This window comes from Actinocatenispora sera, from assembly GCF_018324685.1.
GTDB classification, from domain to species: Bacteria; Actinomycetota; Actinomycetes; order Mycobacteriales; family Micromonosporaceae; genus Actinocatenispora; species Actinocatenispora sera.
Genome location: NZ_AP023354.1, coordinates 3283268 through 3339584 on the forward strand (window position 1 = coordinate 3283268; position 56317 = coordinate 3339584).

52 protein-coding genes (2 of these 52 cut by a window edge) are annotated in these 56317 nt (G+C 73.6%); 28 read left to right on the plus strand and 24 right to left on the minus strand.

Going from position 1 to position 56317, the window contains the following annotated elements; genetic code table 11:
- The 4 genes in view from Asera_RS15815 to Asera_RS15830 are tightly spaced (at most 28 nt apart) and all read left to right on the plus strand, a layout consistent with a single transcriptional unit that may run on beyond the window.
- Window positions 1–352: the final stretch of a carbohydrate ABC transporter permease gene (locus Asera_RS15815; protein WP_030448736.1), read on the plus strand. The gene continues 626 nt to the left of window position 1, outside the view; the window shows 352 of its 978 coding nt (coding positions 627–978); its start codon lies beyond the left edge, outside the window; its stop codon occupies window positions 350–352.
- Entirely contained in the window at window positions 345–1184 is an 840-nt protein-coding gene (locus Asera_RS15820) for a carbohydrate ABC transporter permease (RefSeq protein ID WP_030448737.1), read from the plus strand. Before Asera_RS15815 ends, Asera_RS15820 begins: the two co-directional genes overlap by 8 nt.
- Before the next feature lie 28 nt (window positions 1185–1212).
- Complete coding sequence (locus Asera_RS15825) at window positions 1213–3162, plus strand: glycoside hydrolase 5 family protein (RefSeq protein WP_030448738.1); 1950 nt, start codon at window positions 1213–1215, stop codon at window positions 3160–3162.
- Window positions 3146–4540, plus strand: a complete 1395-nt coding sequence (locus tag Asera_RS15830; RefSeq protein ID WP_030448739.1) for a GH1 family beta-glucosidase — start codon at window positions 3146–3148, stop codon at window positions 4538–4540. The genes Asera_RS15825 and Asera_RS15830 overlap by 17 nt, the downstream gene beginning before the upstream one ends.
- Before the next feature lie 19 nt (window positions 4541–4559).
- On the opposite strand, the gene Asera_RS15835 is transcribed toward Asera_RS15830, so the two are convergent.
- Complete coding sequence (locus tag Asera_RS15835) at window positions 4560–5984, minus strand: ROK family transcriptional regulator (RefSeq protein WP_051802795.1); 1425 nt, start codon at window positions 5982–5984, stop codon at window positions 4560–4562.
- 189 nt (window positions 5985–6173) lie between these two features.
- Here Asera_RS15835 and Asera_RS15840 point away from each other — a divergent pair, with 189 nt between their 5' ends.
- The gene (locus Asera_RS15840; RefSeq protein WP_030448741.1) at window positions 6174–7802 is read left to right on the plus strand and encodes a beta-N-acetylhexosaminidase; all 1629 of its coding nucleotides are present in this window, start codon (window positions 6174–6176) and stop codon (window positions 7800–7802) included.
- A 165-nt stretch (window positions 7803–7967) separates the two neighbouring features.
- Here Asera_RS15840 and Asera_RS15845 read toward each other — a convergent pair whose 3' ends face one another.
- A complete protein-coding gene (locus Asera_RS15845; RefSeq protein ID WP_051802796.1) occupies window positions 7968–8780 on the minus strand; it encodes a DsbA family protein in 813 nt (270 codons plus the stop codon).
- A gap of 452 nt (window positions 8781–9232) precedes the next feature.
- On the opposite strand from Asera_RS15845, the gene Asera_RS15850 reads away from it, so the two are divergent.
- The 5 genes from Asera_RS15850 to Asera_RS15870 all read left to right on the plus strand — a co-directional run bounded on the left by Asera_RS15850 (window position 9233) and on the right by Asera_RS15870 (window position 12125).
- On the plus strand, window positions 9233–9634 hold the full coding sequence (locus tag Asera_RS15850) for a single stranded DNA-binding domain-containing protein (protein ID WP_030448743.1): 402 nt from the start codon (window positions 9233–9235) through the stop codon (window positions 9632–9634).
- A gap of 76 nt (window positions 9635–9710) precedes the next feature.
- Window positions 9711–10844, plus strand: coding sequence for a glutamate 5-kinase (proB, locus tag Asera_RS15855; RefSeq protein WP_051802797.1), 1134 nt, complete (start codon window positions 9711–9713; stop codon window positions 10842–10844).
- 20 nt (window positions 10845–10864) lie between these two features.
- Window positions 10865–11485: a maleylpyruvate isomerase family mycothiol-dependent enzyme gene (locus tag Asera_RS15860; RefSeq protein WP_030448745.1), complete on the plus strand. Its 621-nt coding sequence runs from the start codon at window positions 10865–10867 to the stop codon at window positions 11483–11485.
- Between the two features lie 84 nt (window positions 11486–11569).
- Window positions 11570–11791 (plus strand): ribbon-helix-helix domain-containing protein, encoded by a 222-nt coding sequence (locus Asera_RS15865; protein WP_030448746.1) that lies wholly within the window; start codon window positions 11570–11572, stop codon window positions 11789–11791.
- Complete coding sequence (locus Asera_RS15870) at window positions 11778–12125, plus strand: type II toxin-antitoxin system PemK/MazF family toxin (protein WP_030448747.1); 348 nt, start codon at window positions 11778–11780, stop codon at window positions 12123–12125. Before Asera_RS15865 ends, Asera_RS15870 begins: the two co-directional genes overlap by 14 nt.
- Before the next feature lies 1 nt (window position 12126).
- Here Asera_RS15870 and Asera_RS15875 read toward each other — a convergent pair whose 3' ends face one another.
- A complete protein-coding gene (locus tag Asera_RS15875; protein WP_051802798.1) occupies window positions 12127–12933 on the minus strand; it encodes an AraC family transcriptional regulator in 807 nt (268 codons plus the stop codon).
- Between the two features lie 55 nt (window positions 12934–12988).
- Between Asera_RS15875 and Asera_RS15880 the strand changes: the two genes are divergently transcribed.
- Both Asera_RS15880 and Asera_RS15885 read left to right on the plus strand, forming a co-directional pair.
- Complete coding sequence (locus Asera_RS15880) at window positions 12989–14185, plus strand: MFS transporter (protein WP_211255748.1); 1197 nt, start codon at window positions 12989–12991, stop codon at window positions 14183–14185.
- A gap of 220 nt (window positions 14186–14405) precedes the next feature.
- A complete protein-coding gene (locus Asera_RS15885) occupies window positions 14406–15671 on the plus strand; it encodes a glutamate-5-semialdehyde dehydrogenase (protein ID WP_030448750.1) in 1266 nt (421 codons plus the stop codon).
- Between the two features lie 241 nt (window positions 15672–15912).
- On the opposite strand, the gene Asera_RS15890 is transcribed toward Asera_RS15885, so the two are convergent.
- Both Asera_RS15890 and Asera_RS15895 read right to left on the minus strand, forming a co-directional pair.
- Window positions 15913–16467 (minus strand): hypothetical protein, encoded by a 555-nt coding sequence (locus Asera_RS15890; RefSeq protein ID WP_212804609.1) that lies wholly within the window; start codon window positions 16465–16467, stop codon window positions 15913–15915.
- Between the two features lie 79 nt (window positions 16468–16546).
- Window positions 16547–17260: an SDR family NAD(P)-dependent oxidoreductase gene (locus tag Asera_RS15895; protein ID WP_030448752.1), complete on the minus strand. Its 714-nt coding sequence runs from the start codon at window positions 17258–17260 to the stop codon at window positions 16547–16549.
- Between the two features lie 110 nt (window positions 17261–17370).
- On the opposite strand from Asera_RS15895, the gene Asera_RS15900 reads away from it, so the two are divergent.
- Together Asera_RS15900 and Asera_RS15905 are read left to right on the plus strand one after the other, a co-directional pair.
- Window positions 17371–17895, plus strand: coding sequence for a MarR family winged helix-turn-helix transcriptional regulator (locus Asera_RS15900; RefSeq protein ID WP_035298084.1), 525 nt, complete (start codon window positions 17371–17373; stop codon window positions 17893–17895).
- Window positions 17896–18071: 176 nt separating this feature from the next.
- Entirely contained in the window at window positions 18072–18956 is an 885-nt protein-coding gene (locus Asera_RS15905) for a serine hydrolase (protein WP_030448754.1), read from the plus strand.
- A 162-nt stretch (window positions 18957–19118) separates the two neighbouring features.
- Here Asera_RS15905 and Asera_RS15910 read toward each other — a convergent pair whose 3' ends face one another.
- Window positions 19119–20072, minus strand: coding sequence for a LysR family transcriptional regulator (locus tag Asera_RS15910; protein WP_030448755.1), 954 nt, complete (start codon window positions 20070–20072; stop codon window positions 19119–19121).
- A 185-nt stretch (window positions 20073–20257) separates the two neighbouring features.
- On the opposite strand from Asera_RS15910, the gene Asera_RS15915 reads away from it, so the two are divergent.
- Together Asera_RS15915 and Asera_RS15920 are read left to right on the plus strand one after the other, a co-directional pair.
- Window positions 20258–21241 carry an MBL fold metallo-hydrolase gene (locus Asera_RS15915; RefSeq protein ID WP_030448756.1) on the plus strand — a complete coding sequence of 328 codons (984 nt, stop codon included), beginning with the start codon at window positions 20258–20260 and terminating at the stop codon, window positions 21239–21241.
- 121 nt (window positions 21242–21362) lie between these two features.
- Window positions 21363–21851: a hypothetical protein gene (locus Asera_RS15920; RefSeq protein ID WP_030448757.1), complete on the plus strand. Its 489-nt coding sequence runs from the start codon at window positions 21363–21365 to the stop codon at window positions 21849–21851.
- 157 nt (window positions 21852–22008) lie between these two features.
- Here Asera_RS15920 and Asera_RS15925 read toward each other — a convergent pair whose 3' ends face one another.
- The 4 genes from Asera_RS15925 to Asera_RS15940 form a co-directional block, all read right to left on the minus strand.
- Window positions 22009–23637, minus strand: coding sequence for a glycoside hydrolase family 13 protein (locus Asera_RS15925; protein WP_035298086.1), 1629 nt, complete (start codon window positions 23635–23637; stop codon window positions 22009–22011).
- A gap of 79 nt (window positions 23638–23716) precedes the next feature.
- Entirely contained in the window at window positions 23717–24127 is a 411-nt protein-coding gene (locus tag Asera_RS15930; protein WP_035298168.1) for a globin domain-containing protein, read from the minus strand.
- 117 nt (window positions 24128–24244) lie between these two features.
- Window positions 24245–25696: an MFS transporter gene (locus Asera_RS15935; protein ID WP_051802799.1), complete on the minus strand. Its 1452-nt coding sequence runs from the start codon at window positions 25694–25696 to the stop codon at window positions 24245–24247.
- A 372-nt stretch (window positions 25697–26068) separates the two neighbouring features.
- Window positions 26069–27076, minus strand: coding sequence for a mechanosensitive ion channel family protein (locus tag Asera_RS15940; protein WP_051802813.1), 1008 nt, complete (start codon window positions 27074–27076; stop codon window positions 26069–26071).
- A 240-nt stretch (window positions 27077–27316) separates the two neighbouring features.
- Between Asera_RS15940 and Asera_RS15945 the strand changes: the two genes are divergently transcribed.
- Window positions 27317–27877: an HNH endonuclease gene (locus tag Asera_RS15945; protein ID WP_035298088.1), complete on the plus strand. Its 561-nt coding sequence runs from the start codon at window positions 27317–27319 to the stop codon at window positions 27875–27877.
- A 186-nt stretch (window positions 27878–28063) separates the two neighbouring features.
- The gene (locus Asera_RS15950; protein ID WP_030448763.1) at window positions 28064–28918 is read left to right on the plus strand and encodes an EamA family transporter; all 855 of its coding nucleotides are present in this window, start codon (window positions 28064–28066) and stop codon (window positions 28916–28918) included.
- Between the two features lie 114 nt (window positions 28919–29032).
- Here Asera_RS15950 and Asera_RS15955 read toward each other — a convergent pair whose 3' ends face one another.
- From Asera_RS15955 to kynU, 3 genes are all read right to left on the minus strand, one after another.
- Window positions 29033–30232 (minus strand): S53 family peptidase, encoded by a 1200-nt coding sequence (locus Asera_RS15955; RefSeq protein ID WP_030448764.1) that lies wholly within the window; start codon window positions 30230–30232, stop codon window positions 29033–29035.
- 20 nt (window positions 30233–30252) lie between these two features.
- Window positions 30253–32517 carry a hypothetical protein gene (locus Asera_RS15960; RefSeq protein ID WP_157035097.1) on the minus strand — a complete coding sequence of 755 codons (2265 nt, stop codon included), beginning with the start codon at window positions 32515–32517 and terminating at the stop codon, window positions 30253–30255.
- 153 nt (window positions 32518–32670) lie between these two features.
- The gene (kynU, locus tag Asera_RS15965; protein ID WP_030448766.1) at window positions 32671–33933 is read right to left on the minus strand and encodes a kynureninase; all 1263 of its coding nucleotides are present in this window, start codon (window positions 33931–33933) and stop codon (window positions 32671–32673) included.
- 75 nt (window positions 33934–34008) lie between these two features.
- Between kynU and Asera_RS15970 the strand changes: the two genes are divergently transcribed.
- The 3 genes from Asera_RS15970 to Asera_RS15980 all read left to right on the plus strand — a co-directional run bounded on the left by Asera_RS15970 (window position 34009) and on the right by Asera_RS15980 (window position 36290).
- Window positions 34009–35445 (plus strand): amidase, encoded by a 1437-nt coding sequence (locus Asera_RS15970; protein ID WP_030448767.1) that lies wholly within the window; start codon window positions 34009–34011, stop codon window positions 35443–35445.
- Window positions 35446–35512: 67 nt separating this feature from the next.
- The gene (ctaJ, locus tag Asera_RS15975; protein ID WP_157035098.1) at window positions 35513–35812 is read left to right on the plus strand and encodes an aa3-type cytochrome oxidase subunit CtaJ; all 300 of its coding nucleotides are present in this window, start codon (window positions 35513–35515) and stop codon (window positions 35810–35812) included.
- Between the two features lie 7 nt (window positions 35813–35819).
- Window positions 35820–36290, plus strand: a complete 471-nt coding sequence (locus Asera_RS15980) for a DUF5130 family protein (RefSeq protein WP_084132503.1) — start codon at window positions 35820–35822, stop codon at window positions 36288–36290.
- Window positions 36291–36453: 163 nt separating this feature from the next.
- Here Asera_RS15980 and Asera_RS15985 read toward each other — a convergent pair whose 3' ends face one another.
- Together Asera_RS15985 and Asera_RS15990 are read right to left on the minus strand one after the other, a co-directional pair.
- Window positions 36454–36642: a hypothetical protein gene (locus Asera_RS15985; RefSeq protein ID WP_157035099.1), complete on the minus strand. Its 189-nt coding sequence runs from the start codon at window positions 36640–36642 to the stop codon at window positions 36454–36456.
- A 215-nt stretch (window positions 36643–36857) separates the two neighbouring features.
- Window positions 36858–37292, minus strand: a complete 435-nt coding sequence (locus tag Asera_RS15990) for a winged helix-turn-helix transcriptional regulator (protein ID WP_030448770.1) — start codon at window positions 37290–37292, stop codon at window positions 36858–36860.
- Window positions 37293–37396: 104 nt separating this feature from the next.
- Here Asera_RS15990 and Asera_RS15995 point away from each other — a divergent pair, with 104 nt between their 5' ends.
- Window positions 37397–38299, plus strand: a complete 903-nt coding sequence (locus Asera_RS15995; RefSeq protein WP_030448771.1) for an NADP-dependent oxidoreductase — start codon at window positions 37397–37399, stop codon at window positions 38297–38299.
- A 252-nt stretch (window positions 38300–38551) separates the two neighbouring features.
- On the opposite strand, the gene pepN is transcribed toward Asera_RS15995, so the two are convergent.
- The gene (gene pepN, locus Asera_RS16000) at window positions 38552–41095 is read right to left on the minus strand and encodes an aminopeptidase N (RefSeq protein WP_030448772.1); all 2544 of its coding nucleotides are present in this window, start codon (window positions 41093–41095) and stop codon (window positions 38552–38554) included.
- Between the two features lie 334 nt (window positions 41096–41429).
- Between pepN and Asera_RS16005 the strand changes: the two genes are divergently transcribed.
- On the plus strand, window positions 41430–42029 hold the full coding sequence (locus tag Asera_RS16005) for a mycothiol-dependent nitroreductase Rv2466c family protein (protein ID WP_030448773.1): 600 nt from the start codon (window positions 41430–41432) through the stop codon (window positions 42027–42029).
- 69 nt (window positions 42030–42098) lie between these two features.
- Here Asera_RS16005 and Asera_RS16010 read toward each other — a convergent pair whose 3' ends face one another.
- Window positions 42099–42872: an HAD family acid phosphatase gene (locus Asera_RS16010; protein WP_030448774.1), complete on the minus strand. Its 774-nt coding sequence runs from the start codon at window positions 42870–42872 to the stop codon at window positions 42099–42101.
- Window positions 42873–43180: 308 nt separating this feature from the next.
- Between Asera_RS16010 and Asera_RS16015 the strand changes: the two genes are divergently transcribed.
- Window positions 43181–44416, plus strand: a complete 1236-nt coding sequence (locus Asera_RS16015; RefSeq protein ID WP_030448775.1) for a DUF1015 family protein — start codon at window positions 43181–43183, stop codon at window positions 44414–44416.
- Between the two features lie 17 nt (window positions 44417–44433).
- Here Asera_RS16015 and Asera_RS16020 read toward each other — a convergent pair whose 3' ends face one another.
- Window positions 44434–45405 (minus strand): ArsR/SmtB family transcription factor, encoded by a 972-nt coding sequence (locus Asera_RS16020; protein WP_030448776.1) that lies wholly within the window; start codon window positions 45403–45405, stop codon window positions 44434–44436.
- A 70-nt stretch (window positions 45406–45475) separates the two neighbouring features.
- Here Asera_RS16020 and Asera_RS16025 point away from each other — a divergent pair, with 70 nt between their 5' ends.
- Window positions 45476–46693 (plus strand): MFS transporter, encoded by a 1218-nt coding sequence (locus tag Asera_RS16025; protein ID WP_035298094.1) that lies wholly within the window; start codon window positions 45476–45478, stop codon window positions 46691–46693.
- Window positions 46694–46885: 192 nt separating this feature from the next.
- On the opposite strand, the gene Asera_RS16030 is transcribed toward Asera_RS16025, so the two are convergent.
- From Asera_RS16030 to Asera_RS16040, 3 genes are read right to left on the minus strand one after another with little or no spacing between them, the layout of a single operon-like run.
- Window positions 46886–49168 carry an ABC transporter permease gene (locus tag Asera_RS16030; protein ID WP_030448778.1) on the minus strand — a complete coding sequence of 761 codons (2283 nt, stop codon included), beginning with the start codon at window positions 49166–49168 and terminating at the stop codon, window positions 46886–46888.
- Window positions 49165–49848, minus strand: coding sequence for an ABC transporter ATP-binding protein (locus tag Asera_RS16035; RefSeq protein ID WP_030448779.1), 684 nt, complete (start codon window positions 49846–49848; stop codon window positions 49165–49167). Before Asera_RS16035 ends, Asera_RS16030 begins: the two co-directional genes overlap by 4 nt.
- Window positions 49845–50369: a PadR family transcriptional regulator gene (locus tag Asera_RS16040; RefSeq protein ID WP_030448780.1), complete on the minus strand. Its 525-nt coding sequence runs from the start codon at window positions 50367–50369 to the stop codon at window positions 49845–49847. Before Asera_RS16040 ends, Asera_RS16035 begins: the two co-directional genes overlap by 4 nt.
- A gap of 96 nt (window positions 50370–50465) precedes the next feature.
- Between Asera_RS16040 and Asera_RS16045 the strand changes: the two genes are divergently transcribed.
- Window positions 50466–50933, plus strand: a complete 468-nt coding sequence (locus Asera_RS16045; RefSeq protein WP_030448781.1) for a ribose-5-phosphate isomerase — start codon at window positions 50466–50468, stop codon at window positions 50931–50933.
- A gap of 57 nt (window positions 50934–50990) precedes the next feature.
- Here the strand turns inward: Asera_RS16045 and Asera_RS16050 are convergent, their stop codons facing one another.
- From Asera_RS16050 to Asera_RS16060, 3 genes are all read right to left on the minus strand, one after another.
- A complete protein-coding gene (locus Asera_RS16050; protein ID WP_425305979.1) occupies window positions 50991–51809 on the minus strand; it encodes an SAM-dependent methyltransferase in 819 nt (272 codons plus the stop codon).
- A gap of 242 nt (window positions 51810–52051) precedes the next feature.
- Complete coding sequence (locus Asera_RS16055) at window positions 52052–52633, minus strand: hypothetical protein (RefSeq protein ID WP_051802800.1); 582 nt, start codon at window positions 52631–52633, stop codon at window positions 52052–52054.
- 113 nt (window positions 52634–52746) lie between these two features.
- Window positions 52747–53691, minus strand: coding sequence for a phosphotransferase (locus Asera_RS16060; RefSeq protein ID WP_030448784.1), 945 nt, complete (start codon window positions 53689–53691; stop codon window positions 52747–52749).
- A 98-nt stretch (window positions 53692–53789) separates the two neighbouring features.
- Here Asera_RS16060 and Asera_RS16065 point away from each other — a divergent pair, with 98 nt between their 5' ends.
- Window positions 53790–54437, plus strand: coding sequence for an NUDIX hydrolase N-terminal domain-containing protein (locus tag Asera_RS16065; protein WP_035298096.1), 648 nt, complete (start codon window positions 53790–53792; stop codon window positions 54435–54437).
- A gap of 269 nt (window positions 54438–54706) precedes the next feature.
- A protein-coding gene (locus Asera_RS16070; RefSeq protein WP_030448786.1) for a TIGR03960 family B12-binding radical SAM protein crosses the window boundary here: on the plus strand, window positions 54707–56317 show its 5' portion. Its footprint extends 354 nt past the window's final position; 1611 of the gene's 1965 nt are visible here — the first part of the coding sequence; its start codon is at window positions 54707–54709; its stop codon lies beyond the right edge, outside the window.

The following is a 56317-nucleotide window of genomic DNA, read 5'->3' on the forward strand; positions in this document are numbered from 1 at the left end:
GGCCGGGATGCAGTCGCTGCCCACCGACGTGTACGAGGCGGCCTCGGTGGACGGCGCCGGCATGTGGCAGCAGTTCCGCAAGCTGACGCTGCCGATGCTGCGCGGCATCAACCAGGTGCTCATCCTGGTGCTGTTCCTGTGGACGTTCAACGACTTCAACGTGCCGTACACACTGTTCTCGGCATCGATCCCGAAGTCGGCGGACCTGATCTCGATCCACGTCTACCAGTCCTCGTTCCAGAACTTCAACTTCGGCCTCGGCTCGGCCATGAGCGTGCTGCTGCTGTTGTTCCTGCTGGTGGTGACCGGGTTGTACCTGCTGTTCACGTCGAGGAGGTCGCGCCGTGCGTGAGTCCACGTCGTTCAAGGTGATCCGGGTGGTCGGGCTGGCGCTGCTGACCCTGTTCACGCTCGCCCCGCTGTACGTGATGATCGTGTCCGGGCTCAAGCCGCTGTCCGACGTGCAGGGCGCGTTCTCCTGGATACCCAGTCACGTCACGCTGCAGCCGTTCGTGGACATCTGGCGCACGATCCCGCTGGCGCGGTACTTCAGCAACAGCGTCATCGTGTCGGTGTCGGCCGCCGCGTTCTCGGTGCTGATCGCGATCTTCGCGTCGTACGCGGTGAGCCGGTGGAACTTCCGCGGCCGGCGGCTGTTCCAGATCACCGTGCTGAGCACGCAGATGTTCCCGGGCATCCTGTTCCTGCTGCCGCTGTACCTGATCTTCGTCAACATCGGTCAGGCCACCGGCTTCGCGCTGCAGGGCTCCCGGATCGGGCTGATCATCACCTACCTGACGTTCTCGCTGCCGTTCTCGATCTGGATGCTCGTCGGGTACTTCGACACCATCCCGCACGGCCTGGACGAGGCCGCGAAGGTCGACGGCGCCGGCCCGATGCGCACCCTGTGGTCGGTGGTGATCCCGGCGGCCAAGCCGGGCATCGTCGCGGTGGGCATCTACTCGTTCATGACCGCCTGGGGCGAGACGCTGTTCGCCTCGGTGATGACGAACGACTCGTCCAAGACGCTCGCCATCGGGCTGCGCGAGTACTCCACCCAGATCTCGGTCTACTGGAACCAGGTGATGGCCGCGTCGCTGGTGGTCAGCGTCCCGGTGGTCGTCGGGTTCCTGCTGCTCCAGCGGTATCTCGTCCAGGGACTGACGGCCGGCGCGGTCAAGTAACTCAGCACAACTGTGGAAGAGGGAAAACATGCGGCGTAACTCCGCGAAGGTCATGGTCGGGGATCGGCCGGTGGCCTGGCTCGGCGCCAACTTCTGGTCGCGTACGGGCGGACCGCTGATGTGGCGCAGCTACGACCCGGCGGTGGTACGGGCCGAGCTGCGGGTCCTGGCGGAGCACGGGTTGCGGCAGACCCGGTCGTTCTTCTACTGGCCGGACTTCCATCCCGAGCCGTCCACTGTGGACGAGGAGAAGGTGGCGCACTACCGGGACTTCCTGGACGCGCATGCCGAGCTCGGGATGAGCTCGATCCCGACGTTCATCGTCGGCCACATGTCCGGGGAGAACTGGGACCCGGCCTGGCGCGGCGGGATCGAACGAGACCTCTACGCCGACGTCTGGCTGGTCAGCCGGCAGGCCTGGTTCGTCGAGCAGATGGTGCGCCGGCTGCACGACCACCCGGCCGTCGCCGGCTGGCTGATCAGCAACGAGATGCCGATCTACGGCCGGCGCCGGGGCCAGCCGACCGCGCCGCAGTCGGACGTGACGAGCTGGGCGACGCTGATGGTGCAGGCGGTCCGGGCCGGCGGCGGGCACCAGCCGGTGTCGCTCGGCGACGGCGCCTGGGGCATCGAGGTCACCGGCGAGGACAACGGGTTCTCCGTCCGCGAGACCGGCGAGCTGGTCGACTTCGTCGGCCCGCACGTGTACAAGATGGAGTCCGACCAGGTGCGGCAGCACCTCAACGCCGCGTTCCTGTGCGAGCTCGCGGCGGTGGCGAACAAGCCGGTGGTGCTGGAGGAGTTCGGACTGTCCACCGACTTCGTCTCCGAACCCAACCAGGGCCACTACTACCGGCAGAGCCTGCACAACTCGCTGCTGGCCGGGGCGACCGGCTGGATCGCCTGGAACAACACCGACTACGACCACCTGAACACCCAGGATCCGTACCGGCATCACCCGTTCGAGATGCACTTCGGCATCACCACCAACACCGGGGAGCCGAAGGAACCGCTGCGCGAACTGGATGCGTTCGCCAAGGTGCTGGCCGAGGTCGACTTCGTCAACACGCACCGGGTCGACACCGACGCCGCGCTGGTCGTCTCGTCGTACCTGGAGCGCGACTACCCGATCTCGACGGCGCCCGACCGCGCGCTGGTGTTCCACACCCTGCGGCAGGGCTACGTCGCGGCGCGCGAGGCGCACCTGCCGGTGGCGCTCAGCCGCGAGGAGGACGGCCTGGCCACCGACGCGAAGCTGTACCTGCTGCCCTCGACCCGGCAGATCCTCGCCCCGACCTGGCTGCAGCTGCACGAGTTCGCCAACGACGGTGCGGTCGTCTACCTGTCGTACTGCTCGGGCGAGCACGCGTTCCACCGCGGGCCCTGGTTCCAGAAGCTGAACGACATGTTCGGCGTCGAGCACCAGCTGGCCTACGGCCTGAACAACCCGATCGACGACGACGTCGTCGAGTTCACCTTCACCGAGGACTTCGGTGGGATCAAGACGGGGGAGACGCTGCGGTTCGCCGCGGCGGGCAACGAGAACAGCCGGGCGTACCTGCCGGTGCGGGCCAACGGCGCCACGGTCGTGGCGACCGACCAGCACGGCAACCCGGCGCTGCTGCGGTACCGGGTGGGTGCCGGCGAGACGATCCTGTGCACGTACCCGTTGGAACACATGGCATCGAAGCAGGGCCGGGTCAATCCGGAGGACACCCATCGGATCTACGACGCGCTGGCCACGGTGGCCGGCGTTTCTCGTGCGGTGACGGTCGACGATCCGAGCGTGTTCACCGACGTGCTGGAGCACACCGACGGGCGGCGGTTCGTCTGGTTCGTCAGCCAGCACGCGGCCGAGCACAAGGTGACCCCGGTACTGCCCGGTGGCGGCACGCTGCGCCCGATCGGTGGCGGCGAGCCGGTGTCGCAGTTCACCCTGCCGGCGTACGGCGTCGGCGTGTATGCGCTGGAGGTCTGACGTGACCGGGCAACTTCCCCGTCTCCCCAAGGGTTTCCTGTTCGGCGCGGCCACCGCGTCGTACCAGATCGAGGGCGCCGTCGATGCCGACGGCCGCGGACCGTCCATCTGGGACACGTTCGCGCACACCCCGGGCGCCGTCGCCGGTGGCGACACCGGCGACGTGGCCTGCGACCACTACCACCGGTACGCCGAGGACGTCGAGCTGCTCAAGCAGCTCGGCGCCGGCGCGTACCGCTTCTCGATCGCCTGGCCGCGGATCCAGCCGGACGGCAAGGGCGGCGTCAACGCGGCCGGGCTGGACTTCTACCAGCGGTTGGTCGACGAGCTGATCGACGCCGGCATCACCCCGATGGCGACGCTGTACCACTGGGACCTGCCGCAGCCGCTGGAGGACGCCGGCGGTTGGCGGGAGCGCGACACCGCGGAGCGGTTCGCCGACTACGCGGCGATCGTGCACGAGGCGCTGGCCGACCGGGTGCCGTACTGGATCACCCTGAACGAGCCGTTCTGCAGCTCGTTCATCGGGTACGCCGAGGGCCGGCACGCGCCGGGCGCCCGGGAGGGCCACGGCGCGCTCGCCGCCGCACACCACCTGCTCGTCGCCCACGGCCTCGCGGTACGGGCGATGCGCGCGCAGCGCAAGAACGACGAGCGGTTCGGCATCACGCTCAACATGAACCACGTGACGCCGGCGACCGACGCGCCGGCCGACGTAGCCGCCGCCGCCCGGGCCGAGCTGCTGGCCAACCGGGTCTTCTCCGACCCGGTCCTCGCCGGTCGATACCCGGAGGGCGAGGTCGAGCTGTGGGGCGAGATCAGCGACTTCTCCTTCCGCCGCGACGGTGACCTGGCACTCGCGCACGAGCCGATCGACTTCCTCGGCGTGAACAACTACTTCCCGCAGTACGCCAAGGACGCGCCGTCGCAGGAGCCGGACCTGTCCCGCCGGGTGGCCACCGACATCGGGGTGGTCGACGTGCCGCCGGGGAGCCTGCCGCAGACCGCGATGCCGTGGCCGGCCGAGCCGGACGGGCTGCGCCGGCTGCTCGTCTGGCTGCGCGACACGTACCGGGACCTCCCGCCGATCTACATCACCGAGAACGGCGCGGCCTACCCGGACACCGTCGCCGACGGCGCGGTCGACGACCGGGCGCGGATCGGTTACCTGGACGGGCACCTGCGCGCCGTCGGCCAGGCGATCGAGGCGGGCGTGGACGTGCGCGGCTACTTCTGCTGGTCGCTGCTGGACAACTTCGAGTGGGCGTACGGCTATGCCAAGCGGTTCGGCCTGATCTACGTCGACTACCAGACGCAGCAACGCATCCCGAAGGCCAGCTACCACTGGTACCGCCAGCTGATCGAGCAGCACGCCTGACCCCCGGCCGCCCCGTTGATCACGATGGTGCCGCCGGTACGCGCGGCCCGTGGTCAACGGGGTGGGCGGTGGCGAACAGGTCGTCGCGCAGCAGGTCGAGGGCGGTGAGGACGGCGCCGCGGCGCGCCGGATCACCGGTGACGGTGCCGGCCAGTACCTGGGTGGGCAGCGGGATCGCGGCGGCGACCTCGGCGGCGACCGCCTCGGCCAGCGGGGCGCCGCCGGCGTGGCCGATCGGCCCGCCGAGCACGACGGTGCCCGGGTCGAGCACCGCGCACAGTCCGACCACCGCGACCGCCACCAGCTCGGCCAGCTCGGCCAGGAACTCGGGTGTCTCGACCGCGGCGCGCACCGCGTCGATCGGTTCGGCCGGGGGAGCACCCGGCAGGTACCGGGCCGCGACGGCGGCCAGCGCCGGCCCACCGATCAGGCTCTGCAGCCCGTGCGGCGGCCGCTCCGGCCCACCGGTCCGGTTCTGCGGGCCATGGGACCGCCGATCCGGCCCGTCCCGGTCCGGCAGCTCACCCGGCGCCCGACCCGGGCGGTACGGCAGGTAGCCGATCTCGCCGGCGCCGCCGGACGCGCCGCGATGCATCCGCCCGCCCAGCAGCACCGCGACCCCGACCCCCGAGCCGAGCGACAGCAGGCAGAAGGTGTCGGTACCGCGGGCGGCGCCGATCCGGTGCTCGGCGACGCCGGCCAGGTTGACCTCGTTGTCCACCAGCACCGGTACGCCCAGCCGCTCGTGCAGCGCCGAGCGCAGGTCACCGTGCCAGCCGGGCAGCCCGGCCGCGAACGTCACCGCGCCGCTGCCCGGATCGACCAGCCCCGGCGTACCGACCGCGACCGCCCCGAGCGGAGCTCGCCTGCCGAGCGCGCGGTCCTCTCCCGCCGGCGGCAGCCGCGCACCGGTGAGCGCCCGGCCCTCGCCCGTCAGCGGCGCCCGGCCCTCTTCCGCCGGCGCGGGCCTCGCGCCGGCGGGTGCGCGGCCCTCTCCCGCCCGCGTGCCCACGGTCGTGGCGGGGCGCCCGGTTGCCGCGGCCGATGCGGGGCGCTCGGTGGCCGCGAGCGCGGCGAGTACCTGCGACGTCGGGTCGGCGCCCGGGTCGACCGGCACTTCCGCGGTGCCGACGGTACGGCCGGTCGCGTCGGCCCGGGTGACCACGATGCGGTGGGTGTCGACGGCGACGCCGGCCACGTGCGCACGATCCGGCAGTACCCCGTACAGGGCCGCGTTGGGGCCGCGGCGCTCGGCGCCGGACTCGCCGAGCCGGCCGATGAGCCCGCCGGCGGCGAGCCGGTCGATCAGGTCGGCGACGGTGGGCCGGGACAGCCCGGTCAGCGCGCGCAGCTGGGTGCGGGTGAGCGGGCCGCGATCGAGCAGCAGCTGGTAGGCGCTGCGGTCGTTGATCAGCCGCGCGGTGCGCGGTGTCGCCGGTGGCACGGCCCGACCCCCTTTTCAGCAGGAACCCTCCCTGTTAGTTTCTGATCGTACGACGGCGGCGCCCCCGGCACCGCCCCGCCCGTCCGCCCCGGCACCACGGCACCCGCCCGGTTCCGGGCGCACGGATGCCCGGTCACACCGGGAGACCCGCACGACCGACGAGACACTCCCCGCCGCGGAGGAGACCGCATGACCGACCGGTACGAGACCCTGGTTCCCCGAGCGCGCGAGGCCCGACGGCTTCCCGGCACGCTCACCCTGACCGCCGACACCCGGCTGACCGGCCCGGACGAGGCGACCGAACCGGTACGCCGGCTGCTCGCCCCGCTCGGCCTGCCGCTGCGCCCCACCGGCGACGGCACCGAGATCGCCGTCGGGTTCGACGCCACGATCACCGACCCCGAGGGCTACCGGCTGCACGTCGGTACCGCCGGGGTCACCCTCACCGCCGCCGGCGTCGACGGCCTGCGGCACGGCGTACGGACGCTGCGGCAGCTGCTGCCGGACGCGGCCTGGCGTGCCGCCTCGGCCGGTACCGGGTGGACGCTGGACTGCGGCGAGGTCGCGGACGCGCCCGCGCTGCCGTGGCGCGGCGGGATGCTCGACGTGTCCCGGCACTTCCTGCCCAAGCGGGAGGTGCTGCGCTACCTCGACCTGTTCGCCATGCACGGGTTGAACCGGCTGCACCTGCACCTGTCCGACGACCAGGGGTGGCGGGTGCAGTCCGCGCGGTACCCGAAGCTGACCGAACTCGGCGCGCACCGGCCCGGCAGCCAGGTCGGCCGGACCCGGGACGGCAGCCACGACCACGTCCCGCACGGCGGCTACTACACCCTGGACGACCTGGCCGAGATCAACGCGTACGCGACCGGGCTCGGCGTCACCGTGGTGCCCGAGCTCGACCTGCCCGGGCACGCGTCCGCGCTGCTCGCCGCCTATCCCGAGTACGGCATCGGCACGCACCGGGTGCTCACCGGCTGGGGCATCTCGGCCGGCGTGGTCACCCCGCTGCCGCGCACCCTGGCGTTCCTCGGCGAGGTGCTGGACGAGCTGACCGAGGCGCTACCGGTGCCGTACGTGCACCTCGGCGGCGACGAGTGCGTGCTGCGCGACTGGGCCGCGGACGCCGAAGTGATGGGGTACCTCGCCGAGCAGGGGATCACCGAACCGGTCGGCGGGCACGGGTACTTCCTGCGCCGCCTCGGCGAGCACCTGGCCGCCGGCGGCCGCCGGATGGTGGTGTGGGACGAGGGTTTCGTCACCGGCGGGATGCTGCCCGACTCGATCGTCACCGCCTGGCGCGGCTCGTCGGTGGGCCGGCGCGCCGCAGCCGCCGGGTACGACGTGGTGCGCAGCCCCGTCTACCCGACGTATCTGGACTACGACCAGTCCGACGGGCCGGACGAGCCGCTGGCGATCGGCGGGCCGCTCACCCTCGACGACGTCGCCGCCTTCGATCCGGTACCGGCCGACTGGGCCGCGGCCGAGCGCGAGCACGTGCTCGGTGTGCAGTTCCAGGCCTGGTCGGAGTACATCCCGGACGCCCGGCACCTGGACTACCTGGTGTTCCCGCGGGCCTGCGCGCTGGCCGACGTGGCCTGGACCGGCGCACCGGCGACGCGGCTGACCGAGCGGCTCGCCGCGCACCTGCCGCGGCTGGACGCGGCCGGCGTCGAGTACCGGCCGCTGACCGGTCCGCGGCCGTGGCAGGCCGGCGGTGACGGCCCGCGCCGGCGGGTCCCGGGCGCCGAGATGGCGAAGGTCCGCGAGCACCTGGAGCAGGTCTCCACCAGCGGCGACGCCGAGCAGAGCGCCTGATCCGAAACGCCGAACGCCGGCCCCCGCACTGTGCGGGGACCGGCGTTCGGCGTGCTGGCCGCGGGCTGTGCGGGGCCGGCGTTCGTTCGTGCTGGCCCGCGGTGCGGGGCCGGCGTTCGGCCGTGCTGGCCCGCGGTGCCGGGGACCGGCGGTCGTGCCGGTCGCTCAGGCGGCCAACAGCTGGTTCAGCCAGTCCGGCTTGTTCAGGTCGCTGATCTGGACCTGCTTGCCGTTCTGCACCACGGTCGGCGTGCCCTGGTAGCCGGCGGCCTGGAAGTCCTTCAACTGCTGCGCCGGATACTTCTTGTAGGTGCCGTCCTTGGCGATCTTGCTGATCTTGTCCTTGTCCGCACCGAGCCGGTCGGCCAGGTCGATCATCTGCTCGTCGGAGTAGCCGGGGCCGCCCTCGGCCGGCTGCTTGTGGTACAGGCTCCAGTGGAACTGCGCGAACTTGCCTTCGGCCACCGTGCCGAGCGCGATGTTCGCCGCCCGGTCGGAGTAGCCGGCCGGCGTCGAGCTGCCGTTGAGCAGATCGACGATGTGGTACCGGACCTGCAACGTGCCACCGTTCAGGCCCTTCTGCAGCTCCGTGTGGCTACCGCGCTCCAGCTCGCCGCAGTACGGGCACATGAAGTCCTCGTAGATGTCGATCTTGACCTTGGCGCTGTCCTTGCCGGCCACCACCACGCCGTTGTCGAGCTTCACCGGATAGTTCGCGGTGATCGACTGGGCCGCGATCGTCTTCGGCTTGTTCGACTCGTACACCGCCCAGGACACCGCACCGACCACGACGATGAGCAGCACCGCGCAGATGGAGGCGGTGATGATGATCCGATTTCGGCGCTGCCGCTCGGCGCGTGCCGCGGCGACCGCCTTCGCGGCCCTGGCCCGCTGCTTCGCCGTACCGCCGCCGCCCTTGCCCCGGTTCGCTCCGGCGGCCGGGGGGCTCGCGCTCTTCGGTTTGTTCTTGCTCGCCATGTCGGGTTAATCCTCCGGGTGGTCCGTTGGCCGCTGCCATCGGTGGGTGCCGCTGACATCCATGGTGACCGGCGCCCGTGCGGACGCCCACGTCCGGTGTCCGGCACCCTCTGGGACGAGGTACGGTCCCCGTTCGGTTCCGGACGTGCGGGGAGACACAGGTCACGCCGCAGGTACGCTACCGCGCCACCCTGCGCCCGGCGGTACCGCACACCTGCCAGACGCCCGTACCGGGCCTGTCGGGCAATCCGGACGCGCGACCGCTCTTCGCCGCGGATGTGGCCGTCCGGGTGGCGCGAAACCGCCCCGCGTTTCCTCGCCGGACCGCACAATCTAGAAGGTCCCACCGGATGAACCTCGACGTCGGCCAAGCCCAGCCATGGACCCGCCGGGCATCCGGCGCCGCCCGGTGGAGCCTCCATCGGTGCCCGCGATCGACGAAGGGTGTCGCGGTGAGCGTTTCCAATCTCTATCTCGGTCGACTGCCGGAGGACCCGGCACGGGAGTACAGCCTGGCCGGGGAGTCGGTGGCGAGCTTCGCGCTGCGCTGCCCGGTCTCCGCGGCCCCGGCGGGTGTCGGCCGGCCCGGCGAGGCCGAGGTGGTCGTCGCCGTGCAGGCCACCGGCGCACTCGCCGAGCAGGTACTGGGGCAGTTGCGGGCCGGCGATCGGGTGCTGGTGGCCGGCGCGCTCGCCGCGAGCCCGCCTGACCCGGACCGGCTCGGGGCGAGCGACGTGCGGGTGCACGCCCAGCACGTCGGCCTCGACCTCGACACCGGCGGGTGGCACCGCGACCCGGTGCCCGTCGCGGTCGGCGAGACCGCCTCGACCGGGCATCCCGAGTACCACTGGTGACCGCCGCCCGCCGGAGGCTGGGACGGCGGTAACCCGCTGTACCGGCGGCGATCCCCGACGGTACGGTGCGCAGGCGATGGACGGTGCAGAACGACACGCCCGGGCCGCGGCCGTCGCCGCCGCCCGGTGCGTCGTGGTCAAGGTCGGTTCCTCGTCGCTGACCACCCGGGCCGGCGGCCTCGACCCGGCCCGGCTGGACGCGCTGGTCGACGCGCTCGCCGCGCGCCGCGCCGCCGGCAGCGACGTCATCCTCGTCTCGTCCGGCGCGATCGCCGCCGGGCTCGCCCCGCTGGGTCTGGCCCGCCGACCGCGTGACCTCGCCACGCAGCAGGCGGCGGCCAGCGTCGGCCAGGTGGCGCTGACCCACCGGTATGCGAACTCGTTCGGCCGGTACGGCCAGCGGGTCGGCCAGGTGCTGCTCACCGTCGACGAGGTGATCCGCCGCAGTCGGTACCGCAACGCGTTGCGCACCCTGCACCGGCTGCTGGATCTCGGCGTGCTGCCGATCGTGAACGAGAACGACACCGTCGCCACCGAGGAGATCCGGTTCGGGGACAACGACCGGCTCGCCGCTCTGGTCGCCGCGCTGGTCCGGGCCGACCTGCTGGTGCTGCTGTCCGATGTGGACGCGCTGTACGACGGGGACCCGCGCCGGCCCGACGCCCACCGGGTGGAGCTGGTACGCGGGCCGGACGACCTGGCGGGCATCGAGATCGGCGGTGCCGGGCGGGCCGGCCTCGGTACCGGGGGGATGGCCACCAAGGTCGACGCGGCCCGGATCGCCTCCGGCTCCGGTGTACCGGTGGTGCTGACCGGGGCGCCGCTCGCCGCCGCGGCGCTGACCGGCGAGCCGGTCGGTACGTTCTTCGCCGCCGCGGCCCGCCGCCCCCGGCAGCGGCTGTTCTGGCTGGCGCACGCGACCACCCCGCGCGGCCGGCTGCACCTGGACGCCGGTGCCGTCGCCGCGGTGGTCGAGCGGCGCCTGTCGCTGCTGCCGGCCGGGGTGCACGCGGTCGAGGGCACCTTCACCGCCGGCGACCCGGTCGACCTGGTCGACGAGTCCGGCCGGCCGGTGGCCCGCGGCCTGGTCAACTACGACGCCGCCGAACTGCCCCGGCTGCTCGGCCGCTCCACCCGGGAACTCGCCGCCGAACTCGGCACCTCGTACGAGCGGGAACTGATCCACCGCGACGACCTCGTCCTGCTCTGACCCGGATTACCCTGTCTGGCATGGATGTGCTGGCCGCCGCCCGCGCCGAACGGGCCGAGCTCGCCGACCTGCTCGACACGCTCACCGACGAGCAGTGGGAGGCGCCGAGCCTGTGCGCCGGCTGGCGCGTCCGGGACGTCGCGGCGCACGTGATCAGCTACGAGGAGCACGGCACCGCCGACCTGGCCCGGCGGCTCTGGGCGGCCCGGCTGCGCATCGGCCGGGTCAACGACGTCGCGCTGCGCGAGTACCGCGGGCTCGACCGCGCCGAGCTGGCCCGGTTCGTCCGCGACCACCTCGAACCGCGGGGCGCCACCGCCCGGTTCGGTGGTCGGGTCGGCCTCGCCGACTGCCTGATCCACCAGCAGGACATCCGCCGCCCGCTCGGGCTGTCCCGCGAGATCCCGGCGGACCGGCTGCGCTGCGTCCTCGACTTCGCGGTCACCGCGCCGCCGTTGCGCGGCTTCTGGCACGCCCGCGGTGTCCGCCTGGTCGCCACCGACCTGGACTGGCAGCGTGGCCGCGGCCCGCTCGCCCGCGGTCCGGGCGAGGCGCTCGTGCTGACCCTGGCCGGCCGCCGCGGCGTCGCCGCCGATCTCACCGGCCCGGGCGCCACCGTGCTGCAACACCGCCTCGGCTGACGCTCCCGGGTGGAGTTGCCGCACGACCGCAGCCGTCTCCGCGCTCGGTGGCCACGCGGTGCTACCACGGGTAGCATCATGAGTATGAAGATGAGTGTGAGCCTCCCCGACGAGGACGTCGCCTTCATCGACGAGCATGCCGCCCGCACCGATGCGCCCGGCCGGTCGGCGGTGCTGCACGAGGCCATCCGGCTGTTGCGCGACCGGGAGCTGGAAGACCAGTACGAACGGGCCTGGGACGAGTGGTCGACCGACGCGGACGGGTGGAACGCGACCAGCGCGGATGGCCTCGATGCGGCGCGGTGACGTCTACTGGGTCAATCTCGACCCGGCCTGGCCGGCCGAGTGCAACAAGATCCGTCCGGCCGTGATCGTCAGCAACGACGGAGCGAACCGGCGTGCCGAGCAACTGGGCCGCGGCGTGCTCACGGTGGTCCCGGTCACGTCCAACACCACCCGGATCTACCCGTTCCAGGTGCTGCTCCCCGAAGGCGCCGGCGGCCTGCGCGGCGCAGCCAAGGCCCAGGCCGAGCAGGTCCGGTCGGTGTCGGTGGGCCGGCTCACCCAGCGCCTCGGCACCCTGGACCAGCCGCTGCTGGCCGATCTCGACCGGGCCCTGCGCCTCCACCTCGCCCTCTGACTCACCGCAGCCGAAAGCCGTCGGGCAGGGTGCGCTGGTAGGCGGCGGGGGTGGTGCCGAAGGCGGCGCGGAACGCGGCGATGTACGCGCTGGCGTTGCGCCAGCCGCACCGGTGCGCGGTGTCGGTGACCGTGGCGCCGTCGGTGAGCAGCAGCAGCGAGGCGGCCAGCCGGTACTGGGACCGCCAGGACGGCACGGTCAACCCGAGCCGCTCGGCGACCAGCCGGGTGAGCGTGCGGGGACTGATCGCCGCCGCGGCCGCCAGCGAGGCGAGGGTGGCACCGGCCGGGTCGGCGGCCAGCGCGTCGGCCGCCGCCGCGAGCCGCGGCTCGGTGGGCCGGGGAAGCGCCAGCGTCGGCAGCGGATCGCCGGCCAGCTCGTCGGCGACGACGGCGAGCAGCCGGTCCCGGCGGTCGTCGCCGAGGTCGGGGGCGCGCAGCGCGGCGAGCAGCTCGCGCAGCAGCGGCGACACCGGCAGCACCCGGGGACCCTCCAGCCGTCGCGGGTCGCGGGCGAGGCGCAGGTCGGGGGCCGGCACGTCGGGCCGCGGGTGATCGGCGGGTAGCAGCAGGGTGTGCAGCCGGGTACGGCGGTGGGCCCGGTGCGCGTGCCGCACACCGGCGGGCAGGTAGAGGCCGCGGCCGGCGGAGGGCAGCACGTACGTCTGCGCCTGCGTGAGGGCGGAGATCACCCCGCTCGCCGGGTACACGAACTGGTCGACCGGGTGCTCGTGCCAGTCGATGGCGTCGCCGCGTAGCAGCTCGCCGCCGCCGACCCGGGTCTGCCGGCCCTGGCGGATTATGGGCATCACCTGGCACCTTAGCGGCTATCGGTCGGCCCGGCACGGCGCCAGGATCGAGCCCGTGAGCATCCGGACCGAACGCACCACCACCACCACCACCACCCGCCGGCGGGGCTGGCTGCCGCTGCTGGTGACCGGGCACGGCGTCGACGACCTGTACCAGGGGTCGGTGGCGGCGCTGGTGCCGTACTTCGTCGCCCGGTACCACTGGAGCTACGCGGCGGTGAGCGGGCTGACGCTGGCCGCGACGCTGATCTCGTCCGCCGCGCAGCCGGCGTTCGGCGCCGCCACCGACCGGTCCCCGAAGCCGTGGCTGGTGCCGCTCGGGATGGGGCTCGCCGGCATCGGCATCGGGGTCGCCGGGCTGTCCGGCAGCTACCTCGCGATCTGGTTCGCGGTGGCCGCCTCCGGCCTCGGCGTCGCCGCCTACCACCCGGAGTCGGCGCGGCTGGCCCGCATCGCGTCCGCCGGAAGCCACGTCGGGATGAGCTGGTTCTCGGTCGGCGGCAACGTCGGGTTCGCGCTGGCGCCGCTGCTGGTCGCGGTCGTGATCGGGCCGCTCGGGCTGACCGGTACCCCGCTGCTCGCGCTGCCGGCGCTGGCCTGCGCGCTGGTCACCGCGTGGGCGCTGCGCGGCAACGGTCGCGGCCGGGTCGCGGTGACCGCCCGGGCCGGCCGCGGCGGTACCGACGACTGGCGGCAGTTCGGCCTGCTCACGGCGGGGATCGTGGCGCGCTCCGTGGTCACCTTCAGCCTCGGTACCTTCCTCGCCCTGTCGGTGATGGCCCGGCTGCACGCCTCGCACGCGGTCGGTGAGGCGGCGCTGTTCACCCTGTACGCGGCGGGTGCGGCCGGCACCATGCTGGGCGGCCGGCTGGCCCACCGGATGCCCCGGGTACGGGCGATGCGGATCGCCGCCGCGGCCTCGGTACCGGCGGTGCTCGCGGTGGCGTACCTGCCCGGTTGGGCGGTGTTCGGGGCGATCGCGGTGGCTGCGATCGGTTTGTACGTCCCGTTCTCGCTGTCGGTCACGCTCGGCCAGGACTACCTGCCGAGCCGGCTCGGTACCGCCTCCGGGGTGACCCTCGGGCTGTCGATGAGCCTCGGTGGCCTCGCCGCCCCGCTGCTCGGCCTGCTCGCCGACCGGACCACCCTGACCGCCGCGCTCGCGGTGCTCGCCGGCTTCGCCGCGATCCTGGCGATCGCCACCGCCCTGCTGCGGGAGCCGGCGCCGGCCCCCCTCGCCAGCACCGGTTGACCAAGGCCCGCGCCGGTTGATCAAGGGCCGCGCCGGTTGATCAAGGGCCGCGCCGGTTGATCAAGGGCCGCGCCGGTTGATCAAGGGCCGCGTCGGTTGATCAAGGGATCGGGTCGGATTCACCCAGCCCGATGTGTCCAGATCCCTTGATCGACGGCCGGGGTCGCGCCGGATCCCTTGATCGACGGCTCTGCCGAGCGGGTGGATTAGGGTTGGCCGCATGGGTGAGCAGGCGGTACGGGACGCGGCGGTACGGGCTGGCGAGGCCGCCGTGGAGCTCGCGGTGGCCTCGCGCGCGGCCAAGGACGCGGCGCTGTCGGCGATGGCCGACGCGCTGGTCTCGCGCCGGGCCGAGATCATCGCGGCCAACGAGACCGATGTGCGCGGAGCGCGTGCCGCCGGTACCGGCGCGGCGATGCTGGACCGGCTGTCGCTCGACGCCGACCGCATCGACGGGATGGCCGCCGGGTTGCGCCAGGTGGCCGGCCTGCCCGACCCCGTCGGCGAGGTGGTGCGCGGCTCGACCCTGCCCAACGGCCTGGAGCTGCGGCAGGTCCGGGTGCCGTTCGGGGTCGTCGGCATCATCTACGAGGGCCGGCCGAACGTCACCGCCGACGCCGCCGGGCTCACCCTCAAGTCCGGCAACGCCGTCCTGCTGCGCGGATCCTCCTCGGCCCGGCACTCCAACGCGGCGATCGTCGCCGTGCTGCGCGACGCGCTGACCTCAGTCGGGCTGCCCGCGGACGCGATCGGCCTGCTGCCCGGCGAGTCCCGGGACGAGGTGACGCACCTGATGCACGCCCGCGGGCTGGTCGACGTGCTGATCCCGCGCGGCGGCGCCGAGTTGATCCGGCACGTCGTCGAGGGCTCGACCGTACCGGTGATCGAGACCGGCGTCGGCAACTGCCACATCTACGTCGACGCCAGCGCCGACGTGGCGATGGCGCGCGACATCGTGCTCAACGCCAAGACCCAGCGCCCGTCGGTCTGCAACGCCGCCGAGACCCTGCTCGTACACGCCGCTGCCGCCGACGCCGTGCTGCCGGTGCTGCTGCCCGCACTCGACGCCGCCGGCGTCACCGTGCACGGGGACGAGACCGTTGCGGCGCAAGGGAAGGCGCTGGACATCGCGGTGACCCCGGCGACGGAGGAAGACTGGGGCGGTGAGTACCTGTCACTGGATCTCGCGGTCGCGGTGGTGCCGAGCCTGGGCGCGGCGCTGGCGCACATCCGCCGCTGGTCGACCGGGCACAGCGAGGCCATCGTCACCGGCTCGCAGGCCGCCGCGCGTACCTTCACCGCCCGGGTCGACGCCGCCGCGGTCCTGGTCAACGCGTCCACCCGGTTCACCGACGGCAGTGAGTTCGGCTTCGGTGCCGAGATCGGCATCTCCACCCAGAAGCTGCACGCCCGCGGGCCGATGGGGCTGCCCGAGCTGACCAGCACCAAGTACGTCGTCACCGGCGACGGGCACGTCCGCGGCTGACCCGAGCGCCCGGGTGGGCGCCGCGATGCCGCGCCGGGTCCGGGTGGGCGCCGCGATGCCGCGCCGGGTCCGGGTGGGCGCCGCGATGCCGCGCCGGGTCCGGGTGGGCGCCGCGATGCCGCGCCGGGTCCGGGTGGGCGCCGCGATGCCGCGCCGGGTCCGAGTCGGTGCCGGAGGGCCGGCCCGGGTCCGTCCGGTACGGGTCGATGCCGCCGTGGCGCCCGGGCCGCCTCGGTACGAGTCAGGGCCGCGGGGTCGCGCCGGGCCCGGTCGGGCCGCCGGACGCCGGGGCGTGTGCCTGGATCAGCTGGATGAGCTGTCGGGCGTTCTCGGTCAGGCCGTTGATGGCCACCTTTCGCCCGTCCGCGAGCGTGACGAGGCAGTAGTAGTCGCCGCCGGCCCACCGGGAGAGGGCGTTGTCCTTGCCCGGACGCACGGTGACGCGGTCGATGTCGGCCCACCGCGCCGCGAACGTCCGGCCGGGGCGGACGTTCGCCAACCCGTTCTCGTACACGGTGAACGACTCGTCCCGGTGCGTGTGGTACGCCACGGCGAACAGCACACCCAGCAGCAGCATGCCGATGCCCAGCCCGAGTACGGCGGCGGGCACCAGCTCCGGGTCGGCTCCACTCGGGATGCTGCGGGCGGCCACCTCCGCGGTCACGATCCACAGCAGTACGGCGGCGCCGGTCACCACGGCCCCCACCGGCAAAAGGATCACCGCGATCGTGCCACGCCGGCCGTTGTTGGTGCGGTGTGTCGCCACCGCCGCGCCGAGCTCCGCCGCTGTCACCATCTGCCGCTCCTGCCGTCCTCGCCGGGGAACGCGAGGCTAGCCCCCGGCGCCGGGACCGGCCCCGCCACCGGCCGACGCATCAGCGGCTGGGGAAGGCGCCACCGTTGACGTTGATCACCTGGGCGGTGATGTGCCGGGCACCCGGCGAGGCGAGGTACTCGATCAGCGCCGCCACGTCGTCCGGGGTACCGGCCCGGCCTGTCTTGGTCTGCCCGACGAGGGTGGCGCGCCGCTCGTCGGTGAGCCGGTCGGCGAAGAACTCGGTCTCGGCGATGTAGCCGCAGGAGACCACGTTCGCCGTGATGCCGCGCGGCCCGAGCTGCCCGGCCAGGTCGATGTTCCAGGTCGCGAGCCCGGCCTTGGTGGCCCCGTACGCCCCGCCGCCGCTGCCCCGGTCGGCGGCGATCGAGCCGATGCCGACCACGGTGCCGCCGGCCTGCAGCCGGTCGGCGAGCAGCGTGGTGGTCAGCACCGCGCTGAGCAGGTTGGCGTCCAGGTTGGCCCGCCAGGCGGCAGCCACGTCGGCGAGCGTGCCGGCCGCCGGGCGCTGCAGGTCGGTGTTGCCGCCGGCGTTGTTGACCAGCACGTCGACCTGGGCCGGTAGCTGGGGGAGCGCCGCGGTCAGCGCCTCGGGGTCGCTGACGTCGCAGACCACGGCGGTGGCGCCGAGCTGGGCGGCGGTCTCGGCCAGCACGTCGGCGCGCCGGCCGAGGATGGTGACCGCCTCGCCGGCGGCGGCGAAGCGGGCGGCGGTGGCCCGGCCGATGCCGGTGACGACGATGCTGCGGGTCATGTTCTCGCCCTCGTCCGTGGGTTATGTTTAGGCCTAAACATAACCGTGCTGCGCGGCACCGTCCAGTGACGAGCCGCACGCCGCACCGTCCGCGACGAGAGGGGACGCCGATGGCCCGGCCCGACGAGGTGGAACAGATCGCGACCGCCTGGCGTCGCGAGAGCCCCGGCACGCCGACCGACTCCATCGGCGTGGTGACCAGGATCTGGCGGCTGGGCAAGCTGTTCGCCGACGACCGCCGCCGGCTGCTGGCCGAACTCGGCATCGACCGCGGCACCATGGACCTGCTGTCGGTGCTGCGCCGGTCCGGCCCGCCGTACGCGCTGACCACCCGGGCGCTCGCCGACCGTACCCTCGTCACCGCCGGGGCGATCTCGCAGCGGGTGGCCCGGGCGGAGGCGGCCGGCCTGGTGGTCCGGGCGCCGGGCGGTCCCGGCCGGCGGGCCGTCACCGTGACGCTCACCGCCGCAGGCCATGCGGAGATCGAGCGGGTCGTCGACCGGGTGCTGCGCCGCGAGGTGGACCTGCTGTCCGGGCTGACCGCGTCCGTTCGGGCGGACCTCGCCGACGGTCTGGCGGTCCTGCTCGACGATCTGATCGACCGGCTCGGCCCGCCGGCCCGCAACGACGTCTGACCGCACCGATGACCGACGGGGGTGGGCGGCGGACGGCGCTGCGCTGCCGTGCGTGCGCTGGCGGGCACCGCGAACGGCCGGCGTCGTCCGGCCGCGCGCGCTGGCGGGCAGGACCAATCGGTGTCGTCCGGTCGACCGACGAACCGGCGCGCGCGGACGGTCGCTACGGTTTCCGCATGGTGGATGCGGGGGAGGTCTTCCGCCGGGCCGGCGGGCACGGCTGGTGGCACGTACGATGCGTCGACTGCGACCGGCAGGACGGCGACGCGGCGACCGAACCGGTGGTACTCGCCTCGATGGTCAAGGTGCCGCTGGTGCTGGAATTCGCCCGGCAGGTGGTCGCCGGCCAGCTCGATCCGACCACCCGGGTCCGGTTGCGGGCCGCCGATCGGTTGGGCGGCAGCGGTACCGCGGGCTGCGCCGACGACGTCGAGATGAGCCTGCGCGACCTCGCCCGGTTCGCGCTGTCGATCAGCGACAACACCGCCGCCGACGCGCTGTTCGCGGCGGTCGGCGTGGCGAACGTGCGGTCCCTGGTCCGGGAGCTGGGGCTGGCGGACACCCGGATCATCGGTGGGCCGCGGCAGGTCGTCGCGTCGATCGTGGGCGAGGTCAGCGGTACCGATCCGGCCCGGTTCGCGAGCGACTACGCCGGCCTCGACGAGTCCCGGATGCGCGCGCTTCGTGCGCTGGATCCCTCGCGCACCAACGCGAGTACCGGACGGGACCTCACCCGGTTGCTCGCCGCGGTGTGGCGGGACGAGGCGGCACCGGCGGCGGCCTGCGCGATGCTGCGCGGGCTGATGGCGACGCAGCTGACCGCCCACCGACTGGCATCCGGTTTCCCGGACGAGGTCGAGGTGGTGGGAAAGACGGGCACGCTGCTCGCGGTTCGGGCCGAGGCGGGCGTGGTGTCGCGTCCGGACGGTGGCCGGTACGCGGTTGCCGTCGGCATCCGGCTGGACCGGATGTCCGGCCGGCAACCGGCCGCCGACCGCGCGCTCGGCACGGCGGCGTATCGAGCGGTCGAGTCGCTGCGCGCCGGCTGCCGGCACACCTGACCGCCGGCCGACCCCGCCGCGCTGGAGACCGCCGCCGGCGAACTCCGCCGCGCTTGGGACCGCCGCCGGCGAACTCCGCCGCGGTTGGGACCGCCGCTGGTCGACCTGCTGCTCTGCCGACCGCCGCCGGCGGGCGGCGCGCGCGGCGTGGCTGGCCGGGCGTCAGTCGGCGCGGCCGTGCACGACGTCCCACGGTGTCGGCGTGCCCGGCGGTACGACGAGGTCACCGGTGCCGTCGTCGCGCAGGATGCCGGCGGCGAGCCAGCACAGCGACGCCGCGGCCGGGTGCGGCTGGGCCGGCCACACGAACGACGTCCGCCAGCTGATCGGGGTGCCGGCCAGCCGCCGCCACACCACCCGCGGCTCGCGGCGTACCGCGCCGGCCGGTACCAGGGCGACGCCGTGCTCGGCGAGGACCAGCCCCACCACGAACTCCGGACTGCGCGCGTGCACCACCCGGCCGGGCCGGAAACCGTTGCTGCGGCAGGCATCCAGCGTCTCGTCGTACCGGCCGGGTGCGGTGTCACGGGGGAACAGCACCAGGTCGTGGCCGGCGAGGTCGGCCAGGTCGAGCTCGTCGGCGCCGGCGAGCGGTGCGTCCCGCGGCACCAGCACGCCGACCGGTTCGGTCACGCCGGGGCCGACGACGAGACCGGTGAGCTGCGCCGGCTGCTGCAGCAGCCCGACGTCCAGTGCCCGGTCGGCGAGCAGCCGGAGCTGTTCGCCGGTGGTCAGCTCGCGCAGGTCCAGCCGTACCGCGGGGTTGTGCTCGGCGAACGCCCGGACGATGGTGGCGAGGACCGCGCCCGGTACGTCCGGCGGTACCCCGACACGCAGCTCGCCCAGTTCGCCCCGATCGGCCCGGGTGACCATGGCGCGCACCCGGTCGGCGCGGTCCAGCAACGGTCCGGCCTCGGCCAGCAGTACGCTGCCGGCCACCGTGAGCCGGACACCGCGGCTGTTGCGGTCGAACAGCCGGGCGCCGAGCTCGTTCTCCAGCCGGCGGATGCGTTGGCTCAGCGGCGGCTGCGCCATGCCGAGCCGTTCCGCCGCCCGACCGAAGTGACGTTCCTCCGCCACCACCCGGAACAGCGCCAACGCTCGTAGCAGGTCCACGCTGCAACGATATCGGCCGCGATATGGCCGGATCCGGTCGGCGGTCTTGGACAGCCGCGGCGGCGACGTGCTCTGCTACCGCCGATCCGCGCCGCGGGACGCGCGGAGCGGCCGACGAGGTTTCGTCCGGTGGCATCGCCCTGCGCGAATTCCGCGGTGCGGGCCCCGGCAGGAGGGGGACAGGAATGGCGACCAGGTTGACCCGACGGGGCGTGCTGGCCGGTTCGGTGGCGGGTGCCGCCGGGCTCGCCGTGGGCTCGGCCGCGACGGCCGCACCGGGGTACCGGCCGACCGGTACGGCGACCCGGGTGTCGGCGGGCGGGAGCGGCGCGGTGGGCCGGCCGCGGCTGCGGTGGCTCGGCAACAACGGGTGGGAGATCAGGTTCGACACGCCGAACGGGCGGCGCACCGTGCTGATCGACCCGTGGCTGACCCGCTTCCACACCGGCACCTACACCGAGCAGGGCGCCGACCCGAACACGCCGCTGTCGGTGCGGCCGGACGTGATCGACCGGTACCACCTGGCGGCCGATCACATCCTGGTCACCCACGGGCACTACGACCACCTGACCGACGTGCCGTACCTGGCCGGCAGGACCGGCGCGACGGTGCTCGGTACCGAGACGCACGTGAACCTGATGACCGCGCTCGGCGCTCCCGCCGACCAGCTCAGCGTGGTACGCGGCGGCGAGTACCTGGAGTGCGACGGCTACACGATCCAGGTGCTGCGGTCGCTGCACTCGATGACCGGGGAGCGGTCCCGGGTGGCGTTCGCCGGTACCCGGCCGGGTCACCCGCCGGCCACCCCGAAGGTCATCGCCGACCTGGTGGAGGGGGAGACGCTGGCCTACCTGATCACGGTCGGCGAGGTGGGCATCATCGACTTCGGCGGGTCCAACTACATCAGCGCCGAACTGGCCGGGCTGCGGCCGACGGTGGCCCTGGTGCCGGCCGGCGGCGGCGCGATCCACCGGTACGTGCCGCGGCTGCTCGACACGCTCGGTCACCCCCGCTACGTGCTGCCGACGCACTGGGACGACTTCGACTACCCGCTGGACGAGCCGGCTCGCGACTACGGTGGCCTCGCCCCGCTGCGTACCGCGGTGCGGCAGGCGAGCCCGGCGAGCCGCTTCGTGGTCGTGGACCACCTGGAAACGTTCACGCCGTGAGGCGCGGGCACCGGGCGGGCGAGATCGTCCACGCGGGACCGTCCAACGGTGGCCCGTCCGACCGGCGGAACGCGGCGACGACCCGCCCACCGGTACGCTCGACGTTCCGCCGGGAGGACGCATGGGGTACCTGATGTGCGCGGCCGGGGTTGCCGCGCTGGCGCTCACCGGCGGCCTGCTGCTCGCCGGGTACCGGGAGAACCGCCCCGGCGCCGGCGTCCCGGGAGCCGACCGGGCCCGCCGCGCCGGACGGTCGCTGCACCGGCCCCGCACCATGGCCGTGCTGGGCCTGCTGGCGCTGGTCCTGGCCGCCGCCTGCTACGGCGTCGGGGTCACCCGCGGTCAGTACCTGCTCGACCCGGACCAGATGTGCTCGCTGTCGCCGGGGAGGTGGCTGCCACCCGACGACAGCCCGCCGCACGACCTCGCCATCGAGCGCCGGTACGCGCCGGTCAGCGTGGTGTGCGCCTGGCCGGACGGCCGCCGTACCGAGCTGGTGCCGCAGTGGGTCAACCCGGCCGCCGGCCTGCTGCTGCTGACCGGCCTCGGCGCGATCGCCGGCGCCGTCGCCTGGTCGCTGCGCCGGCCGCGGGTCGCCGCCCGCCCCTGACGCGGGACCCGGGACGCGGCTGCGGATCCGCCGTCGAGCACGGACCCGTGCCGGCCGGAGCGCCGATCAAGGAGTGCCGATCGCGGCGTGACCCGCCGCCACGACCCCTTGATCGACGCTGCCTCGGGCACGGCTCCTCGATCGACGCTGCGGCGCGTCAGGCGAGCCAGGCGGTGGCGTCGCCGGGCAGCTCGCCGTCGGCGGTGAGCGGCACGCTGGTCAGCACCGGGGTACCGGCGGGCAGCGCGACAGGCGTGTTGCCCGCGTTGACGAAGCAGGTCAGCCCGCCGTCGCGGCGGAAGGCCAGGCAGTCCGCCGGGGCGTCCACGAAGGACAGCCCGCCGGTGAACCCGTCGTGCTCGCGCCGCAGCCGCAGCGCGGTGCGGTACAGCTCCAGGGTGGACTCCGGCTGGCCCTGCTGGGACTCGACCGCGAGCGGCGACCAGCCGGCCGGCATCGGCAGCCAGGTCTCGGACGTCGTGGAGAACCCGTACGCCGGCTCACCGGGCTCCCACGGCAGCGGGATCCGGCAGTTGTCCCGGCCGCGCCGGGTGTGCCCGCTGCGCTCCCAGGTCGGGTCGGTGAGCGCCTCGTCCGGCGGCTCGACGCTCTCCAGGCCCAGCTCGTCGCCCTGGTACAGGTACGCCACGCCGGGCAGCGCCAGCTGCAGCAGCGCCGCGGCGCGACCCCGGCGGGTGCCGACCAGGCCGCCGCCGTACCGGGTGACGTGCCGGACCACGTCGTGGTTGGACAGCACCCAGGTGGTCGGCGAACCGGTGCCCGCCACGGTGGCCAGCGCCGAGGAGACGGTCTCGCGCAGCTCGTCGGCGCGCCACCGGGACTGCACCATCCGGAAGTCGAACGCGAGCGGCAGCTCGTCCGGCCGCAGGTACCGGCGCAGCCGGTCGGTGTCGGTGACCCACACCTCGCCGACCGCCATCGCGCCGGGGTAGTCGGCCAGCACCTTGCGGATGAACCGGTGGATGTCGTGCACCCCCTCGGCGTCCCAGCGGATGTCCCGCGAGGTGTGCGGGTTCTCCCCGGCCTCGATCTCGGCCAGTACGTCCTGGGCCAGATCCGGCAGCCCCGCGGGTTTGGCCATCCCGTGGGCCACGTCGATGCGGAACCCGTCGACGCCGCGGTCCAGCCAGAACCGCAGGGTGGCCTCCAGATCGGCCCACACCTCCGGGTTCTCCCAGTTCAGGTCGGGCTGCTTGGCGTCGAACAGGTGCAGGTACCACTGGCCGGGCGTGCCGTCCGGCTCGGTGATGCGGTGCCAGGCCGGCCCGCCGAACGCCGAGGGCCAGTTGTTCGGCGGCTGCTCGCCGTTCGCTCCCCGGCCGTCGCGGAACACGTACCGGTCCCGCTCCGGGCTGCCCGGTGCGGCCCGCAGCGCCTGCTGGAACCACACGTGCTCGTCCGAGGAGTGGTTCGGCACCAGGTCGATGGTCACCCTGATGTCGCGCGCGTGCGCCTCGGCGACGAGCCGGTCGAACGCGGCGAGGTCACCGAACACCGGGTCGACGTCGCGCGGGTCGGCCACGTCGTACCCGTGGTCGGCCATCGGCGAGGTGAAGAACGGGCTGAGCCAGATCGCGTCCACGCCGAGCCCGGCGAGGTGGTCGAGCCGGCTGCGGATGCCGTCCAGGTCGCCGACGCCGTCGCCGTTCGCATCGGCGAAGCTGCGCGGATAGATCTGGTAGAAGACGGCGTCGCGCCACCAGTCGGGGTTGGCGGCGGAGTCGCCGGCGGGCCGTGCCGTGGGGGCCGAGACCTCGTTGCCCACTGTGCCTCCTCGTGAGGGGTTTTAACGTTCAAAAGCCGGCGTGACGCCTGCGGCGCCGATCCGACTCGTACGGGGGTGGTCAGTCCGGGGAGTTCACCATGAACTGTGCCGCGCGCTCGAGGTAGGCCCACAGCTCCGCCTCGTACTGCGGGGCGAGGCCGAGGGTGTCGAGCGCGTCACGCATGTGCGTCAGCCACGCGTCCCGCTCCACCGGACCGATCTTGAACGGCACGTGCCGCATCCGCAACCGCGGATGCCCACGCTGCTCGGAGTAGGTGTGCGGACCGCCCCAGTACTGCTCCAGGAACATCCGCAACCGGTTCGCGGCCGGGCCGAGGTCCTCCTCCGGGTACATCGGGCGCAGCACCGGGTCGTCCGCGACGCCGGCGTAGAACTCGTCCACCAGCTTGCGGAACGTCGGCTCGCCGCCCACCGCGTCGTAGAACGTCACGGTGGGCACGGACGGCTGCGCGGCGGAACCCGTGGAGATCGGGATCGGTTGATCGGACACACCTCCATGGTGCCAGTGCCACCCCGCCCACCCGCCAGGCAGCCCGGCCCGACGCCGAGGAGACCCGCCTCACAGCACGGGCGACGGTGGCCGCGGTCACGGGCGCTCGGCGCCGACCCGGCCGGTCCGGCGGCGCGACTGCACCGGGCCGACGCGGCGCTCGGAGGCGTCCTGCGCGGCCGAGGGGGCACCCGCGTCGTCGGCGTCGGCGGACTCCCGGCTGCGCCGCTCGGCCGCCTCGGCGGCCGCCTCGTTGCGCGCCCGGGTCTCGGCGAACGCCTTGTCGAAGGTGCCCGACTTCGGCCACAACATCGACACCAGGCCCATCACCAGCAGCCCCAGCAGCGACCAGAGCCCGACCGTCCGGGCGACTCCGACGTGGTCGGCGACCGCGCCGGCGAGCACGATCGCCCCGCCCTGCACCAGCTGCAACCCGCCCTGCATGACGCCGAACGCACGAGCCCGGTAGCCGTTCGGCAGCGCCTGCACGAACAGCCCGTTCGCCGGGATGATCACCGACATCGCGAACCCGGTCAGCGCGGTCAACACCATCACCACCGGCAGTGGCGGCGACAGCAGCGCGGCGACCAGCGACAGCGGTACCAGTGCGGCGAGCGGCCGGATCAGCTTGCGCCGCGGCCCGGGCGGCACCAGACGGCCGATCACCACCCCGCCGATCGCCGCGCCGATCGGCATCGCGGCCATGATCCACCCCTGCCCACGGGCGCCGGTGCCCAGCTCGCCGGACCAGCTGGCGGCGAGCCCCTCCGGCAGGATCGCGAACGCCGCGCCGGCCAGGATCACCACCGCGATCGAGCGCAGCACCGGGGTACCGAACACCACGGTGAACCCCTCCGCGGTGTCGCGCAGCAGGCTGGTGTCGGTGCGCAGTCGCGGCTCCGCCGGCCGTGCCCGCACCCAGGTCCGGATCAGCAGCGCGGACAGCCCGAAGGTGGCGGCGTCGACCAGCAGCGCCAGCCGCGGGTCCACCGCCGAGATCAGGCCACCCGCCGCGTACCCGCCGACCTGGGTGGCCTGGTTGAGCACGCCGGTGATCGACAACCCCAGCACGTACCGGTCGCCGCTCAGGATCTGCGGCAGCATCGCCGAGCGGCTGGAGTCGAACGGCGGCGTCAGCATCGCCGAGACGTACATCAGCACGGGTAAGAGCAGCAGCGGCACGCCGGGGATCGCCGCCACCGCGACGATCGCCATCCGGGCCAGGTCGCAGCCGAGCATCACCCGCCGGTACGGGTACCGCTCGGCCAGCGCGACGAGCACCGGCGCACCGGTCAGCCAGGGCAGGTAGGTGACCGCGAAGCCGGCCGCGGAGGCGAGCGCGGAGCCGGTCGCGTGGTAGATCAACGCGGCGAGCGCGACCCGACCCAGGTAGTCACCGATCGAGGAGAGCGCGCTGGCGCCGAACACGGCGCGGAACTCGCGCACCGCGAACACCTCGCGGTAGGTGGCGGGCCGGTCGGGATCGTCGGTCGTGTCCGGTGGATCCGCCGGCCGGCCCGCCCCGGCCTGACCTGGCTCTTCGGACACGTCCCCGTTCCCTCCTCGGCTGTGGCGCGCGCAACTTCGCACGTCCGAGTCTGCCCGATTGGTGGGCGTATCGGTAGGCCGAACGGACGAGGTGTGGTTAACAAGGATCCGCTGCGCATTTCACAATCTGTAAGTTAGCTGCGGTATATGAGCCGCTTTCTCGGGGAGGCCGGCACGCTCCGCGACGATCGTGCTGGTCACGGGGCTCGTGGACGCGACGTTGCTATCCGAGTTCCGTACGGTCACCGTTCGGCCGCGATTCGTCCAGCGGTGTAACGACGTCCGTCGATGTCTCCGATGTCGGAGACATCGACGCTGCGTTCTCGGACAGGTGACTCACAGGCGGCGCACGAGTGGGGCCGAGGCGAGCGGCTACTCGGGCGCACCATCCTCCTGGGCGAGGAAGCGGCGCGGGTCCAGCCCGAGCGACAGCCCGGCCCGCTCCATCTCGGTGACCATCCGGCGGCGCAGCTCGCGGCCGACCTTCCACTGCGAGTCCGAGGCGGTCTTCGCGGTCACCCGCAGCAGCGCACCCTCCGGGGTCAGCTGCTGCACGCCCAGCACCTCGGGCTTGTCGATGAAGTCGGCCGCCCAGTCCTCGTCGTCGCCGAGCGAGTCGGCCGCCCGCTGCAGGGCGTCGGTGGCCTCGCCCACCGGCGCGCCGAAGCCGACCGGTACGTCGATGATCACCATCGCCCAGCTCTGGCTGTAGTTGCCGATCCGGGCCACCTCGCCGTTGCGGATGTACCACAACACGCCGGCACCGTCGCGCACCGTGGTGATGCGCAGGCCGACCGCCTCCACGGTGCCGGTCACCTCACCGACGTTGATCAGGTCGCCCACCCCGTACTGGTCCTCCAGCAGCATGAACATGCCCGAGATGACGTCCTTGACCAGTGACTGTGCACCGAAGCCGAGTGCCACACCGGCGATGCCGGCGCTGGCCAGCAGCGGCGCGAGGTCCATCCCCAGCTCGCTGAGGATCATCATCACCGCGATCGAGAACACCACGATCGAGGTGACGTTGCGCAGTACCGAGCCGATCGTCGCGGAACGCTGCCGGCGCCGCTCGGACAGCACGCCGTTCTCCCGCAACGACGCGTCCACCCGTTCCTTGAGCGGCCGCAGTACCGCCGGGGTGCCGCCGTTGCCCCTGGGCCGGGTGAACCGGCGGATCATCCGGTGCAGGATCCAGCGCGCCAGCAGCGCCACGACCAGGATCAGGATGATCCGGAACGGCTTGACCAGCAGCCACTCGCTGCTCGCCGCGAGCCAGCCGAAGCGCGGGTTCTGGCCGGTCCAGTTCCAGACCGTCTGGCAGAACGAGTCCGGGTCGGTGGCGCACTCGGGCTTGCCGGCCAGCTTCAGGGCGTGTGGCATGGCGGAAACCAGCGCTTCCGCGGACAACATGGGCACCTGACCTCGTGGTAGCGAATCGTCTCGGCGCGCCGCGGTACGACCGCGCCGCGCCGACGGTACGTGACCGACCGGGCCCGCTGCACACCACCTCCGGGCCCGCCGTTCGGTGCTACCGGGGATCGGCCGCTTGGTTTGTCACCGGATTAGTACGTGCATCCGGCGCCCCGGTCGGGGAGGATGGGCGCGGACGGAGGTGGGGCGATGTCCGGGTTACGGCCCTCCACCAGCTACGGGGCGTTGGTGCTCAACGCGACGTACGAGCCGATGTGCGTCGTGTCGGTGCGCCGGGCCGCCGTGCTGGTGCTTGCCGCCAAGGCGATCGCGGTCAGCGACGGCGACGGTTTCCTGCACAGCGCCAGACGCGTCCTGCCGACCCCGTGTGTGGTCCGCCTCACCCGGTACGTGCGGGTGCCCTACCGCGCGCACATCGGCATGACCCGGCGCGCGATCTTCGCCCGGGACCGCTGGGTCTGCGCGTACTGCGACGGCCCGGCCGAGACGATCGACCACGTGCTGCCCCGCAGCCGCGGCGGGCCGCACGCCTGGGAGAACGTGGTCGCGGCCTGTGCCCGGTGCAACCACCGCAAGGGCGACCGCACCCCGGCCGAGATGGGCTGGCGGCTGCGCTCGGCGCCGGTGGCGCCGAGCGGGCCGGCCTGGCGGGTACTCGGTCACCGCACCCCGGACCCGCGCTGGGCCTCCTGGCTCGGCCTGCCGCCGCAGCGCACCGACCCGCTCGGCCTGGGCGAGGCCACCGCCTGACCGTCGGCGCCACCCGCGATCGCGCGGGCGCCACCGGCTCGGCTCACCTGGCCGGGCGGGCAAGGGACGGCGCCGCCGGGGTGCAGCCCCACCTTCGCCGAACTGTCGACGGGCTGCGGGTCCAGATCTCGGTGGGCCGGCGGGGCGCCGAGATCGCCGGTCGGTCACGGCACGTAGGTTTCGGGCGTGGGTATCGTCCTCGCGCTCTGCGCCGCTGCCTGTTACGGCTGTTCGGACTTCCTCGGTGGGCTGCTGTCCCGGCGGTCCAGCCCGTACGCGGTGGCGGTCGTGGCGCAGTGCGCCGCGTTCCTGGTCGTGGCGCTCGTCGCCGCGGTCGCCGGGAACGGCATGCCGGCCGCGGCGGCGCTCGGCTGGGGTGCGCTGTCCGGCATCGGCAACGGGCTCGGCACCGTGTTCCTCTACCGCGGCCTCGGCTCGGCGCGGATGAGCGTGGTGGCGCCGCTGTCCGCGGTCGGCTCCGCCGGGCTGCCGGTGCTGGCGGGCGTCGCCCAGGGGGACCGGCCGGCGCCGCTGGCGATCGCCGGTATCGTCCTCGCGCTCCCGGCGGTCGCGCTCATCTCCCGCGGCGCCGACGAACCCGCCGGGCCGGAGGCGGGCTCGACCGCGCGGCGGCGGTCCGGGGTACTCGACGGGCTGCTGGCCGGTGCCGGGTTCGCGCTGCTGTTCGTCGCGCTCGACCGGGTACCGCACGACGCCGGGCTGTGGCCACTCGCCGGCGGCCAGGCGGTCGCGACGGTCAGCATCCTGATCGCCGGGCTGGCCGTGGGGGCCGGCCTGCGGTTGCCGGCCCGCCGGCTCGCGCCGGGCGCCAGCGTCGGGCTCCTCGGCGGCGCGGCCACCGTGCTGTTCGTGTTCGCCACCCACCGGGCGCTGCTGTCCATCGCGGCCGTGGTCACCTCGCTGTACCCGGCGCTGACGGTGCTTGCGGCGATGCTCGTGTTGCGGGAGCGGATCGCCCGGGGGCAGGCGGTCGGCCTGGCCGCCGCGGCCGCCGCCGTCGTGCTCATCGCGCTGGGCTGACACACCGCCCGCCGGTACGCCCGTCGCACCACACCGGCAGCCGTACGCCCGTCGCACCGGACCGGCCGCCGGAACGCTCTCGTTCCGGCGGCCGGCGGACACCGCCCGTACGGGTCAGAAGGCGGCGATGCCGTTCGGGGTGCCGTTGCCGGTCAGCCCGTCGTAGCCGGGCAGGGCGGTGCACAGGTAGTCGCCGCCGCAGTCGACCCCCTCGGCCGCGCCGGTGACGATGTCGTGCAGTTGCTCGCCGTGCGCGTAGAAGTACGACGCGTCCGGGTACCGGTCCGGATTGCCGGCCAGCGCGATGATCCCGGCGACGATCGGGGACGACGCGCTGGTACCGCCGGCCACGATCCAGCCGGTCTCCTGCTCGGTCTCGTACACCGCCACCCCGGTGTTGGGGTCCGCGACCGCCGCGATGTCGGCGATCATCCGGTTGGGGCAGTTCGGATCGTGCTGCCAGGCCGGTTTGGCGAGGTAGGCCGAGCAGCCGGTGCCCGACCCGCTCCACGCGCTCTCGGCCCAGCCCCGGGCGCTGCCGTCCCGGTGCAGGCTGGTACCGCCGACCGCGATCACGCTCGGGTACTCGGCCGGCGCGGTCGGGTTGCCGTAGCCCGAGTCCCCGGAGGACGCGACGACCGCGACACCGGGATGGCGGTAGCTGGCCGCGTACTGGTCGACGCCGTGGCCGTCACCGCCGCCGTAGCTGTTGGAGATCTCGGTGGCGCCGAGTGCCGCCGCGGTGTCCACCGCGGTGGACAGCGAGCCGGCATCGGGGTAATCGGCCTCCACCAGCAGGATGTGGCAGTCGGGGCAGACCGCGGACACCATGTCCAGGTCGAGCGCGATCTCGACCGACCAGCCTGCGTCCTCCGGCAGCGGGCTCGCCTGGCCGTCCTGGTTGACCTTCCGGAAGCAGCCGTTGGCCGTGGTGCAGGCGGGCAGCCCGTACGTGTCGCGGTAGACGGCGAGGTCGGCCTCGGCGTTCGCCGCGTCACCCGCGTCCACGATCGCGACCGTCTGGTCCGCCCCGCCGGTGGTCGGCAGATCGTAGGCGGACCGCAGGTCGGCCGGGCCGTACCCGGCGGGCAGCGCGGTACCGCTCGCCGGGCCGCGGACGCCATGCCCGCCGCGCAGGTCGGACCGTACCTTCGCCAGGCAGCGGAGCTGGCCGGGCCGGGCGGTCGGGCAGACGTCGCGGACCGAGCCGGCGCCGCCGGCCGCGGCCGCGGGCCCGGTGCCGGCGGCGACACCGGCCACCGCGGCGATCAGCGCCGCCACCAGTGCGGTACGGCGGATGGGGGAACGTCGCATCCTGATCACCTCCACGGGGTTCACTGGGCCGCCGCGAGCTGGTACGCGGCAGTGATGGTCTGCTCGATCGCGTCACCGTTCGCGTCGGTGGCGCGGACCCGCAGCATCGGCGCGGTGCCGGCGGCGCTGGCCGGATTGCGCCAGGTCACCGCGTAGGTGCCGGCCGCGCCGAGGACGTGCGCGGGGCGCCAGGTGTCGCCGTGGTCGAAGGAGACGGACACCTTCGCCGAGGCGATCGGCGAGGAGGATCCGGCCCCGTCGTAGCTGACGTGTCCGACCCGCAGTCCCATCGCCTGGATCGCGGCGGAACTGGTGTTTTGCCGGTCGACCGCCAGCCGGTAGTTCAGGGTCAGGACCGGCAGCACCTGGCAGGGTGTGTCGCCGTCCTGAATGGCGCAGTAGTCCCCCGCCGGCAGCGGACTCCCGGTCGTGCCGGGCGAGTACTTGACGGTCACCTCGGTGTGGGTCTTCGTCCACAGGGTGGCCCCGCTGTCGGCGGGCATGGTGGTGTCGAGCACGCCGCGGTAGGTGGCGTCGCTGTCCGGGACACCGGTGACCGTCGCGCCCAACGCGCGGTCCTGGTCGGCGATCAGGGTCCCGTTGCGGTACAGGATGAAGTGGGCCTGGGCCGGGTACAGGGCGGAGCCGCTGGTGTGGTCCGGCACGGCGTCGTGCTGCATCGGCATGCCGAGCGAGAGCGCATCGCCGGCGCTGCACGAGTAGCAGACGTGCCGGGCGCCGGTGAACTGGCCGAGGCCGGGAACGATCGGACCGCGTCCCCACTCGATCGAGTACTCGTGACCGGCCAGGTAGGTGTGCCCGTCACCGGCGAGGTCGGCGGTCGCCGTGGCCACCGCGTTACCCCACTGCCCGCTGTCGGCGGTGCCGACGTACATGGTCACGTCCGCAGGCAGCTGCTGGGCCGGGATCGGGCTCGCCATCGCCGGAACACCCCACTGCGGCGCGATCTGCGGGTCGGTCGGTCCGCCGAGCAGCGTCGTGTACCGGCCGTCGTCGCCGGGGTCGTGGTACAGGTGATGATGCACGGTGGCCAGTTGATCCGACCGCACCCGGTAGCTCTGATCGGCCGCGACGCCGTCGTCCGAAGCGAACGCGACGTCGTAGCGGTAGCTCTGGTCGGCCGGCGCGCCGATCCAGTGCACCAGGTAGTGCAGCCGGCCGGTGGTCGCCGCCGGCTGCGGGTTGACGTAGATGGGCGCGTCGCCCGACTGGTTGTTCTCGAAGCCGAAGCTGGCGCCGGTCGCGTCGAAGCGGTAGTACGTGGTCACCAGCACGTCCTGGACGGCCGGTTTCGGTGTGCTCACCGTGACCGGTGACGTCGCGGTGCGCAGGTCCAGGGTGACCTGGCTGGGCGCGGTCGAGGCGGCGACGGTGAAGTCGTCGACCACCACGGTCAGGTTCTTGCTCTGGTCGCCCTGCTCGTCGAAGGAGTCACCGAAGGTCTGCGCGGTGTAGTGCCCGGCGGGCACCATCACCCGCTCCGAGGATCCCTGCAGCTCCACGACCGGATCCGCACGGGCGGCCGAGTCCGTGTTGGTGATGAACACCGGCAGGTAGTCCGGCGTGTTCCCGTCCGCGTCGATCCCGTTGACCTGCAACGTGTACAGCGGGTAGTGCGGCGTCACGGTCTTCGCGGTGACGCTGGCCGCGTCCAGGCTCATCCGGGTCATGCCGGCGAACAGCGGCGTGCTGCCCGGGGCACGACCGGCGGCGACGTCGGCGCCGATCCGGTGGCGGGCCGCCGTGGCGAGTGCGCTCGCGGACTTCGCGGTCAGGTACCCGCGGGCGGTGGTACCGCGCACCGCGGTCAGCGTGACCCCGGCCGGCGCCGTGGGAGTCACCCCGTCGGCGAACGACAGCCGGACCGGGATCCGCGCCCCGTCGTCGATGCCGCGCGCGGCCATCGTGGTCACGTCGAACAGCGACAGGTCCAGCTGCCGCCCCAGGTAGGGGGTGGCGACCGCCGGAATGACGTAGTGGTCGCCGGCGGCGGTCTGCACCGAGTGCACGCCGCCGTGCCGGCTGGGCTCGACCGTGTACGTCGGCTTGCCGGTGCCCGCGCCACTGACCGTGACGTGGTCACCGGTCGGCAGCGTCACCGTCGTGGTGTCGGTGGCGGGCAGCGGCGTCGCCGTCGGCGTCGTCGGTGCCGCGCCGGCCGGCGCGGACAGCCCGAGCAACGCGGCCACCGCACCGCCGGCCCACAGCGCCCACCAGCGCCGCGGCAGCCCTGGAACCGTCCTTCTTTCCGGATCTCGTCGCATGGACGTGCCCCTTCGGTAGGGAGTACTTCCTCCCACCGGTTGTCCGATGGGTGCGGAAGTGTTCACGTCCCTTCAATGCCGTCCCGTTGCGGAAGGGTTCACTCCGGCCGGAATCCTCGCGCTGCGTCGCTGATGTGGACCTGACGGTGACGGTCAGGTGACCCGGCGCCGTGTCACCGGGTACGACCGGTAACTGCCGCTCGCGAGGATCTCGCGTAGCCGGTGGAACGCCTCGTACACATCGACGAACCGGGTGTACAGCGGGGCGAGGCCGATGCGCAGCCGGTCCGGGGTGCGGAAGTCCGGGAGCACGCCGGCGTCCTGCCAGGCCTGGCACAGCTGCCAGGCGTTCGGGTGGTACAGCGTGACGTGCGCGCCGCGCCGCTGCGGATCCCGCGGGCTCGCCAGCCGGCAGCCGTGCTCGGCCAGCCACGCGTCGTGCAACTCCACCGCGTACGAGGTCAGCGCCATCCCCTTGGCGCGCACCGGTTCGATGCCGACCTCGGCCGCGATCCGAGCGCCGGCCCGCGCCCCGTACGCGGACAGCACCGGCGGGGTGCCGACCAGGAACCGGTCGATGCCGTCCGCGGGGGCGTAGCGGGAGTCCATCTCGAACTGGTCCGCCTGGCCGAACCAGCCGGTGATCGGCTGCCGCAGCTGCGCCTGCAACTCGCGCCGCACGTACAGGAACGCCGGCGAGCCGGGGCCGCCGTTGAGGTACTTGTACGTGCAGCCGACCGCGAGATCGACCTCGGCGGCGCGCAGCGGCACCGGTACCGAGCCGGCCGAGTGGCACAGGTCCCACAGCACCAGCGCGCCGACCTCGTGTGCGGCGGCCGTGATCGCGGGCAGATCGGCGATGGCGCCGGACCGGTACGCCACGTGCGACAGCAGCACCAGGGCCACGTCGTCGTCCAGCGCGGCGAGTACCTGCTCGGTGTCCAGTCCGGCGTCGAGGTCGGCGGTGACCGGCCGCAGCGTCAGCCCGCGTTCGGCCGCGAGCGACTGCAGCAGGTACTGATCGGTGGGGAAGTTGTCCTGGTCGACCACGACGACGTGCCGGTCCGGCCGCGCCGACAGCGCGGCCGCGGCCAGCTTGTACAGGTTGACGCTGGTCGAGTCGCTGAGTACCAGTTCGCCCGGCTCGGCGTCCAGCACCGGCCCGGCAAGCAGGTCACCGACCTCGCGGCCGAGCTCGATCCAGTGCGACCAGCCACGGATCAGCTCGCCGCCCCACTCGCCCCGGACCGCCGTCGCGAACTCGTCGACCGCCGCCACCGGCAGCCGGCCGAGCGAGTTGCCGTCCAGGTAGATCGGCCCGTCCGGCTCGATCACGAACCGCTCCCGCCAGCCCGCCAACGGATCCGCGGTATCGCGCCGCTGCGCGTCCGCCACCCCGAACCCCGCACTCTGCATGCCGCCATCCTCGCAGTCCGGCGCCCCCCTCACCAGGCGGTGAGGGGGCCGGGGCCGGGGAACTACCGTGGCGGAGTGACCCCACTGCACGAGCTGACCGCGCTGCAACAGGCCGCGGCGATCCGGTCCGGCGAGCTGTCGCCGGTGGAGCTGGTCGAGCACTACCTGGCCCGGATCGCGGCGTTCGACTCCCGGCTCGGTGCGTTCGTCACGGTCACCGACCAGGCGGCCCGGGACGCGGCGAAGCGCGCCGAGGTGGCGGTCACGATGGCCGAGCCGTTGCCGGCGCTGCACGGGGTGCCCACCGCGATCAAGGACCTGGCGGCGACCGCCGGCGTGCCCACCTCGTACGGCTGCGTCGCGCTCGCGCAGCACGTACCGGACGCCGACGCGCCGGTGGTCACCGCGCTGAGCTCGGCCGGCACCATCAGCCTCGGCAAGACCGCGACCAGCGAGTTCGGTACCACGCTGTACACCGAGGCGACCGGCTTCGTGCCGACCGCGAACCCGTGGCGGCGGGGTGCGAGCCCGGGTGGCTCGTCCGGTGGTGCCGCCGCCGCGGTGGCGGCCGGGCTGGTACCGGTGGCGCACGGCAGCGACGGGGGCGGCTCGCTGCGGGTGCCGGCGGCGCTGTGCGGGCTCATCGGGTACAAGCCGAGCCGCGGGCTGATCCCCGGCGCCGGCGGGTTCGGCCTGGCCAGCCAGGGGCCGATCGCGCGCACCGTGCCGGACGCGGCGGCGCTGCTCGACGCGATGGCGGTGGCGGCGCCGGGGGAGCCGTACCTGCCACCCCCGCCACCCGAGGGCGGGTACCGGGCGGCGGCGACCCGGGCGACCGGGCCGTTGCGGATCGCCGCGTACCTGGATCCGCCGCTGTTCGACACGACGGTGCACCCGGACTGCGTCGCCGCCTATCGCCGGGCCGCGGAGCTGCTCACCGGCCTCGGGCACGACGTCGTCGAGGTACCCGGGCCGTACGACCCGGCGATGCTCGCCGACTTCCGGGTGGTGGCGTGCCTGCTCGGCCGGCCCGACGCGGTCGGCAAGATGGCCCGGTGGATGGCCGGCGAGGCGAGGCGGCACTCGGCCGCCGACCTGCTCGCCGCGCACGGCCGGCTGCTCGCCGCGATCCGGGCCGGATCGGCGGAGCTGGCCGGATACGACCTGGTGCTCACCCCGACGTTGGCCCGGCCGGGTGTCGGCATCGGGCATTTCAACCAGATGAGTCCGGAGGAGGATTTCGACGCGCAGACCGCGCTGTCGCCGTACTGCTCCGTGCACAACCTGTCCGGGGCGCCGGCGGTGAGCGTGCCGATCGGCGCGGATCGCACCGGCCTGCCGGTCGGGGTGCAGCTGTCCGCGCCGCTGGGCGGCGACGCGCGGCTTCTTGCGGCGGCTTCCGCCCTGCACGACGCGTCAGGGTGGAAAGAGCGGCACCCGCCCATCTGGACCAAGCTACCCTCGGCTACGGTGAATCTCGGTCCACGTTCGTTGGGCACCGAGCCCCGCTGACGGAGCTTCGGTCATGCCGACCGGACGAGTCGGCGAGGGTCGCAACGAGGCGAGGTGCGTTGAACCTGTGACAGTCTGGGAAGTTGTGCTCGTCTTCGTCGGTATCCCGGTCGGAGTGTTCCTGCTGCTGGCCGCCGCGGTGTACGGCGCCGGTTCGCGCCGCTCCCGCCGGTACCGGCCGGGTCGGCCGTTCGAGTTCGCGCCGGTGTGGTTCCTGGCGGCACCGGAGCGCATCCTGACCGCGGACGACGGGCCGGAGCCTGCCGAGCCCGGTACCGCGATGCTCCCCGCAGGTGAGGCCGCCGGTGCCGTCGCCACCGCTGGCACGGTCCGGGGCGTCAAGGGGGGCGCAAGTGGCAGTTGGTGAGGCAGCGATGACCACCTCCGACAGCGGCCGGCACGAGCTGAGCGAGCCGCACGTCACCAGTCACGGCGAACCGGTCGAGCATCCGCCGACCCGCGGCTCGCTGTTCGACGGCATCGCCGACGGTCCGTTCAACGGCGGCCAGCTGGTGCGGCTCGACGAGGCGCTGCGCGCCGCGGACGAGCAGTCCGGGCTGGCGTTCAGCGTCTACGTGGGCGGGCTCGACGGTGACGACCACCGCCGGGCGGCCGACGCGATGCACGACCGGTTGGCCAACCCCGATGTCGGTGTGCTGCTTGCGGTGTCGCCGAACCAGCGGGTGGTCGAGATCGTGACCGGCCCGGTCGCGGCGAAGAAGCTGCCGGACCGCGTCTGCGCGCTGGCCGCGCTGTCGATGACCGCGGCATTCTCCGGCGGCGACCTCGCCGGCGGCATCGTCACCGGCCTCCGCATGCTGAGCGACCAAGCCCGCGTTCCCTGATCGGCTGGGGCGCTGCGCCGCGCCCCAGCCGCCCGCTGGACTGCGCCGATTCGAGGCTTGTGTGTTGTCGCACACGGCGCCTCGCCTCGGCTTGCCAGCGAACGGCTGGAGCACGGCTCGCTCGCGTCCCCTCACATCACCGTGAGACCAGACAACAGGCCGGTCAGTTGACGGAGCGGCGTCCGCGGCCGACGGTGGGACGTTGCTGGACGCCGGCTTCGGGGTCGCCGCAGTGCGGGCACGGCACGAACCCCTGCACGGTGCGGTAGCGGCCGTCCACGACAGCGGCGTGCATCTGGAGCACCTCACCGGACCCGAGGCACGTGGTGCACACGTTGCTTGGTGCCGACATGGCGCTCACCTTACTGGTCTGGCCGACAACGTCCAGTGCCGATTCTGGTACCGATCCGAACGCGTGTGCTGTCGGATTCCCGCGCGTGTCGCGCCGGCCACGGCACCGCTCGCCCACCGCGCGTTCGCGGACGCGTCGTGGCGCGACGACACCGCGTTCGGCCGCCACATCGTTGCTCGATCGCTCCGCGTTCGCCGGACCGCCGGCCCGGCCGGTCAATCCGAGCGGGTGGCCGGGGATCGGTCGGCGTCGCGGGCCCGCCGGTCGTAGCGCCGGCGGGAGGACCGGACGTCCGGCATGTGTTGCTCGGCCCAACGTTTGAGCGGTGCGATCACCGCGACGAGGCTCGCGCCGAGCGGCGTCAGCGTGTAGTCGACCCGGACCGGGACGCTCGCGGTGACGGTGCGGTCGACCAGTCCGTCGCGTTCCAGCTGGCGCAGCGTCTGGGTCAGCATCTTCTGGCTGACGCCGGCGATCTGGCGGCTCAGCTGGGAGTAGCGCGCCGGGCCGCCGTCCAGCGCGGCGAGCACCAGCGTGACCCACTTGTCGGCGATCGTGTCCAGCACCTGTCGGGACGGGCACTCCGCGATGAAGGCGTCGTACTCCTGCCTCGCCTCGGCCCGGCGCTGGCTGGCCGTCGTCGTCGCCATCGCACACCTCCACCCTCGTTACGCACTCTCAGGTGCCTACTTCCCGATAGAGAGTAGCGGCCTTACGTTGGTGCGCACAACGCCCGTACGACGAGGGAGCAGTGATGCGTGCAGCGATACGAGGTACCGGCGGCCCGGCCGTCGTCGAGGTGCCGGCACCGGTACCGGCGGCCGGCCAGGTACGGATCTCAGTGGCCGCGGCGGCCGTCAACCCGGTGGATCTGGCGACCCAGGACGGACTGTTCGGCGAGCTGGCCGCGGCCGGCCTCGGCTGGGACGTCGCCGGCACCGTCGACGCGATCGGCGCCGGCGTGGACGGCCTGGCACCCGGCGATGCGGTGTTCGCCTTCCGGGACCGGTTGTCCGCGGCGACCGGCAGCCACGCCGAACTGGTCGTGCTGGACGCCGCCGCGGTCGCCGCCGCACCCGGGCTCGACCCGGCACGGGCGGCGACGGTGCCGCTGAGCGCGACGACCGGCTGGCAGGGCCTGGACCGGCTGGACCTGCCGGCCGGCGACACGATCCTCGTCACCGGTGCGGCCGGTGCCGTCGGCCGGTTCACCAGCACGCTCGCCCGGCGGCGCGGCCTGCGGGTGGTGGCCGCGATCCGGCCCGGCACCGCCGATCGCGTCCCGGCCGGCGTCGAGCACGTGGTCGAGACCACGCCCGGCTGGCCGGACGCGGTACGAGCGCTGCGGCCGGGCGGCGTCGACGGGGTACTGGATGCCGCCGGGCTCGGTGCGCCGGCGCTCGACGCGGTGCGCGCCGGCGGCCGGTACCTGTCGGTGCTGCCGATGCTCCCGCTGCCGCCGGCGCTGCGCGGTACGCACACGTCCGCGGTCGCGGCGTACAGCGACGCGACGGTGCTCACCGAGCTGGCGAAGCTCGCCGTCGCGGGGGAGCTGGAGTTGCCGGCGGTGGAGCGGTTTCCGCTCGATGCGGCCGCCGCAGCCTACCGGCGGGCGGCGCAGCCGGGCCGCACCGCCGCCGTGGTCCTGGTGCCATAGCGCCGGACCGGTCCGACGGCGCTATGGCCCGCGATCGGCGCCGTCCACCCGCAACGAGCGGTCCCCGGTCCGCAGCGAGTGTCCCCGGTCCGCAACGAGCGGTCCCCGGTCCGCAGCGTGTGTCCCCGGTCCGCAGCGAGCGGTCTCCGGGCCGCAACGAGCGGTCGCCGGCAGCGGGAGCGGCAAGTGGTCGCGGGCAACGAGCGGCGCCCGTCTCGCGTGGTGCGGAACGGGCGCCGGATCGTGCCGTGCTCAGCGCGCGGCGGTGTCGCAGGCGCGGGCGCGCAGGGCGCGCTCGACGCCGTCCTTGCCTTCGGCGACCAGCCGGCGCACCGGCGCCGGGTGCTCGCCGGCCAGCCAGCTGTCGGTGGCCGCCACGGTGGCGTCGTCGACCAGCAGGCTCGGGTACCCCATGATGGCGAACACCTGCGCGACCTCACCGTCGAACCGCTCCGCCACGCCGGCCACGTCGGCGAAGTAGCGGTCCCGGTACGGGGCGAGCAGCTCCAGCTGCGCGGAGTGCCAGAAGCCCTGCAGCATCGCGCGCTGCAGCCAGTTCGGCAGCGAGGTGTCGGTGGTGATCTTCGTCCAGATCTCCGCCTTGGACGCCGCATCCGGCAGCGCCGCGCGGGCCACCGACGCCTGCCGCTGGCCGCTCGCGGTGTTGTCCCGGGCCAGTTCGGCGTCGATCTCGGCACTGCCGTACACGCCGAGCGCGACCAGGCTGTGCAGCAGGTGCCAGCGCAGGTCGGTGTCGACGGTCAGCCCGTCCGGCACGCCCTCGCCGGCGAGCCAGCCCTTCAGTACCGCGAGGTCCGCGTCGCTGCGGGCGAGCGCCGCGTACTCCTGGGCGAAGGCGAGCTGCCGGCCGCTGCCCGGCTCGGCGCTGCGCAGCGCCGCGTCGAACGTGCGGGCGAGCAGCGCCCGGCCCTCGTCCTGCCAGGCCGGGTCGGCATACAGGTTGACCGCCTGGCGGGCGGTGCGGGCGAGGATCGTCACCAGGTTGACGTCGGTCTCGCTGCCGATGCCGGCGGCGACCATCCGGACGAACTGGCGGGCCGGCAGCTCGGCGTCGCGCAGCATGTCCTGCGCGGCGGCCCACACCAGACCGCGCGGCAGCGAGTCGGCGAAGTCCGAGACGTGCTCGACGATCGTGGCCAGCGAGCGCTCGTCCAGCCGGATCTTCGCGTACGTCAGGTCGTCGTCGTTGATCAGCAGCACGTCCGCGGCGGGCTCGCCGGCCAGCTCGGCGACCTCGGTGCGCTCGCCGGACACGTCCAGCTCGACCCGCTTGCGCCGCACCAGCTTGCCGTTGTCCAGGTCGTACAGGCCGATCGCGAGCCGGTGGGTGCGCAGCGTCGGGTAGTCCTTCGGCGCCTCCTGCAGCACCGCGACGGTGCCGTAGTTCTCGCCGTCCCGGGTGATCTGCGGGCGCAGCGTGTTGACCTGCGCGGTGGTCAGCCACCGCGACGCGTACTCGCGCAGCTCCCGGCCGGACGCCTCCTCCAGCGCACCCAGCAGGTCGTCGAACGTGGCGTTGCCCCACGCGTGCTTCGGGAAGTACGCGCGCAGCCCGGCCACGAACGCGTCCCGGCCCACGTAGGCGACGATCTGCTTGAGGATGCTCGCGCCCTTGGCGTACGTGATGCCGTCGAAGTTGACCTCGACGGTTTCCACGTCCGGAATATCGGTGTACACCGGGTGCGTGGTCGGCAGCTGGTCCTGGCCGTACCCCCAGCGCTTGCGCAGCGCGAGGAACGTGGTCCAGGCGTCGGAGAACCGGGTGGCCTCGGCGTTGCACCAGTGGCTGGCCCACTCGGCGAACGACTCGTTCAGCCACAGGTCGTCCCACCAGCGCATGGTCACCAGGTCGCCGAACCACATGTGCGCCAGCTCGTGCAGGATCGTGTTGGCGCGCTGCTCGTACTCGAAGTTGGTGACCTGCGAGCGGAACAGGTAGTGCTCTTCGGAGATGGTGATGCAGCCGAAGTTCTCCATCGCGCCGGCGTTGTACTCCGGCACCAGGAGCTGGTCGTACTTCGGCAGCGGGTACCGCATGCCGAACTGTCCGTGGTAGAAGTCGAAGCCCTGCTTGGTGATGGTCAGGATGTCGTCCGCGTCGAGGTGCTCGGCGAGGCTCTTGCGGCAGTACACCCCGAGGTCGATGCCGTCGTGTTCGTCGCGCACCTCGTGGTACGGCCCGGCGCAGACCGCGGTGACGTAGGTGCTCATCGTCGCGCCCTCGGCGAACGTGACGACCTTGTCCGCGTCCCGCTCGGTCACGTCGGCGACCGGCGAGTTCGAGACGACCCGCCAGTGCTTCGGCACCGTCACCACGAAGGTGTGCCTGGCCTTGAGGTCGGGTTGGTCGAAGCAGGCGAACACCCGCTGCGCGTCGTTCGTCTCGAACTGCGAGTAGAGGTACACCTCGCCGTCGACCGGGTCCAGGGCGCGGTGCAGGCCCTGGCCGGACGTCGAGTACGTGCAGTCGGCCTCGACCACCAGCTCGTTCTCGGCGGCGAGGCCGGGCACTGCCAGGCCCTTGGTCGAGTCGTACCCGGAGAGGTCCAGCGCGACGCCGTTGAGGGTGGCGGACCGCAGCGTCTGGGCCGTGATCTCGACGAACGTGGCGGCACCCGGCTCCGCGCAGCGGAACCGGATCTCGCTGCGGGAGGAGAAGGTGGTGCCCTCACTCGGTGCGCCCGCGCCGTCGGTCAGATCGAGGGTGACCCGGTAGGTCACCTCGGACAGCAGCCGGGCCCGTTCGACGGCCTCGGTGCGTGCCAGGTTGTGGATGCCAGGCAAGTCTCCTCCTTGGTGCGCCAGTCGGCCCGCGGAGGCCGCCCGCTGGGGGAGGTGGCATCGTCGCCGGCCGGAAGCATTTCTTTCGTATCGCCTAGGCGAGTGTTCCACGACGCATGCGCCAGCGTGCAGGGTCCCGTCGGACACGGCTTGGTTGCGGTAGCGGTGGGCGAGGCGTGTTGCGGGCGCAACATGGCCGGCAATGTTGTCTGCGCAATATTGTTCGATGACGACTGAACCATCGAGTGCGGGCCCACGCGATGCCGCGGGGTCGCAGCGTGGAAATGAGGACATAGTGCCCGATACTCAGCAAAAAACCACCGTCGACATGTGGTTCGACCCGGCATGCCCGTGGGCCTGGCTGGCGTCCCGGTGGCTGCTGCAGGTCGAACAGGTCCGGCCGGTACACATCCGGTTCCATGTGATGAGTCTCGCGGTGCTGAACGAGGACAAGGACATCCCGGACGGCTATCGCACCATGCTCGCCGACACCTGGGGCGCGGTCCGGGTGTGCATCGCCGCCGAGCAGGACCACGGCACCGAGGTGTTGCGCGACCTGTACACCGCGCTCGGTACCCGCATCCACGTCAAGAAGCAGGCGAAGGACCGCCAGCTGCTGGTCGACGCGCTGACCGACGCCGGCCTGCCGGCCGACCTCGCCGACGCCGCCGAGACCGACAAGTACGACGCGCAGCTGCGGGAGAGCCACCACCAGGGGATGGACCCGGTCGGCTACGACGTGGGTACCCCGGTGATCCACGTACCGGGCGCCGACGGCGAGCAGATCGCGTTCTTCGGCCCGGTGATCACCCCGGCGCCGAAGGGCGAGGCCGCCGGGCGGCTCTGGGACGGGGTGCTCGCGGTCGCCGGTACCGACGGGTTCTTCGAGATCAAGCGGACCCGCACCCGCGAGCCGATCTTCGACTGACCGGCGGCGTCTCGCCGCCTGCTCCGGCCCGGACCGTACGGCATCGCCGCGGTCCGGGCCGGCGGCCCGTCAGGGCAGGTAGTACATCGGGTTGGGCATCTTGAAGGTGCGCTGCGCGTGGCCGCCCTTCAGATCCGAGTACTGGTCGCCGGCGTTCGCCACGATGGTGTAGCCCAGCGACTCGATGTGCGCCCGGGTGCCCGACTTGTACTCGATGGTCGAGCAGTTCGGCGAGCACGTCAGGTACGGCGGGTACGGCGCGGTCTTCACCTTGGTGAAGATCCCCGCCGGCGTCGGGAAGCCCTGGTCGGCCAGGTTGTCCAGGGTCGCCTGCTGCTGGTCGTGCGGGCGGCCGGTGACGTAGAAGACCGCGTACCCGTGCGTGCTGGCCCAGGTGACCAGCGCCGGCATGCCGAAGATCGCCGGGAAGCACTTCGCCTCGACGCACGCGGCGTTGGTCACCGGGTCGTACCCGAAGTCGTGCGACGCCTCGTAGTTGTAGTTCGACAGCACGGTGTCGTCCACGTCGAGCACCAGCGCCTTCTTGCCGTGCTCGTGCGAGCGCGCCGTCAGCCAGTGCTTGAGCTGCGACTCGACCCGCTTGGCGTCCCGCGCGTACGCGGAGTCGGCGGACGGCTGGTGGTCGCCGTCGTCGCCGTAGTACGCCTTGATCTCGTTCTTGACCAGGCCGAGGTTCTCGATCGAGGAGTCGTGCTTCGGCGTGGCCTGGCCCGCGCCGTGCTGGTCGGCCCCGGCCATGCTGGCCCCGCCGACGCCGACGACCAGCGCGGCACCCAGCGCGACCGCCGCGGTCAGCACCCGCTTCCTGGCGGACTTGAGCATCCATCGTCCCTTCCGGCCGGCATCCGGCCTTCGTTCACGAGGTCCAGGCAGCAACGCCGTCGATGCCGGGACCTCTGGGGAGTCGACCGCCGGGGGTCGTGCCACTGCGCGGATCCGGCGGGCGACGGCCGGTTGGTACGCGGGGTGCGCACGCCGGCCGTAGCGAGGGTTGTGGTTGCGTACCGCGCTGTCAACGCCCCTCGCCGGGCCGATGCGATACCGGAATCCGCGGTACCGGTAGCGTCCAGGGCGACGACACGAGCCAGACTGGCGCCGGTCCACCCGGCGCCGAGCCACAGGGAGACGTGATGCAGTCGCCGGCGCACCCGATCGGTCGGGCCTGGATCTCCGCCGGGGGCACCGGCGCGCAGAACTACGACGAGTTCGCCGACGACGGCGAGATCACCGAGATCGTGCGGGCCAACCCGGCCAGCGCGCTCGCCATCGAGATGCCGCACCGCACCCCGGAGGCGGTCGCCGCCGGCCTGTCGTTCACCGACTCGCTGCCCGCCGCCGCGGCGCGGTTCGCCGCGCTGTGCGAGCAGAGCCGGTACCGGGCGGCCGAACAGGTTGTCGGCCTGTACCGGATCGCCGAGCCAGCCGGCAGCGCGGGCCGGGGTGCCGGCGACGGCGCGGTCAGCTACGGGGTGTTCTGCCTGGTCGACACCGACCAGATCTCCGCCAGCGCGGACGAGCCGGGGCTGGTGATCCGCAACGAGGACGTGTTCGTCGCCAAGGTGAAGGAGCGGGTCGCGCTGGCCGACGCGATCGGCCACCTGCTCAGCCCGATCCTGCTGCTGCAGACCGGATCCGGCGAGGCGCTGCAGGCGTTGCTGGTCGAGCTGACCGGCCGGCTCGGCGCCCCGGACGTCACCGACACCGACCCGCAGGGCCGCAGCCACCAGCTCTGGGCGCTGGGCCCGGGCGCCGACCAGGACCGGGTGCTGGCCGCCGCCGGCGGCGGTGAGCTGATCGTTGCGGACGGCAACCACCGCAGCCTGGCCGCCCAGGTCGGCGGGCTGCCCCGGTTCCTCGCCGTGGTCACCACGCCGGAGTCGGTGCACATCCAGCCGTACCACCGGTTGATCCGCGACGTGCCGCAGGCCGCCGAGTTGCCCGACCGGCTGCGCGCCGCCGGTGCCACCGTCGAACCGCTGCCGGCGCCCGCCGAGGTACCCCCGCCCGGCACCGTGCACCTGCACACCGCCGCCGGCTCGTACGCGGTGCGGTTGCCGGTGCCGTCCGGCGCCGGCGTGGTGGACCGGCTGGACTACAGCGCGGTCGAGGCGGTGCTGGTCCGCGACGTGCTCGAACTGGACCCCTCGGACAAGCGGATCAGCTACGTGGGCGGCGACTACCCGGCGAGCTGGCTGCGCGGCGAGGTGGACGCCGGCCGCGCCGACCTGGCCGTGCTGATCGCGCCGGTCAGCGTGGCCGACTTCGTCGCGGTCAACCTGGCCCGGGCGAAGATGCCGCGCAAGTCCACCTGGTTCACCCCGAAGGCGCGCGCCGGCCTGCTCGCCGCCGAACTCTCCACCCCCTGACCCGACGACGCCGCGGTTCAGTCGGTGTCGGCGAGCAGCGACTCGGCGACCGCGGTGCGTGCGTAGAGCACCGACCGGCCGGCCCGGTGGGTACTGACGATGCCGGCGTCGCGCAGCGCGGTGAGATGCTGTGAGACGCCGGCGGCGGAGATTCCGGTGCGGCGGGCCAGATCGGTGGTGGAGGTCGGCGTCTCCAGCTCGGTGAGCAGCAGCGCCCGGGACCGGCCGAGTACCGCGGCGATGGCCGCGTGGTGCCGGACCGGCTGGTGCTCCCAGAGCGTCGCCGCGCCGCGGGCCGGGTAGAGCAGCTGCGGCGGGTGCGGCGGGCGTGACCAGGTCAGCACCCGGCCGACGAAGGCCGACGGCACGAGCACCAGGCCGGCGCCGATCCCGTCCCGGGTGAGCGCGCACTGCCGGCGCACCAGCTGGAGGGTGTTGTTGTCCCAGCTCAGAGTCTCGTGCAGGGAGTTGAACAGGTGGCCGGTGCCACGCTCGGCGACCTGCCGGGCACGGCGGAACACGTCGGCGTCCAGCACCGCCCGTACCTTCGCCCAGTACGGGCCGAGTGCGAGGTCCCAGTAGGTCGCGACCTCGTCGGCGAGCTGCGCCAGCCGGCCCGGCGGGTCCGCCCGCAGCGCCTGGGCCCTGGGGTTGCTGGTGGGGTACTGGTCGAGATCGGTGCGCACGTCGCGCGGCGCGGTGGCGCGGATGGCGGCGAGCTCGGCGGCCAGGGTGGGCGCCGGGTCGTCCGGTAGCGGGGTGAGGAAGTCCGGCACGTAGCCCTGGGCCGGCACCAGCGCGGCGAGCCACCCGGCGTCCAGGCCCGCGGCGGCGACCCGCGGCCGTACCTGATCCAGCCATGGCTGGTGCAGCGGGTGCCGGGCCGGCGAGGCCAGCAGCTGGTAGCTCGCGACGACCTCCCACATCGGGGAGACCGCGAACCGGGTGCGGGCCAGGTCGTCGGCCGAGAAGGCCAGCTCGGAGCGCATGTGCCCCCCGTGGATTCGTTCTGGGCTTAATCAATGGTGTCGAGCATACGCCGGGCCCGACGATCGGCTCGTGTTCACCACGTTCAACGGCCTGCCTCGCGCCGCCTGGGTCCTGTTCGCCGGGACCGTCGTCAACCGGCTCGGCTTCGTCGTCGGCCCGTTCCTGGTCTTCTTCCTCGGTTCGCGCGGCATCGACACCGCGCAGATCCCGTACGTGCTCACCGCGCTCGGCGCGGGCAACCTGGTCGGTCCGGCGGTCGGCGGGATTCTCGCAGACCGGCTCGGTCGGCGCGCCACGGTCCTCGCCGGACTGATCGGTACCGCGGCCGCGCAGGCCTGCCTGTTCGCGGCGCCCAACGTGGCCCTGCTCGCGCTGTCCGCGGTGCTGCTCAGCTCCACCGCCACGATGGTCGCGCCGGCCGCCGCCGCGCTGCTGTCCGACGCCGTGCCCGCGCCCCGCCGCTACGCCGCCTTCGCGCTGCTGCACTGGGCGATCAACATCGGTACGGCGGTTGCCGGCGTCCTCGGCGGCTACCTCGCCACGTACGGCTACTGGCTGCTGTTCGTGGTGGACGGGGTCAGCTCGCTGGCGTTCGCCGCCATCGCCGCGGCGCTGCTACCGGCCGGCCGGTCCGTCCCGCCGACCGCCGCCACCTCCGGTATCGGTTACGCGGTGGTGCTGCGCGACCCGCTGGCGCGGGTGCTGCTGCCGCTGCTCGGCGTCGGGCTGATGATCTACTCCCTGACCGAGGTTTGCCTGCCACTCGCGATCCGCGACGACGGCCTGTCCACTCGCACGTACGGAGCGCTGGCGGCGCTCAACGCGGTCCTGGTGGTGGTCCTGCAGCCGGTCGCCACCCGCGTGCTGGCCCGGTTCCGGCAGATCCGCGTCTACTTCCTCGCCTCGGTACTGGTCGCCGTCGGGGTCGGCGCGACCGGCTTGGCGCACCACCCGTGGTCCTACGCGGTGACCGTGGTGATCTGGTCGGTCGGCGAGGCGATGGCGAGCGGCATCGCCGATGCGGTCGTCGCCGGGCTGGCACCAGTGGACGCGCGCGGCCGCTACCAGGGCAGTTTCCGCTGGATGTGGGGGCTGGGCCGGTTCTGCGCGCTGTCGGTGGCGACCGCCGTGTACGCCGCGGCCGGACCGGAGTTCGTCTGGTGGTTCGCCGTCGGCGGCGGGGTGGCCGCCGCGGTCGGCATGCTCGCCCTCGGCTCGGCGACAGCCCGCCGCACCGCCGAGCTCGACCGCGCAACCGCGACCACACCGGCTCCGGTCGCAGCCTGATGCCGCGCCGGGTGAGTTCCGCCGTCGCCGGATGCCGGCCCGGTGCGTCCCGCCGCCCGCGGTGGCCGCGCCCGCGGCGGCCCCCGCGGCGGCCGCGCCCGAGGCGAGGGGGCGTCGGCGCCGGGCCGCCGCCTCCCCACGGCGACCCGGCACGCTTTCCTCGGCGGCTGCCCGCGCCACCGGCGCCGCCGGTCACTCGGTGCGCATCGCCTCCGGCCGCATCATCCGCCACAGCACCGGGATGTTGAGCAGGGTGACCAGCGCGACGACCGCGGCGGCGGCGCCGGTCAGGCCGAGTATGCCGGCCGCGTCGAACCAGACCGTCTCGCGCGCCAGGCGCAGCAGCGCGGCGCCGAGGACCAGCCCGGCTGCCACCGCGAGCAGCAACCCGAGGAACATCGGAATGGCGGTCTGCCACAGTACCGAGCCGGTCAGCGTGCGGCGCCGGGCGCCGAACGCGCTGAGCACGGCGAGTGGCCGGCGCCGGGACCGCAACTGCTCCAACACCGTGGTGAGCAGGCTCGCGCCGATGACCAGCAGTACCGCGATCGCGCCGAGCAGCAGCCCGCGCCGTACCGTGTCGAACCGCGCGTCCACCTGCGTGCCCTGCAGGGAGAACACCGACGCGGTCGGGTCGACGCGCATCGTCGTGGTCACCACGTGGTCGTACGCGTCCGGTACGGCCGGGTCGGTGGCGACGAACCCGGAGGTCGGCAGCCGCCCGCCGAGCACCGGCAGCCGGCGCGCCGCGGCCGGGGTGAGCAGCAACCCGGCGTGCGTGATGCCGCTCGGATCCGAGCGTGCCGCAACGGTACGCAGCCGCGCCGGCAGCCGCAGCCGCGCACCGTGCGGTGAGTCGGTGGTCCGGACCGCCTCCCCGGGCCGCGGCGCCCGGGCGTCGGGGTCGTGTACCCCGAACGCGTCCCCGTCGGCGCAGTCGCCGAGCGCGGCGAACGTGCGCAAGGTGGCGCAGTCGGCGACCACCACGCTGAAGAACAGGTCCGGGTCGTCGACCGCCGCGACGGTGTCGGAACCGTACGCCTCGACCCGGCGCACGCCGTCGGTGTGCCGCAGCCGGGCGGCGAACCGGGCGCGCTGGCCGGCGGTCATCGGCACGGTGTTCTCGATCACCACCGGCCGCCGGCTCGCCGCCGGCCCGGTGCGATGCACGTAACCGTGGCTGACGCCGGCGAACACGGTCTGCAGCGCGATCGCGCCGGCCACCGCGACGGTGATGCCGGTGACTGCGCGCGCCGCGGTACCGCCGTCGAGCTGGAGCCGCCGCACGGCGAGCTGACCCGACACCCCGGCACCGGGCAGCCGCCGCACCACGAACTCGACCAGCCACGGCAGCAGCACCGCGGCGCCGGCCAGCAGCAGCAACACCCCCGCCACGGTCGCCTGTAGCTTGAGGCCACCGGCGCCGTCGCGGCCGACCCCGGCCAGGACCAGCACCGCCAATCCCAGCGCGGTGACCGCGAGCCGCCACCACAGCCGGCGGCGCCGGCCGGCCTCCTGCCGTACCACCCCGAGCGGCTCGGCCACCACCCGGCGCAGCGCGACCAGCGTGACGGCGACCGCCGCCACCGGCAACGCCACCGCGACCAGCGCGGCCAGTACCGGTTGGGGTCGCACGTCGGAACCGAAGACGCTGATGCCGTCGAACTCGACCAGCTCGACCAGCTGGCGCCCGGCGAAGAACAGCACCGCGCCGACGACGAGGCCGGCGAGCGCGCCGAGCAGCGCCTCGGCCGCGGCGATCCGCCGGGTCATCGCCCGGTCCGCGCCGACCAGCCGCGGCGCCGCCTGCTGCCGGTCCCGGGCCGCCGATCCGAACCGCACCGCGGTCGCGACGAACACCGCCACCGGCACCAGCAGCACGGTGACGCCGACGACGGTGAGCAGCAGCAGCGTCGGATCCAGCGGCTGGCGGGGCTGGTCGGTACCGAAGCGGGTGATCCGGTGGCCCTCCCCGGTGAGCCGGTCGGTGCCGAGATAGAACGCGTACTCGCGGGGTCCGGCCAGGCCGGCGTCGCCGATGGTGCCGACCACCCGGGCGGCCGGGTACCGGCGGCGCAGCTCGGCGCCGTCCGGCCCGGCGAGCAGCTGCCGCAGCGCCGGCGACACCACCATCTCGCCGGGCCGCGGCAGCCGGGCCAGGCCCGGCGGTACCGAGGGGTCGGCGCCGTCCGGCTGGACCAGCACGCCGTGGATCCGATGGCTCCGGTAGCTGCCCGGTGTCTGGCGGATCAGCACCGTGTGCGCGGTGGCCGGGCCGTCGGTGAAGGCGAAGTCACGGGCGTCGCTGCGCGCCCGGTGCCCGGCCAGAATCGTCGGCGCCGCGGTCGCGAGCAGCAGCAGCGCGACGCCCAGCCCGACCCCGACCGCGGTCATCGCGAGCCGCAGCCACGCGGTCGGACCGCCGCCGACGACCAGCCGGGTGCCCAGCGCCAGGTCGTGCCCCCAGCGCCTCATCCGACCAGCTCCACGTCCCGGCTGCGGCCGTCGCGCACGGTCACCTCGCGGTCGGCGTACGCGGCGACCCGCGCCTCGTGCGTGACCAGCACGACCGACGCGCCGGTCTGCCGGGCCGCCGCGGTCAGCAGCCGCATCACCTGCTCGCCGTGGTACGAGTCGAGGGCGCCGGTCGGTTCGTCGGCGAACACCACGCGCGGCTCGGTGACCAGCGCGCGAGCCACCGCGACCCGCTGGCCCTGCCCGCCGGACACCTCGCCCGGCCGCTTACCGGCCACGTCGGCCGCCTCCAGCCGCTCCAACCACCCCAGCGCGGTACCTTCCGCCGGCCGGCGGCGGGCACCGGCCAGCCGCAGCGGCAGCGCCACGTTCTCCAGGCAGGTCAGCTCCGGCACCAGCTGGCCGAACTGGAACACGAACCCGAACTCGGTACGCCGCAGCGCGCTGCGGGTGGCGTCGGAGGCGGCCGAGACGTCGACCTCGCCGTACCGGACCTGGCCGGCGTCGGGCCGCAGGATGCCGGCCAGGCAGTGCAGCAGCGTCGACTTGCCGGACCCGGACGGGCCCATCACGGCGACGATCTCGGCCGGCCGGATCGCGATGCTCGCACCGGCGAGCGCCGGCGTCGCGCCGAACGTGCGGTGCAGGTCGCGGCCGACCAGCAGCGGCGTCTCGGTCATCGGACGACCTCCCGGGCGAGCGCGTCGAGTCGGGCGGCGGTCAGTTCCAGCCAGCGCAGGTCGGCTTCCAGGTGGAACAGCGCGTGGTCGCAGATGAGCTGGTCGGCGAGGTCGCCGCCGGCCTTGCGGCGGGTCAGTGTGCGCATCTGGGCGAGGTGCGCGGTGCGCTGGGTGTCCAGGATCTCCGCCGCGGACCGGCCGCTCAGCAGCGCCAGCACCACCTTGGTGTAGAGCGTGCTGGACAGGTAGGGCTCGGGCTGTTCGGGCCGGCCCAGCCAGCCGTCCAGGTCGGTCACGCCGTCGTCGGTGATCGCGTAGCGCTTGCGGTCCGGGCCGGCGCCCGGCTCCACTGCGGTCAGCTCCACCAGCCCGTTCTTCAGCAGCCGGGACAGCGTCGCGTACACCTGCCCGTAGTGCAGCGGGTGGTCCTTGCCGAAGTGCTCGTCGTAGGCGCGTTTCAGGTCGTACCCGTGCCGTGGGCCGGGCTCGAGCAGGCCCAGCAGCGTCAGACCGATCGACATGCCCGCGACTATACACATGGTTTATACACGTGGTGTATACGTACCGGCCGGGCACCGCGCGACGTGGCCGGCGCGGGTGCCTGACAGACTGGCGACATGCGCGTCTATCTCGGTTCCGACCACGCGGGCTTCGAGCTGAAGGCACACTTGCTGGCGGCGCTCGCCGCCGCCGGCCACGACGTCGTCGACGTCGGCGCGGCACGCTACGACGAGAACGACGACTACCCGGCGTTCTGCCTCGTCACCGGCGCCCGGGTGGTTGCCGACCCGGGCAGCCTCGGCGTCGTCATCGGCGGCTCCGGCAACGGCGAGCAGATCGCCGCGAACAAGGTCCCCGGGGTGCGCGCCGCGCTCGCCTGGAACACCGAGACCGCCCGGCTCGCCCGCGAGCACAACGACGCCAACGTGGTCGGCATCGGCGCCCGGATGCACACCACCGAGCAGGCGGCCGAGCTGGTCCGTACCTTCCTCGACACGCCGTTCTCGCAGGGCGAGCGGCACCGCCGGCGGATCGCCCAGGTCGCCGACTACGAGCGCACCCACGCGGTACCGCAACTGCCCTGACCCGGGCCGCGCCGCCGGTCCGGCCGGTCGGCGGTCCGGGCGGGTCGGCGGCGACGGTCAGGGGCGGCGGGCGACCAGGGCGTAGATGTCGTGCACGGTCGCCGGCGGCTCCTCCGCCGCGGCGGGCCGCCAGTCCTGCGCCCAGGTGATGCCCGGCGGTACCAGCTCCAGGCCGGCGACCAGAGCGGCCAGCTCCGCCCTGGTGCGCGGCACCACCGGCGTGCTCGTGTTGCGCTGGTAGTTCTCGCCGGCTTTGCTCGCGTCCTGCTGCTGGTCGGCCTGCCAGGCGTCGGCGGTGTAGTGCGACAGCGCCAGGCAACTGCCGGGCGCCGTCCGGTCCAGGTACCCGGCGACGATGCCGGCCGGATCATCGGCGTCCGGCACGAAGTGCAGGACCGCCGCGAGCAGTACGGCGATCGGCCGGTCCGGGTCGAGCAGCCGCCGGGCCGCCTCGCTGCGCCAGACCGCGTCCGGGTCGCGGACGTCGGCGTCGACCATCTCGGTCTGCGGATCCTCGGCGAGCAACTGCTGCGCGTACGCCACGGCGACCGGCTCGTTGTCCACGTACACCACCCGGGCGGCCGGGTTCGTCTGGCGCGCGATCTCGTGCACGTTGCCGACGGTCGGGATGCCGGACCCCAGGTCGAGGAACTGGTCGATGCCCTGCTCGGCGAGGAACCGCACCGCCCGGCGCAGGAACCCGCGGTTGACCCGGGCGGTCTGCCGCGCCGTCGGCAGCATCTGGTCGCCGGCGCGGCGGTCCACCTCGAAGTTGTGCGCGCCGCCGAGCAGGTAGTCGTAGATGCGGGCCGGGTTCGCCCGACTGGTGTCGAGCACCGACCGGGTCGGATCCTCCGCCATGTCGTCCCTCCGTATGCCGCTGCCTCGCCCGCCACGTTCCGCCCGGGCACCCTGCTCCAGGGTGCGCCGGAGCACCGGGCCCCGTCTCGTGCTTCGAACCCGGTTCCCCATCCTCCGTGTGCGGCCGGGACCCCCGACGTGCGCGTGGCGTGCTGTGCTTCGTGCAGAACCCCTGGCCCCGCGTACGTCCCGGAACCCCGGGCGCGGGCGTGCCTGCTGCGTGCGTCCGGAAGCGCCGGCTCCAGGGCGCGCCGTGCTCAGGCCGGATCGCGCGGGACCCAGTGCCGGCGCACGATGGTCAGGTCGCGCTCGGCGGCGGCCAGGTCGGCCTCGGTGGGCCGGGCCGCGTCGCGCGCCCGCAGCGCCGCACCGGTGTTCAGCTGCGAGTTGCCGGCGCCGACCAGGCCGCGCAGCCCGCGTTCGCCGTCCGCCGAGTCGTCGGCCGCCCGAGGCCGGGACCGCTGCTCCTCGGGCCGCCGCTCCGGCTCCGGGTGGTGCCGGGGTGGCCGCGGTACCGGCGTCTCCGGCGCCCGCCGCCGCTGCCGGCGCGGTGCAGCCGGCTCCGGCCGCGGCCGGGTGCCGCGGCCCGGCGTCGTGCCGTTGGCGAGCGACGTGCCCCCGGCCGCCGCCGTCCCGCTGGGGGGCGCTGTCCCGCTGGCGGGCGTCGCGCCGCCGCCCGCCAGCGGGACGCCGCCGGTCGGTGTGCCGGTGGCCGGGGCATCGATGGCCGACGGGGTGCCGGTGTCCGGCTGCTCGCCGGTGCCGGGCGGCGGCTCGGAGCGCTGCCGGGGCGAACCGTCCCGCCGCACCCGGCGCCGCCGCCGGTGATACTCCGCCATCCCGCGACGGTACCGCGCGACCGGCCCGCGGCCGGCGGCGCGCGATGCGCCGCAGCGGTCAGAGTCGGGTCGCGACCGGCCCGCGGCCGGCGGCGCGCGATGCGCCGCAGCGGTCAGAGTCGGGCACGCAGCAGGTCGACCGCGGGCAGCGCCTGGGCGCGCTGGAACTCGCGGATGCGCGGCAGCCGGGCGGGTGCCGGGAGCAGCGACTGGGAGACGAAGTACCCGCTGACCGCGACCAGGCCGGCGGTCAGCGCGTCCGGGTCGACCTCCGCGGTGAGCGGGTGGGTGGCGAGGATCTGCGCCCCGTCGCCGCCGCCCTGCATCAGCAGGCTGGGCAGGAAACTGACCAGGTCGAACCAGGCAACCCCGCGCACCGCGCTCGGCCAGTCCACGAACAGCACCCGGTCGTCGGTCAGCAGCAGGTTGTCGGCGCGCAGGTCACCGTGGAGCAGGGTGTCGCCGCCGGCGACCGATGGCCACCGCGCCTCCCACCCGGCCAGCGCGTCCAGCTCGGCGGCCACCCACGGGTACGCGTCCGCGAGCCCCGGATGCGGGTCGGCGGCGAGGGTACGGAACCCGTCGAGTCCGTCCTGGTCGCCGAGCTGTGACACCGGTACGTCCGGCGCCGGCGTCAGATCCGCCACCAGGCCGGTGAGGGCGGCCAGCACCCGGTCCCGGTCGGTACGCCGCCAGGGCATCGCCGGCGGTGCGCCCGCGGCCTCGTCGAACGCCAGTACCACCCAGTCGCCGTCGTCGAACCACCAGCGCAGCCGCGGTACCGGGGCGTGCTCGGGCAGCCCGGCGACGATTCGCGCCTCGTGCCGGAACGCGGTACCGATGTACGCCTCGTCGGCGGCGCTGCCGGCCTTGACGAACACCCGCCCGCCGCCGGCGAGCCGCAGCCGGCCGGCGAAGGCGGGGGAGAACCCGCCGTCCTGCACGTGCGCGGCGACGACCCGGCCGCCGAGCCGTCGCTCCACCTCGTCGCGGATCCGTTCGGGCAGCTGGTCCCAGCGCAGCCGGGTGCCGCCGGATCCGGTCAACAACGCGTCCATCCGCAGAGGATGGCGGAGGCTGGACCGGTTTGCACCGCAATTCCGGCGCCGGTGCGCGCGAAGTCCGGCCGGCGGGCCCGCGTGGCAGGATGCGGAGCATGGCTCAGGATGTGGCGGGCAGGTTGCACGAGATGGCGATCGAGCTCGGCGCGATGGCGCAGAACGGTCTGCACTACTCGACCGACAAGTACGAGCTCGACCGTTACCGGCGGATCCAGGAGCTGACCGCGGAACTGTACGCGATGATCGCCCGGGCCGACCCGGAGCAGTTCCACCGGGCGATCGTGGCCGAGGTGGGGCACGCCACGCCGAAGCTCGACTGCCGCGGTGCGCTGTTCGACGAGGCGGGCCGGGTGCTGCTGGTCCGGGAGAAGGTGGACGGCCGGTGGACCCTGCCGGGCGGCTGGATCGACGCGCTGGACACCCCGCGGCACGCGACCGAGCGCGAGTTCGCCGAGGAGGCGGGGCTGCGGGTCCGCGCCGAGCACCTGGCCGCGATCTTCGACGGTACCCTCCACAATGGACACATGGTGCGCGGGATGTGGCACATCTACAAGATGTTCTTCGTGTGTGACCGGCTCGACGACGCCGAACCGCAGGCCGGGCTGGACGGCGAGACCACCGGCGTCGGCTTCTTCGCGCTCGACGACCTGCCCGAGCTGTCCGACCGCCGTACCAACGCGGCGGAGCTGGCGCTGCTCGCCCGCCACCACGCGGACCGCACCCTGCAGCCCGAGGTCGACTGAGCGCGCCGCGGCCCGCCCGGCGATCGCTCGAGCGGGTCGTGGCCCACCGGGGACACCAGGGCGAAACGTGCTGTCCCGCGATCGGCGTGTCTCGCGGCATATGTCCTGATCACCCGGGCGTGCCGGCGGTGCTCGGGCGGCGGACCACGGGCCGAACCCGGCCGCGTAGTCTGGGGGTTTGTGCCGGCCGGCGCCGCCAGCGAGCAGCGTCCGGCCACAGCCCAGCAGTCGAGCACAGACCAGCAGCCGAGCACGGGAGCCCGAGAACCATGTCCGACACCGCCACCCGGCGCCGCGGCCAGAGCGTCTTCGACCGCCTGGAGTCGCTGCTACCGAGGGTGCAGAAGCCGATCCAGTACGTCGGCGGCGAACTCGGCGCGGTCACCAAGCAGTGGGACGACGCCGCGGTGCGGTGGGCCCTGATGTACCCCGACGCGTACGAGGTGGGCCAGCCCAACCAGGGCGTGCAGATCCTGTACGAGGTGCTCAACGAGCAGCCGGACGTGCTCGCCGAGCGCACCTACTCGGTGTGGCCCGACATGGAGGCGCTGCTGCGTGAGCACCGGGTGCCGCAGTTCACCGTGGACGCGCACCGGCCGGTCGGCGACTTCGACCTGTTCGGTGTCTCGTTCTCCACCGAGCTGGGCTACACCAACCTGCTCACCGCGCTGGACCTCGCCGGGATCCCGCTGCACGCCGCCGACCGCGACGACAGCCAGCCGATCGTGCTGGCCGGCGGGCACGCCGCGTTCAACCCGGAGCCGATCGCCGACTTCCTGGACGCCGCGGTGCTCGGCGACGGCGAGGAGGCGGTCCTGGAGATCACCGACATCGTCCGCGCCTTCAAGGCCGAGGGCAGCCCGGGCGGGCGGGACGAGCTGCTGCTGCGGCTGGCCCGCACCGAGTCGGTGTACGTGCCGCGCTTCTACGACGTGGAATACCTGCCCGACGGCCGGATCCAGCGCATCGTGCCGAACCGGCCGGACGTGCCGTTCCGGGTGCACAAGCGCACCACGATGGACCTCGACGCCTGGCCGTACCCGAAGAAGCCGCTGGTGCCGCTGGCCGAGACGGTGCACGAGCGGTACGCGGTGGAGATCTTCCGCGGCTGCACCCGCGGCTGCCGGTTCTGCCAGGCGGGCATGATCACCCGCCCGGTGCGGGAGCGCTCCATCACCACCATCGGCGACATGGTGGAGAACGGGCTGAAGGAGTCCGGCTTCAACGAGGTCGGGCTGCTGTCGCTGTCGAGCGCCGACCACTCGGAGATCGGTGCGGTCGCGCACGGGCTGGCCGACCGGTACCAGGGCTCGAACGTCTCGCTGTCGCTGCCGTCCACCCGGGTCGACGCGTTCAACGTCGAGCTGGCCGAGGAGCTGGCCCGCAACGGCCGGCGTACCGGTCTGACGTTCGCGCCGGAGGGCGGCTCGGAACGCATCCGCAAGGTGATCAACAAGATGGTCACCGAGGACGACCTGATCCGCACCGTGGTCACCGCGTACTCCGGTGGCTGGCGGCAGGTGAAGCTCTACTTCATGTGCGGCCTGCCCACCGAGACCGACGAGGACGTGCTGCAGATCGCCGACCTCGCGCACCGGGTGATCACCACCGGCCGCGAGACCACCGGCAGCAAGGACATCCGCTGCACGGTGTCGATCGGCGGGTTCGTCCCGAAGGCGCACACCCCGTTCCAGTGGGCGGCGATGGCCGACCCGGAGACGATCGACCGGCGGCTCAAGGCGCTGCGCGACGCGATCAACAGCAACCGGTCGCTGGGCCGCGCCATCGGCTACCGGTACCACGACGGGCGGCCGAGCCACATCGAGGGGCTGCTGTCGCGCGGCGACCGCCGGGTCGGCCGGGTCATCGAGCACGTGTGG

What these genes read in the sequence shown, in the direction of transcription:
- Asera_RS15825 (WP_030448738.1), top strand. Translation starts at nt 1,213, where the DNA reads ATGCGGCGTAACTCCGCGAAGGTCATGGTCGGGGATCGGCCGGTGGCC.
- Asera_RS15830 (WP_030448739.1), top strand. Translation starts at nt 3,146, where the DNA reads ATGCGCTGGAGGTCTGACGTGACCGGGCAACTTCCCCGTCTCCCCAAG.
- Asera_RS15840 (WP_030448741.1), top strand. Translation starts at nt 6,174, where the DNA reads ATGACCGACCGGTACGAGACCCTGGTTCCCCGAGCGCGCGAGGCCCGA.
- Asera_RS15845 (WP_051802796.1), bottom strand. Translation starts at nt 8,780, where the DNA reads ATGGCGAGCAAGAACAAACCGAAGAGCGCGAGCCCCCCGGCCGCCGGA.
- proB (WP_051802797.1), top strand. Translation starts at nt 9,711, where the DNA reads ATGGACGGTGCAGAACGACACGCCCGGGCCGCGGCCGTCGCCGCCGCC.
- Asera_RS15860 (WP_030448745.1), top strand. Translation starts at nt 10,865, where the DNA reads ATGGATGTGCTGGCCGCCGCCCGCGCCGAACGGGCCGAGCTCGCCGAC.
- Asera_RS15865 (WP_030448746.1), top strand. Translation starts at nt 11,570, where the DNA reads ATGAAGATGAGTGTGAGCCTCCCCGACGAGGACGTCGCCTTCATCGAC.
- Asera_RS15870 (WP_030448747.1), top strand. Translation starts at nt 11,778, where the DNA reads ATGCGGCGCGGTGACGTCTACTGGGTCAATCTCGACCCGGCCTGGCCG.
- Asera_RS15875 (WP_051802798.1), bottom strand. Translation starts at nt 12,933, where the DNA reads ATGCCCATAATCCGCCAGGGCCGGCAGACCCGGGTCGGCGGCGGCGAG.
- Asera_RS15885 (WP_030448750.1), top strand. Translation starts at nt 14,406, where the DNA reads ATGGGTGAGCAGGCGGTACGGGACGCGGCGGTACGGGCTGGCGAGGCC.
- Asera_RS15890 (WP_212804609.1), bottom strand. Translation starts at nt 16,467, where the DNA reads ATGGTGACAGCGGCGGAGCTCGGCGCGGCGGTGGCGACACACCGCACC.
- Asera_RS15895 (WP_030448752.1), bottom strand. Translation starts at nt 17,260, where the DNA reads ATGACCCGCAGCATCGTCGTCACCGGCATCGGCCGGGCCACCGCCGCC.
- Asera_RS15900 (WP_035298084.1), top strand. Translation starts at nt 17,371, where the DNA reads ATGGCCCGGCCCGACGAGGTGGAACAGATCGCGACCGCCTGGCGTCGC.
- Asera_RS15905 (WP_030448754.1), top strand. Translation starts at nt 18,072, where the DNA reads ATGGTGGATGCGGGGGAGGTCTTCCGCCGGGCCGGCGGGCACGGCTGG.
- Asera_RS15915 (WP_030448756.1), top strand. Translation starts at nt 20,258, where the DNA reads ATGGCGACCAGGTTGACCCGACGGGGCGTGCTGGCCGGTTCGGTGGCG.
- Asera_RS15920 (WP_030448757.1), top strand. Translation starts at nt 21,363, where the DNA reads ATGGGGTACCTGATGTGCGCGGCCGGGGTTGCCGCGCTGGCGCTCACC.
- Asera_RS15940 (WP_051802813.1), bottom strand. Translation starts at nt 27,076, where the DNA reads ATGCCACACGCCCTGAAGCTGGCCGGCAAGCCCGAGTGCGCCACCGAC.
- Asera_RS15945 (WP_035298088.1), top strand. Translation starts at nt 27,317, where the DNA reads ATGTCCGGGTTACGGCCCTCCACCAGCTACGGGGCGTTGGTGCTCAAC.
- Asera_RS15955 (WP_030448764.1), bottom strand. Translation starts at nt 30,232, where the DNA reads ATGCGACGTTCCCCCATCCGCCGTACCGCACTGGTGGCGGCGCTGATC.
- Asera_RS15960 (WP_157035097.1), bottom strand. Translation starts at nt 32,517, where the DNA reads ATGCGACGAGATCCGGAAAGAAGGACGGTTCCAGGGCTGCCGCGGCGC.
- kynU (WP_030448766.1), bottom strand. Translation starts at nt 33,933, where the DNA reads ATGCAGAGTGCGGGGTTCGGGGTGGCGGACGCGCAGCGGCGCGATACC.
- Asera_RS15980 (WP_084132503.1), top strand. Translation starts at nt 35,820, where the DNA reads ATGACCACCTCCGACAGCGGCCGGCACGAGCTGAGCGAGCCGCACGTC.
- Asera_RS15985 (WP_157035099.1), bottom strand. Translation starts at nt 36,642, where the DNA reads ATGTCGGCACCAAGCAACGTGTGCACCACGTGCCTCGGGTCCGGTGAG.
- Asera_RS15990 (WP_030448770.1), bottom strand. Translation starts at nt 37,292, where the DNA reads ATGGCGACGACGACGGCCAGCCAGCGCCGGGCCGAGGCGAGGCAGGAG.
- Asera_RS15995 (WP_030448771.1), top strand. Translation starts at nt 37,397, where the DNA reads ATGCGTGCAGCGATACGAGGTACCGGCGGCCCGGCCGTCGTCGAGGTG.
- Asera_RS16005 (WP_030448773.1), top strand. Translation starts at nt 41,430, where the DNA reads ATGTGGTTCGACCCGGCATGCCCGTGGGCCTGGCTGGCGTCCCGGTGG.
- Asera_RS16010 (WP_030448774.1), bottom strand. Translation starts at nt 42,872, where the DNA reads ATGCTCAAGTCCGCCAGGAAGCGGGTGCTGACCGCGGCGGTCGCGCTG.
- Asera_RS16015 (WP_030448775.1), top strand. Translation starts at nt 43,181, where the DNA reads ATGCAGTCGCCGGCGCACCCGATCGGTCGGGCCTGGATCTCCGCCGGG.
- Asera_RS16020 (WP_030448776.1), bottom strand. Translation starts at nt 45,405, where the DNA reads ATGCGCTCCGAGCTGGCCTTCTCGGCCGACGACCTGGCCCGCACCCGG.
- Asera_RS16030 (WP_030448778.1), bottom strand. Translation starts at nt 49,168, where the DNA reads ATGAGGCGCTGGGGGCACGACCTGGCGCTGGGCACCCGGCTGGTCGTC.
- Asera_RS16035 (WP_030448779.1), bottom strand. Translation starts at nt 49,848, where the DNA reads ATGACCGAGACGCCGCTGCTGGTCGGCCGCGACCTGCACCGCACGTTC.
- Asera_RS16040 (WP_030448780.1), bottom strand. Translation starts at nt 50,369, where the DNA reads ATGTCGATCGGTCTGACGCTGCTGGGCCTGCTCGAGCCCGGCCCACGG.
- Asera_RS16045 (WP_030448781.1), top strand. Translation starts at nt 50,466, where the DNA reads ATGCGCGTCTATCTCGGTTCCGACCACGCGGGCTTCGAGCTGAAGGCA.
- Asera_RS16055 (WP_051802800.1), bottom strand. Translation starts at nt 52,633, where the DNA reads ATGGCGGAGTATCACCGGCGGCGGCGCCGGGTGCGGCGGGACGGTTCG.
- Asera_RS16060 (WP_030448784.1), bottom strand. Translation starts at nt 53,691, where the DNA reads ATGGACGCGTTGTTGACCGGATCCGGCGGCACCCGGCTGCGCTGGGAC.
- Asera_RS16065 (WP_035298096.1), top strand. Translation starts at nt 53,790, where the DNA reads ATGGCTCAGGATGTGGCGGGCAGGTTGCACGAGATGGCGATCGAGCTC.